This is a genomic window from Rhizobium arsenicireducens, assembly GCF_964021225.1.
In genome coordinates, this window is the sequence record NZ_CAXHYK020000002.1 from 1 (window position 1) to 55,458 (window position 55,458).

The following is a 55,458-nucleotide window of genomic DNA, read 5'->3' on the forward strand; positions in this document are numbered from 1 at the left end:
TCAAGTTACGCATAAACGCAAGTGCGCCCTTCTCAACTCAATCGCTTCGCTCTTTCGTCGCTCGGTGTGGCGCTTGTGGCAAGGTTGATGCGATGAACTGAAGGCCGGATTTTGCTGCAAAAGCAGCGAATTTGCAAGGTGACACAAGATGCTGCGGTCAGAAACGCTTGAGCCGGGTGTGTCTTCGTATAATCTGACCGCAAGCGGAGGGAAGTGAAGATGGCAAATGACAATAGCCCGGCATTGGCGCTTCTGATCGACGGCGACAATGCTTCTCACAAGATCGTCGCCGGCCTTCTTGCTGAAATCGCCAACTATGGAACCGCCAGTGTCAAGCGCATCTATGGCGACTGGACCAAGCCGAACCTGAATGGCTGGAAAGAGTGCTTGCTGGAACATTCCATCCAGCCGGTCCAGCAATTCGCCTACACGGCCGGCAAGAACGCCACCGATGGCGCAATGATTATCGACGCTATGGACCTGCTTTATACCGGGCGCTTTTCCGGCTTCTGCATCGTCTCAAGCGATAGCGATTTCGCCCGCCTCGCCGCGCGCATCCGCGAACAGGGCGTCACCGTCTATGGCTTCGGGGAGCGAAAGACGCCCCGCCCCTTCATCACCGCTTGCGACAAGTTCGTTTATTTCGACGTGCTCAACACGGCCGGGGAACAGAAGGAAGCGGAAGCCGTCGCCGCACCCAAGGCAGCCGCCGCCAAACCTGCGCTGGCGAAAGCGGCACTCGATCGCGCTGCTCTCGACATGCTGGCGAAAGCTGTCACCGCCTCGGCCGACGAAGACGGCCGCGCCAATCTGGCCCGCGTCGGCGCGCACCTGGCGAAACAGTCGCCGGATTTCGACGCCCGCAACTATGGCTTTCCCCGTCTCTCCGATCTGGTCGAGGCGTCGGGCATTGTCGAGGTCGAGCGCATTGGCGACAACCCGAAAATCATCATGGTTCGCCTCAAGGGTGAAGCAACCGCCCGTCCCGCGAAATAAGGAGGGAAACGACATATGGCGCGCAAGACGATCGAACAACGGTTGGCCGAACTGGACGCACAGCGCGCCAGTCTCAAGGCACGGCTCGGGAAACAGGAACGGGCGAATGACACGCGCCGCAAGGTACTGCTCGGCGCGCTCGTCCTGCACCGGCTCGAAAACTCCAACGATCCCGATTTCACCAATCGCCTGACAGCTTGGTTGCGCAAGGAACTGCCCGGCTTCCTGACACGCGACGGCGACAAGGAACTCTTTGCCGATCTGCTTGGCAAGCCTGAAGCCGCGCAACCGGCAAGCAATAATGGGGAGGCCGCTTCATGAACCAGGCGACACTTGCATGGGCCGCGTTCAAGAACATGCTGCGGCAGGCGAGACGTGATCCGATATGGGCAATGATGAGCATCATCATGTCGCCCGTTCGGCTGTTCCAATATTTGCTCGGCATGGTGATCATAATTTTCATCGTCGGCTTGGTTCTGTCGCTCCTTGCTGCTGTGATCCCGTCTCAATTGTGGCCGCTGCGCGTGGTCGCCCTTGTTGGCGTTCTGGTGGTCCTCGCCGTGCTCGCGTTCCGAATACTGACGAATCTGATGATCCAGCATTTCGGGGATTTGGACGATGCGACCCATGGTACGGCCCGCTTCGCCACCAACAAGGAAGTTGCACCCCTCACCCGCAACGGCTCCGGCCTGCTGATCGGCCGCGACGCAAAAACGGGAAAACTGATGCGCTATGACGGCCCTGCCCATCTGCTGACGATGGCACCGACGCGCACCGGCAAGGGGGTTGGAACCATCATCCCTAACCTGCTCACCGCTGACCGCTCCGTGATCTGCATCGACCCCAAGGGCGAAAATGCCAAGATCGCCGGCCGCGCCCGCCAGACCTTCGGCCCGGTCCACGTCCTCGACCCCTTCGGCGTTTCCGGCCAGCCCTCGGCCGCCTTCAATCCGCTCGACATGCTCGACCCCGCCAGCCTCGATGTCGCGGAAGATGCAAGCACCCTGGCCGACGCACTCGTGTTCGATGAGCCGGGCATGGCCGGCGAGGCGCATTGGAACGAGGAAGCCAAGGCACTGATCGGCGGCATGATCCTCCACATTGCCGTCACGGAGCCGCGTGACAGGCGAACGCTCGCCACCTTGCGCGAGAACCTGACCCTGGCTCCTGAAGCCTTCACGGCGCTCCTGAAGGACATGCAGGCGTCAACCGCCGCCTCCGGCCTGGTCGCCCGCGCCGCAAATCGTCACCTCGGCAAGTCCGACCGCGAGGCGGCCGGCGTGCTATCGGCGGCGCAGCGCCATACCCATTTCCTCGATAGCCCGCGCATGGCGGCGGTCCTCGCCCGATCGGATTTCCGCTTTGCCGATCTCAAAAGCCGCAACGTCTCGGTGTTCCTCGTCCTGCCGCCCGATCGGCTCTCGACCTATTCGCGCTGGCTGCGCCTGCTCGTCACACAAAGCCTGCTCGAAATGGCCCGCACGCCCGGCAGGCCGGCCGTGCCGGTCCTCTATCTGCTTGATGAGTTCGCTTCTCTCGGCCACCTGGCCCCGGTCGAACGCGCTATGGGCCTCATGGCCGGCTACGGCGTCCAGCTCTGGCCGATCCTGCAAGACGTTCACCAGCTCCGCGCCACCTACGGGCAGCGCGCCGGCACCTTCCTGTCAAATGCCGGCGTTCTACAGGTCTTCGGCGTCAACGATCATGAGAGCGCCCGCCTCGTCTCCGACATGCTCGGGCAATCCACGGTCGTCTTTGAAAGCATGGGCCGTGCGCTCAATTCCGAAAAGACAGGGATTTCCTACGGCGAACAGCATGTCGGCCGCCCGCTGCTCACTCCGGATGAGGTCCGCAACATGCCGCAGAACATCGAATTGCTGTTCCTGGCCGGGCAACGCCCGATCCTCGCCGGTAAGCTCGCCTACTATGCCGATTCCGAGTTCCGGGGGCTGTATGACGCTCCCTGATCGCCTCGACCATCTGCCCGGCAAAAAGCGCCGCGAGCTGGAACGCGCGGCGCAAATCCTGTTCGGTGAATTTGAGGATTCCCTAAAATCCAAGCTCTCCGAGAAAGGCAGGCGCGGCCGCATTCTCAAGCTGATCCTGTTCGGTTCCTATGCGCGCGGCGATTGGGTCGAGGATCGCAAGAGCGGCTATCGCTCTGACTATGATTTGCTCGTCGTCGTCAATTACGAGAGCTTCGGGGAACAATATGAATCCTGGGAAAAGGCGGCGGAACTGTTCCTGCAAGAACTGACCATCACGCGCCGGCTCTCTGCGCCGGTCAACTTCATCGTCCACACCTATCAGGACTTGAACGACCAGCTCGCCCACGGCCGCCCCTTCTTCGTGGACATAGCCCGCGACGGTATCGTGCTCTACGAAACGCCCGGTCATCCCCTCGCTGAGCCGAAGCCTCTAGCGCCGGAGGTCGCGAGAGAGGAAGCGCGACGACACTTTGAGCATTGGTTTCCCGACGCCGCCGAGTTTCAGGCCGGGGCCACGTTCTACCGGGATCGGGGAAATCTCCGCCTCGCTGCCTTCTCGCTCCATCAAGCCGCTGAACGCCTCTATCATTGCACCCTGCTCGTCCTAACGCTCTACTCGCCGAAATCGCATCGCCTGTCCGTTCTACGATCCCACGCGGAGAGGATCGCGCCCCGGCTGATTGAGGTCTGGCCGCGCGATACCCGTTCCGCCAAGCGCTGCTTTACCCGTCTCGATCGCGCCTATGTCGATGCGCGCTATTCCCCGGCCTACGAAATCACCGGCGAGGAACTGGCCTGGCTGGTCGACCGTGTGAAGGCGCTGCAAGAAACCGTCGCCGCGATCTGCGCCGAACGGCTCGCCGGGACATGAAAAACAGTCCCGGCGCTAAAGCAACATCTATGTGAAAAGCCGAATCGCGCATTCACTCATTCACCGATTCACTCAATCGCTGAAAAGCACAGCGGCAGATTCACTCATTCACCTAATCGGCAAATCGCCCACGCGCGGCGTGTGGCGGCCGCCCCTCGGGCGAAACGGCTAACGGTATACCGTTAGCCTATCCTGCCATCCCTTTCTCACGCGGAATAACAGCCTATTTGTTCATGTCGCGAACGACCCATTTAAAGAAGAAATAGACCGCTGCTGCCATACAAAACAGCGGCATGAGGTTGGCTAGGGTCTGCATCTATCCGTCTCGTCTGTTCCACGTTCCCCCCAGGAATTTCAATGCGGTCCCGGCGCTAACGCACCGGGGCTTTGTTACTGGCGGCCCTCCGGCTCTCTACGGCACTAGATGGGAGTGCGTTCGCCTCCGGGCCGGCGCGGCTGTCGCCGCGTCCTGCCCCCCCTGTCACGGCGTCAATGCAGCGCCGTTTTTCCGGGCCGGGGCAGCTCGCGCACCGCACCTTTGACAATCTTCCGAAGCTGTTGCCAGCCCGGAAGGTTACGCTCGGCCACGCGCTCTTGAATCGCGGTCAGTATCCAGCCGGCCGCCGCAACATCATCAGCGGTCTTGTAGGCATTGAAACGCTCGAAACAGGCAACGATACGTGGCCGTGCTGAACCTTCATCGTCCAGGCCGATCGTCGCCACAAGCGAACGCGCATCCTGATAGGCGTTCGCGATTCGCTGCTTGTCGCCGGATTCGCTCGTGGCGATCACCTTGACGGTGAAAAGCAGCATGTCCAGCAAATCGGCACTTTCATGAAACTGTGTCTTCATCCGGCCTCCTGCGCCCTGCCCCTGCCTATGCGCCCTCGAAACAGGGCCGGCCGCATCAGGGGATCAGTGATGCGCAAGAGTGCGGGAACCGGGTGTTGGAATCTCCGAGGTTAGTCGGGACACGAACGCCTTTAGCGCAAGCCTGGACATGCGCGCCCGTCACCCGGTCGCCGCAAGGTCCATCTATATCTAACCTTCCGAGGATTCCACGCCCCGGCCCGCGTCTCCACAGGCGTCAACGACTATAACGGAAAAAACTGAGAGTTTGCAGCCACCAATTGGTACGACCTGACCACGCCCGCGACGGTAGCCCCCGGCCGGCCCGCTCTGATCATATTGGGCCGTAGGGCCGGCCGGGGGCGGGTTACTTTCCTGTGCAGTTGTGCAGTTGTGCACTAACGATCGCCAAATTTCCGGGCGGCCCCTTCCCTGCTGTAAAGCTCGTCAATCGCGCGTTTGATGAGCTGCGAGTTGTCGAGGTCGAGGCGTGCCCTGAGAACGGCCACCTTTTCCACGGTGTCCCTATCGAAATAGCCGCCGATATGCTTGAGGCCGCTTCGGCTTGCAGCTCGCCCACGATCGGCGGGGGCCGGCGCGCTGCTCGCCTTCGGCTCCGGGCGCTCGTCCTGCTGTTCGGGCAGGTTCATTTTCGACAGGAAATCCTGTGCGGTCGCTTTCGTCTTCGCCATACTTTCCTCACGCTCTCTTGTGCACAGGTGCACTTGTGCTCAATTGCAATTCTGCCGCAACCCATTGCCAGAGCGCTTGCAGCTCTGCGGCGGCTTTGCCCTCCGGCTCCATTTCAAAGGCGGTCATGCCCTCCCGGCTCGCGTCCCGATGCACCTTGAAACGGTGAAGGACGGCCGGGACCATAGGAAGCCTGACCGTCTCGAACACCTGTCGGGCAATGTCTTCCTCGGCGCGGCTATTCGGCTGCGCCATCGTCAAGACGGCGGCGGCCGGCTTCTCTGTCGATCGTGCAAGGCGCGCGGTCCTGGGAAGCTGCTCATAGGCTTCGATGTCGGGCGAGCACGGTACAAGCACGAGGTCGCAGGATTCGACGGCGGCCGGCGCTTCGGTGCTCCGGGCGGGCGGGGTGTCGATGACAACCAGGTCGCAGCCGGCTTCCTCTGCCTGCCGCAACAGTTTCGGCAGCTCGATCTCGGTTGCGAAGCGCACAACGGGGAGCGGGTCTTTCCGGCGCTCGGCCCATTGTCCGGTCGATTGCTGCGTGTCCATATCCAGCACGAGGACGTTCAAGCCGGCCTTCGCACCGGCAACGCCAAGGGCTTTCGCGAGCGTCGATTTGCCGACGCCGCCTTTCTGCATGGCGATAGCTATAGTTTTCATGTGCAATACCGCATTTTTGCAAAAGCTCCGTTGTGCACAATTGCAGAGTTGAACATTGCCAGCCTATAGGCTTTCAGTCAACGGAGCTTTTGTGCAATTGATCCATTGTGCATCTGTGCACAGTCAGTTAGGCCATTCCTCGGCCGGCCAATCCCGCGACGTATGGATAACCCGCACGATCACGACGCATTCGCGGCCGGCGATCGTGCGCAGCTCATAGGCGATGATGTAGGGCAGGCGGGAGACGGACTTTTCGTAGCTTCCTGTCACGCGGCCGGGCCGGCCCATCGCCATCTCCCCAAGCGCCTTGCCTACATCTCGAATCCGATCTGCGACCCGTCGCGCGGCGGCCGGGTTGTCCTGGGCAATGAAAGCGACCTGTTCTTTGATGTCGTCCAGGGCCTCGCGGGACCATGTAACCGACCGGCTCACGCTTTGCCTGCGCGCTTGGATTCCGCCGCGTCGATTGCGGCATAGATTTCCGCCATCGCCTCGTCATGGGGCACGACTTGGCCGGCCGCCGCATCGGCCATGCCGCGCTTGATGCCGTCGATGATTTCAAGCTCGCGCTCGACATAGGCGGAAACGGCCTCGGCTGCGAGGAACGATTTGCTGCGCCGGGTGTCGGCCGCGATCCGTTCCAGCTTCGTCTTGGTTTCAGGGGAAACCCGAATCGTCATGGTGGTGCTTGCTGTCATGGTGAAACCCTCGTGTTGCACTGTGTACATGGTAGCACAGCGAGCGGGGCAGAGCAAAGGCTTTGTGCATCGGTGCAATTGTGCACAAATGCACAATTTGGACACGACCTATCCGCCTGCTTTCCTCGAAAGCCCATAGCAACGGTTCCGCGAACTCGATGCTGCGGGTTTTGCTGTGATGGTGCAGTTTGCCGGCCCGCAATATGCGCGGGCCGGAACCGCCGCAGGGCCGCGTGAGCGGCCCGAACAGCGGCGACCGCTTATGTTTGCTCTATAGGTATAAATCTAGATGGGGATTCAGTCTGGTTATCGGACTCACGTTTCATCAAACCCTTTGCGATGCGTGCGAGAGCCTGTCCAACCGGGTTATCACCCGCATCAAGCAAGGTCCGCTCATCAAGGGGCAGGGTCGCCTTGTAGGCGTCGATTGCCTCGCTCCAAGCCCTTTGGTCCTGTCCGTGATCCGCAGGCGGGGGAGCGGCCTTGCCAAACCGTCCCAGGAACTCGCGGGCCTTCTCTGGCAGGGACAGGCGATAGGCGTTGCTGGCCTGCTGCACCTGTGGGCCGCGCCCTTCGTTCCCGGTCGGCTCGTAGCGCCGCAGCCAGTCGATGAAGCCATGCGCCCGCAGGTTCTTCAGCGCCCGCACGATCGTATCACGCGATCGGCCCAGGCGGTCCATGATCGTTGTGATAGACGGCTCAAGCCGGCCGGTGCGGAAGTCGATGAGATTGACGAACAACCGCAGCACATCGAGCGCCACCGATCCTAGCGGGCCGCTGCGCTCGCCCTTCTCGTGCAAGCCGGCCTCGTTGTAGATTTCGGCCGCCTTCAAGATCGCCTGTACGTCCTTGCGCGTCGTCGGCCGCCATATCTGGCCCTCGGATCGCCCCTTGAAATGGCTGCGCCGGCGAACCGGCGTCGGGCATCGTGCAGCCGGGGGAGGGAAGACCAGGCCAAGCGCGGCCTGTCCTGCCCCCCGCCACCCAGCGCGGCGCTCATGGGCGAGCGCGGAGAGCTGGCCGGCGTCTTCTTCGGAGAGCTGGCCGGCGCTGAAGCGCGTCCACACCTCCCGCATGATTTCATCAAGCGCGTTCGCACGCGCGCAGCCGATCGCGGCCGCGATTTGCGTCCTCAACATAATGTCCTTCGTCCTTCCGTTCGGAGGACATGACGGCGTGGACGGCGGACACAGCTTTCCCGTTTCCACAAGAATCAATCTTGCGGATTGGCGTGCTCTAGCGTAGATAAGGGGAGGAACTTGGCCCCGTTTGGTGTGTCTGGCGACCCCTTAGGGTTTGTCCCTCATCTACGGTGTGTCTGACGGCCTATTAAAACGCTCGACTGCTGCTAACAGTCGGGCGTTTTGCCGTTATGTCCCTTGCTGCTTCTCGATAAGTAACCTCACGGCTTCCTCAATGATGGGCGCGCGGGATGGCGCGCCCCGTTCCTCCTTGAGCCGGTCGATTGCCTCGATCAACTCATTCGGAAGGTCTGTATAAAGGTGAGTGCGACCGGCCGCCCGCACGCGTTCACGTTGGGCGGCGACTCTGTCTCTAGCGGAGATAGCGGTTTGTCTCATACGTAACTAGTTCCGCCGATTCCCTCGATTCTGCAAGCCCTTAAAATCGCAACGTTGATTTCAAAGGGTTTTTGCGATTTCTGAGCGTAATTTCCTGACTATAAAACTCCAGTTTAAGGCGACTCGTCACCGACTCAGTGGCGATTTTTGATTTGCACCAGTGCAATTGTGCACAATTGCAGGATATTTTTGTTTCGTACGAAACAACGAGAGGCCGCCATGATCTCCGACAATCCGACCCTCAAGACCTATGAGGGGCTCTGTGGTCATTTCTACATTAATACACGCTAAGGGCATTTTGCAGGTGACGGGAAACACATGATTTCCGCTCACCGTGATCGCGGGGCAAACTGGCCACGCAATAGGGCCATTTTTTGCGCGACAAACCCTGTCGGAATGTTAGGCTGTGCGGCAACACCTGATTTGAGGTTTGTCGCACATGTTGATCGGTTACATGCGGGTATCGAGTAGTGACGAGCGCCAGTCGGTTGCCTTGCAGCGCGATGCCCTGCTCGCGGCCGGGGTCGATGAGCGCCATCTCCATCAGGATCGCGCTTCCGGAGCGCGTGATGACCGGCCGGGTCTGAAGGCATGCCTCGGCGAATTGCGCGAAGGCGATGTCCTGGTCGTCTGGAAGATAGATCGGTTAGGCCGGTCACTCTCCCACTTGATCCGCATCGTCGAGGATTTGAAGGAACGTGGTGTCGCCTTCCGATCTCTCACGGAGGCGATCGACACCACGAATTCGCACGGCGCGTTTCTGTTCAACCTGTTCGGCTCGCTTGCAGAATACGAGAGAGTGCTGATCACCGAGCGGGTCAATGCCGGCCTGGCGGCGGCTCGCCGACGTGGCCGTAAGGGCGGGAGACCTCCAACGATCGATGCGGAAAAGGTCGAGCAGGTTCTAGCTGCTTTGGAAGCTGGCGCCAGCAAGGCGTCCGTGTGCCGGACGTTCAAGGTGGCGCGCTCGACCTTGATCGACACGTTGAAGCGGACTGGATGGACAGGCCCCGGCAAGACCGGCACGCCCGAAACCGTAGTTTGACGAGTGACCGTGGCTGATGGCGTTTCTCGATGAGCAATCGCGTGCCGTTTTATTCGAACCACCCGAAGCTTATGAAGATGCGCAAGCGCGCTATGCACTGACTTCCGAGGATATTGTCTTCGTCAAGGAACATCGCCGGTCGCATAATCGGCTTGGCTTTGCGATCCAACTCGCACTGGTGCGTGATCTGGGCCGTCTGCTGCGAATAGGCGAAGTTCCACCTCAGGCGGTTGTCTCTGTTGTCGCCGACCAGCTGGGCATCGACCCTGCAGTGTTCGAGTTCTACGCCCAGCGCGACGAAACGCGCCGGGAACACGCGCGCGAGATCGTCTCTGCACTGGAGCTTCAGCCTGTCCGGACGAGTGACTATCGCGAGTTGATAACGGCGGCGGCACGCGAGGCGGCGGCCACTGAACAAGGTGCGCCGATCGCCAAGGCCGTGATCGAAGCCTTGAAGGAACGAAAGTTGCTCGTTCCTATGCCGGAGCTGCTGATCCGTCTGGCACTGGCCGGCCGGGCGGCGGCGCGTCGACAAGCCTATCGCGAATTGATCCGGGATCTGGAGCAGCCTTCGATCGAGGCGCTTGATCAGCTCCTCGCTGAGCGGGCCGGCGATCGGAGCCACCTTGGCTGGATTGCGGAAGCACCTGAAGGGGCGAAACTGAAGAACCTCAAAGGCTTGATCGCCCGCCTCGAGGTATTGCGCTCAGCCGCCATTCCCGACGACCGTCGCAAGACGATCCATGCCAATCGCTACGGCATCATCGCCAGGGATGCACGCATTCTGCATGCCCGGGAGATACGACGCCTGACATCCGAACGTCGCTACGCCACGCTGGCCGCCTTCGTCATCGAGAGACAGGCGTCGATCACCGACCTGACGATCGACATGTTCTGCAAAATGATTGGGAGCAACCGCCGCAAGGCCGAGATCAGCCGCACGGAACGCCGGCTAAAAGAGGCCGAGGTTCTTGATGGGGTGGCGCTTGAGCATCTCAAGCTCGGCGAGGCGCTTCTGGCCGCTCGTGCGAGCAAAACCGATCTTGCATCGGCGATCGCAGCCTCCCTCGGCTGGGACGGATTGGTCGCCAGCATGGCGGCAGCCAGATCTGTCGTCCACCCTGATCGCAGTAACGAATTCGACGAGCTCATCAAGCGGCACAAATCGTTGCGCAAGCTGGGCAGACTGATGTTCCGCACGTTCTCGTTCCGGTCGTTTCGTGCTGATGATCCGATCCTTGTAGCAGTGGACCATCTGCGCGCGCTCTATGGCGGCCGGAAATTGCCGGCGCAGGTGCCGCTCGCCTTTCTGACCCGCAAATGGCGACGCTGCGTGCGCCCGAACAGTGCCGATATCGACCTGCGCGCCTGGGAAGTGGCGGTCCTCGTTCACCTGCGAGAGCGTCTGAGGGCCGGTGACATCTGGGTCGAAGGCAGCCGGGCATGGCGCAGTTTCGAGGATTATCTTCTGCCTCGGCCGATCTTCGAGCTGATGCGCGCCGAGGGGCGGCTCGGGCTCGCACTCCCCGACAGCTTTGCCGAATGGCGAGCAGAACGGACCGCCACGCTCGATGCGAAGCTGAAAGAGCTGGCAAAGGCGGCGGCTGCCAATGCTATTCCGGATGCAGCGATTTCCGACAAGGGCCTGTCGATCTCGCCGATCCGCGAGGAGGAGCGCGACAGCATCGTCGCGCTCAGCCGCCGACTATATGTTCTGGTGCCACGGATCAGGATCACCAGCCTGCTTGCCGAGGTGCAAAGCTGGACCAAATTCCTCGACAGCTTCACGCATTATCGTACCGGTGAGACGGCAAACGACGAGGCAGCGCTGATGGCAGCGATCCTTGCCGACGCCACCAATGCCGGAGCCGAACGTATGGCGGAAAGCTCACGCGGCGTCACGATCCACCAGATGATGCTGATGGTGGACAGGCATATGCGATCGGAAACCTACGCCACGGCGACCGCCGTGCTGGTCGATGCGCAGCAGGCCCATCCCTTTGCCGCGATCTGGGGTGACGGCCATATCTCCTCCTCGGACGGACAGTTCTTTCCGGCTGGCGGGCGTGGCGAAGCCAGCCTCGACTACAATGCAAAATACGGCAAGCGACCGGGGGCGTCGATCTATGGCTTCCTGTCCAACCGTTTTGCTTCCTTCTTCTCCCGCATGATCCAGGCATCCGAGGGCGAAGCCCCCTACGTTCTCGACGGCCTCCTTCACAACGAAAGCTCCGTCGAAATCTATGAGCACGCAACCGATACCGCTGGCGCCACCGAAACGACGTTCTCCATGTTCCACGCCTTTGGCTACAGGCTCATTCCCCGTATCCGCAATCTCGGCAATCGCAGGCTCTTTGTCATTGATCGCGATCCGGCTTACGAACCGCTCGACGCGCTGATCGCTGGAACCGTCAACATGGATGTCGTCGAGCACCACTGGGATGAGGTCTTGCGGCTGAAGGCTTCGATCGCTGCAGGTTTGGTGCCGCCTTCCGTCATCCTCAAGAAGCTGGCAGCGTCGCCGCGACAAAACCGGCTGAACCAGGCCCTGCGCGAAATGGGCCGGATAGAACGCTCGATCTTCATCTGCGACTGGCTGCTCGATACGAAACTGCGCCGCAGATCGCATGCGATCCTCAACAAGGGTGAAAGCCGTCATGCTCTCGCACGCGCCATCTTCCTCCACCAGCTCGGCGAATTGCGCAACCGCGTCGCCGAAACCATGGCTTACCGCGCGTCCGGTCTTAACCTCGTCGTCAACGCCATCATCCTGTGGAACACTGTCTATCTCAGCCGTGCTGTCGATTATATCAGCAGTCAGGGTATTATCATTCCGGACGAGCTGCTCTCCCAGGTCGCACCACTACCATGGGCGCATATCGCGCTCACCGGCGACTACCTCTGGAACGAAATTGACCGACCCCTCGAACGCTTCAGGCCAATCCGGGCTAACCGCTTCAATCCAAACAACTTCAAATTCCCTTAGCGTGTATTAATGTAGAAATGCCCACGGAGCCCCGAAATGGCCGGTCTCGATCCGAACAACTTCTCAGCCCACGGCCTGCGGTCGGGTTATCTCACGGAAGCGGCCAATCGCGGCATTCCTCTGCCTGAGGCGATGGAGCAATCACGACACAGATCCGTCCAGCAAGCTTCTGAATACTACAACAGCGCCACCAGGCGCAGTGGCAGGGCCGCAAGGCTGATGGATTGAAAAGCTCAAGAAAACTGGCGATGGCTGAATGGCTTAAACAAAGCAGTCTCCGACAAATCCGGGGCTGTTCAGATCGACCCGACGGTCCCGACGACGAAAGCCATCAGCGCCATGTCAAGCCAAGGTCCTGTCACGGTTAAGAAGAGCGCCATTTTGCCGTTCCCATCGGAAGCAAACCGCGCATCACGATGAGCAACGACAGCATCCGCAGCGATAGGCAGCTTACATCTCAACTGCAGATTGGCATTGCCCGAGGAGTGGTGGTCCCGTGCAGTTTTGAGGATCAAGGCCGCGTCATCGTTACGTCATACGCATGCGCTATCCATGATTCATTCGAATGAATCATGGATAGCGCATGCAGAGAGACACCTGGCAAATCATCAAAGACCACCTGGCCGGTGACATTGCCTCCGGCAAACTTGCTCCCGGCGCCCGGTTGCCGACGGAGCCCGAGCTGTGCGAGGTCTTCGGTGTCGGTCGCCACTCGGTCCGGCGCGCAGTTCCGGCGCTCGCGGTCGAGGGTAAGCTCAGGGTAGAACAGGGGCGCGGCACCTTCGTCGAGGCGGCCCGGCTGATAAACTACCAGATCGGGCGCAGGACGCGTTTCCGCGAGAACCTGATAGGCCAGGGCTATAAGCCTTACGGAGAGCATCTTTCCTCCACGATCGTGCCGGCACCCGACCGTGTGGCCGAGGCGCTACGCATCGCTCGCGGGGCCGAGGTCCACCGGATCATGAGGCGCGGCCTGGCCGACGACATGCCGATCAATCTCGGCATCGCCTTTCATCCGGTCGCGCTCTTTCCCGATCTAGGCGCGCGCCGCGAGGCCGGCGTTTCCGTGACCGAGATCTATCGTGACCACGGGGTCACGGACTATTTCCGCAAGAGCACCACCATCTTCACCCGCCGCGCCGAGCCGGAGGAATCCAGGCTGCTGCGGCAACATCCGGATCATCCCGTTATGATCGTCACCAAAATCGACGTCGATGCCAAGGGTACGGCGCTGGGTTACTCCGAGGCGGTCTGGGCGGGCGACCGTGTCCAGTTTTCTTTCGACAGTCTCGATGACCCCTTCGTGGGCGAGGAAGGCAAGACCCCATGACAACACAGTTCCAGCATGCCGGTGCGCCAGGCGAAGACCACGCCCGCCGGCTCGAAACCCTTGCGCGCGCCGATGCAGCCGCGCTGAAGGCCTTCGCGGAAGAGCTTCTTCCACCGCTCGGCGCGATCGACGTCATCCAGAGCCGCACAGGGCTCGCGATGCTGCCGATGCGCGACACAGTAAAGGGCACAGATTTTCATCTCGGCGAGGTGTTGGTGGCAGAGGCGCATATCCGGCTCCAGTCCAACGGCACTGAAGGCTATGGCATGATCGTCGGCCGCGACCTCGAGCGCGCCATGGCAATGGCGATCGTGGACGCCGCCGGATCGATCGAAACCCTTGCCGCGCGCGTCAGCAACTTCGTGGAAGATGAGGCCTTGACGATCGTGGCAGTCGACACCGAACGCCTTCGCGCGGTCGAGGCGACCCGCGTAGACATGGAGACCTTCTGATGAATGCCTCCGCCCTGATTGCTGTCCCCGTTCCAAACGACCTGGAGCGGCTTCACAATGCCACCTACGATGCCCTGATGTGGGCGCTCGCTCGCCCCGGCACAGTGCAATCACTGCCGCAGCTGGGCCTGGAAGCCATCGTCGAAACGCTGGTTGACCGCGAATGCCGGGTCTTTTCGGGCCACAAGACGCTCCTGCCGCTGATCGCCTCGACCGGAGCGGCGATTAGCGGCGCGCGCGACGCTGACCACGCCTTCCTCGATCTCGAAGCGGAGGCGGGCATTCGCGATCTGGCCGTCGTGCCTGCGGGCTCGCATCTCTATCCCGATGACGGCGCGACGGTGTTTTCAGGGGCGAGGATTGGCGAGGGACAAGGGCTTCGCCTGCGCGGCCCCGGCATCGAAACTTATAAGGATATCCGCCTCGGCGGCCTCAGGCCTGATGTTTGGACGCTTCGCGCGACGCGTTGCCTCTACCCGACCGGGTTCGAACTCTTCTTCATCGATGGAGACCGCGTTGTCGGTCTGCCACGCTCAACCACGGTGGAGGTGCTCTGATGGCCTATGTGGCAACTCGAGGCGGTGAACGTGCCATTGAACAGTCTGAGCGGCTCTACCGCGCAGAAATGGGGACGATTGACATGGAGCGTGTCGCGGACGTCCGCGACAGTCTGCCTTACCTGATCGATCGCGTGATGGGCGAGGCCTCGCTCTACGACCGTGATCTGGCAGCACTTGCGCTCGCCCAGGCCGGCGGCGACCTATACGAGGCGGTGCTCCTTCTGCGTGCCTGGCGGACCACCCAACCGCGCCTTGCGATCGCCGAACCGGTGACGCAGGAAAGCCTGTTCACGCACCGCCGCATTTCTGCTGTCTTCAAGGATATTCCCGGCGGTCAGGTGCTCGGCCCGACGCTCGACTATTCGCACCGTCTGCTGGCGACCGGCGTGCTGGAAGGCCAACCCTTCATGCCGGCCCCGGTTGAACCCGCGGCAAAACCTGCTCCGGCACGCCAGCCGTCGCTTGCCGCCTGGCAGAAGGCGCAGGGACTGGTCGCCGACGTCGCCGCCGACGAAGTCGCCCTTGAAGACATTCCAGACCTCACCCGCGAGCCGCTTCTCTTTCCGGCCAAGCGCGCCCATACGCTGCAAAGCCTGGCTCGCGCCGACACTGGCGGTGTGCTGGCACTCGGCTATTCGGCGATGCGCGGCTATGGCAACGCGCATCCGACCGTCAACGAACTGCGACTTGCAGAAGCGGAGGTGCGTGTGCGCCATCCCGCGGGCACGGTTTTCTCGGCTGGTCGCGTCCGCGTCTCGCAGGCGGAAGTCACGAGCAAAGGAAAAGGCGGCCAGCTTCAGCTCGGCTTCTGCGCGACACTCGGCTGGAACGAAATCAAGACCATCGCTGGCGCGACGCTGGATCTGAATTCGGCAGCGGCGGATCAGAATTCACCCGTCAACGAGGAATTCTTCCTCTACCACACCGAACCCGTAGAAGCCTCGGGTTTCTGCATCCATTTCAAGCTGCCGCACTACGTCACCTTCCAGTCTTCGCTCGACGCCTTGCGCGACGCGAAGAAGACGGCGGCCCCTGCCAGCGACGTAACGAACACACATAAGCCCGTGAAGGAGCCGTCATGAGCCTTTCCGCACTCACAAAGCCATGGGAAGCCTTCAGCTACGGCTTCCTTGATGCCTCGGCCAAGCGCGAGCTGCGCCGCAAGATGCTGAAGGCGATCGCCGTGCCCGGCTGCCAGATGCCCTATGCCAGCCGCGAGGTGCCGATTGCGCGCGGCTGGGGCACCGGCGGCCTGCAAGTGACGCTGACCCTGATCAAGCCCTCCTCCGTGATCAAGGTGATCGACCAGGGCGCCGACGACAGCGTCAACGCCGCCTCGATCCGCCGATTCCTTTCGCGCGTATCCGGCGCCGGTGAGACCTGGGACACGCAGGAGGCAACGATCATTCAGAGCCGGCACCGTATCCCTGAGGAAAAGCTGCGCGAGGATCAGATCCTCGTGCTGCAGGTGCCAAATCCCGAACCGCTGCGCCCGGTCGAGCCCAACATGTCGATCGCCCGCCAGATGCATGCCGACGCCGATTACGGCCGGCTGTGGCTGACGCTCTATGAGCAGATCGTGCGTTCGGGCCGCATCATGCAGGGCGCGTCCTACCCTTCCCTCGTCAATGGTCGCCATGTCATGACACCGTCGCCGATCCCGCGCTGGGACGTGCCAAAGCTCGACATGGCAAAGCACCTCACCTTTCTTTCGGCCGGGCGAGAGAAGCGCCTGTATGCCGTGCCGCCCTTCACGCGGGTCGAGCCGCTGGTCTTCTCCGACGTGCCCTACAAGGTCGAGGACCATGCCGACCTCACCTGCCACCGCTCAGGCGTCAGAGGTTATTTCATGAACGAGATCCCACAGGACGACGGCGGCTCACAATTCGAGCTGTCTGACAGCAATCTTGGCATCAAGGCTATTCGCCGTGCCGAGGGGCTGGACGTCAAGCAGGGCGAAACCTGGTACGAGCACGGAGCATTCCGCCCATGATCGGAGAAAATCTGGCTGCGCGGCGGCTGAATGCCCCGCAACTGATGACGACCCCGCCGCTTCTGACGATGACCGACGTCAGCAAACGCTTCGGCAGCGTGGTCGCTCTTCAGGACGTGTCCGCGACCGTCTATCCGGGCGAAGTGCTCGGCATCGTCGGCGAAAGCGGCTCGGGCAAGTCCACCCTTTTGAGGATGATGAACCTTGAGGACACGCCCGACAGCGGTGACTATCGCCTGGCCCTGCCGGAGCTCGATGGCAACCTGTTCGATCTCGACCGCTTCGCTCGCCGTATGCTTTGCGCGCGCCAGATCGGTATTGTCTATCAGAACCCGCATCTCGGGCTCCTGATGGGGCATACCAGCTCCGGCAACGTGGCCGAGCGTCTGCTCATCGCCGGCGAGCGGAGTTTCGCCGAACTGCGCTCAAAGGCGCGAGAGGCGCTCGACGCTTCGGAATTCCCTTTGGAGCGCATGGATGCGCGTCCGATCGAACTGTCCGGCGGCATGCAGCAGCGGGTGCAGCTCGCCAAGGCGATCGCCCTCGAACCGGCACTGCTCCTGCTCGACGAGCCGACCACAGGCCTCGACGTCTCGGTACAGGCACTGGTGCTTGACACCTTGAAGCGGCTGCAGCGGGACCGAGCGATCACAATGGTCATCGTCAGCCACGATCTCGGCGTGATCCGTACCATGGCCGACCGGGTCATGGTCATGCGGCGCGGTCGCGTGGTCGAGGAAGGCCTGGTCGACCAGATCTTCCAGGATCCCCAGCACGCATACACCCAGCAACTCGTTCACGCCAAATTGTGAGGCCGCCATGCAGCCCGTCCTGGAGGTGGAAGGCCTCTCGAAAACCTTCCACATGCACCATCTCGACCAGAACCTTCACGCATATTCCGATATTGGTTTCACACTGAAACCAGGCGAATTCCTGCTTTTGAGGGGCCCGAACGGCGTCGGAAAATCGACGCTTCTGCGCACCCTCTATCGCAGCTACCTTCCACGCGCGGGCCAGATCTGGTATCACACGGCTGAAGGCCGCATCGACCTTGCCAGGGCAGCCGATGTCGATATCGCGTTTCTGCGCCGGCGTGAGATCGGTTTCGTCACGCAATTCCTGATCGCCCGTCCGCGGGTTCCTGCCGAGGATATCGTTGCCGAACCCTTGCGCCAAGCGGGCATGCAGCACGAAGAAGCGCTCGTCGAGGCGCGGCGCTGGCTGGAGGCCTTCGGCGTCAAGCGCAATCTCTGGAAAGCCTATCCCACCACCTTTTCCGGCGGCGAACAGCAGAAGGTGAACCTCGCACGAGCGCTCATCCTGCCGCAGCGGCTGTTGCTGCTCGATGAGCCCACGGCCTCCCTCGATGCCGGCGCCCGAAAGGCGCTGGTCGACCGTCTCGCCGACCTCAAGGCGCAGGGTGTCGCCATGATCGGCGTCTTTCACCACCCGGGCGATGTAGCGGGTCTCATCGACCGGGAAATCGAACTTCATGCTTTTGAGGAACTTGCCAATGTGGATCTCTGATTGCCGGGTGGTGCTGCTAGACCGCATGCTGCCGAACGCTGCGGTGCGCATCGAGGACGGAATGATCGCCGAAATCTCGGAAAAACCCGTCGCCAATGCCGATATGTCGGCGCAAGGCCTGATCCTTATGCCGGGCTTCATCGACATGCACGGCGACATGGTGGAACGCGAGGTGGAACCACGGCCGAATGTGCGCATGCCGCTTGAGCTCGGTCTGCGCGATCTCGACCGCCGTCTTGCTGTTTCCGGCGTCACGACCGCCTATGCCGCGCTATCCTTTAGCCCGGCTTCGACCTACGGGCACCTGCGCAGCTACGAGCACACCAGCAGCGTCATTCGCGCTATCAAGACCATGCGCGACCAGCTATTGGTCGATCACAAAGTCCATGCCCGCTTCGAAATCACCTTCCCCAAGGCGCTTGCCGTGATCGAGGAGCTGATCGCCGAGGGTTCCGTAGATCTGATCTCGCTCAACGATCGTACGCCGGGACAGGGTCAGTATCGCAATGTGGAGCGCCACGTCGAAAGGCTCGCCCGCGACAAGGGCACGAGCCTCGAAGAGGCCGCACAGTCGATCGCGCGGCGCATCGAGGAACGCACCCAGCCTGCCGACGTAATGACGCATACGCTGGATGCGATCTCCAAAGCCTGCCATGCCCATGGTGTGGTGATCGCCAGCCACGACGACGACACCGTGGCCAAGGTGCAGTTGATGCACTCGCTTGGCGTCCTGATCAGCGAGTTCCCGGTCACCCTCGAGGCCGCCGCCGAGGCGAAGAGGCTCGGCCTGATGAACGCCATGGGCGCGCCAAACGCGCTGCGCGGACAGTCCTATTCAGGCAATCTTTCGGCGCGCGACGCTCATGCCGCCGGACTGCTGGATATCCTGGCCGCCGATTATCATCCCTCGGCCATCCTGCCGGCGGTGCTGGAACTGTCAAAAACCGACAAGCACGGACTTTCCGGTGCCTGCCGGCTGGCGACGTCCAATCCAGCCCAGGCGCTCGGGCTTTCCGATCGCGGCGAGATCGCAGTCGGAAAAAAAGCCGACCTCCTTGTCGCCGACGACAACGGCATCGGCCATGTCCGCTGCGTCTTCCGGGGCGGCCGCAAAATCTATTCCGACGGTTCGCTCACTTTAGCCCGCGCAGCGTAAGATCGCGAGGGAGCCTATCACTGTGAGACGGGCCGTGCATTGCGCGGCCCGTTTCTCTTTTGCCCTTGTCTACAGGGCTTGGAGCGCCGCTGAGGCTGCTACAGAACTGTCGCAAATCCTCCAATTTAAATTCATTCGGATGATATGTCGCTGTCACAGGGGTCTGAGTAGCAACGGAACAGAAAACCTACATAAGGGATTTCACAGCTCAGCGGTCAGCGCCAGCGGCCCAGCTCCTTGATCGTTTTCCTGTGGCATTTGAGGTGATGCTTCATCAGCCTGATGTCGTGGGGGTAATCCTGCTCCGGCCGAAACTCGTAATCCGGATCGATGTGGAATTGGTTGCGGGTAAAACACTCGAACAGATTGATGTCGCCCCAGGTGTCGATAACCTGTTCGAGGCTTTTCGCCATATGATGCAACGGCGAACCAGGTCCGTCCTCAGCCCTCATCTTATGAAGGCGCAAATGGATGTGTTGCAGCATGTCGGTGCGCATGTAGCTGTTCAAAAGCATGAGCGAGTGGGTCGGTGTCTTCGGAACAGCAAAGCCCATCTTATCTTCTGGCTGCAGGTCCGCGACATCCTGGTGGTCGTCGTTGTCAGTCATCACGTTTCGCTCGCAAGAGATTTTGCCCCGCCGGTGGCATCCACAAAAGCCCTGCCCGAACGTCGCAACAAACCCCGGTTTGATGTGACGCCGCAAAGCAGATCGCAACAATTTCCGCAGAGCGGTCAAATTCTATAAATACCCGTGCAGAAACCTATAGCCGATAAACTCTCTGCCGTCTAAGTTAATGTGAAACGGGGAGCGCCGATGCTGATTGGTTATATGCGGGTTTCGACCATCGAGCAGAATCTCGATCTCCAACGCGACGGTCTTGAACGCGCCGGATGTGAGAAGATTTTCGACGACGTATGCTCGGGCCGTGCAACAGAACGGCCGGGTTTGGCTAAAGCGCTTGAGATCGCGCGGGCTGGTGACGCTCTGGTAGTGTGGAAGCTCGATCGCATCGGCCGCTCGCTTGCCCATGTGGTCGGCCTGGTCAGCGACCTTCAGAAGCAAGGGATCGGCCTGAAGGTCCTGACCGGCGACGTAGACACCACGACGACAACCGGGCGCCTCGTCTTCGGCATCTTTGCCACCCTGGCGGAGTTCGAGCGCGATCTCATCCACGAACGCACCATGGCGGGGCTGGCAGCGGCGCGTGCCCGAGGCCGGGCTGGTGGGCGCCCGCGCGTCATGACACTGAAGAAGCTGAAGGCGGCCATGGCCATGATGGCAGATCGCGACAACGCTGCGCGTGATGTCGCGGCTGAACTCGGTGTGTCGTTGTCGACGCTCTATGCCTACGTCGATGCCAAGGGAAAGCCTCGCGAGCGGGCAAGTGATCTGCTGGCAAGCAAGCGTCGAGCGAAACGCGACAATAGCATGCAGGCGTAAAAGACCGTGCCGGTAGGATATCTGAGCGAGAGCCAGGCGCGGGAATATGGCTGTTTTCCCGACGAGCTTACCCCGGATCAACTGGCTCGCTATTTCCACCTCGATGACGCCGATCGTGCGTTCGTCGCCTTGCATCGCGGCGATCACAATCGTCTGGGCGTCGCCGTCCAGCTCGGATCGTTGCGCATACTCGGCACCTTTCCGGAAGACCCCACAGAGGCACCTGTTCCGGCCCTGCGCTTCACCGCCCGCCAGCTTTCGCTCACCGAGCCCGAAGAGTTGATTGCCGAATATGCCCGCAGCGAAGGGCGCTGGCGCCATGCGCCTCGCATTCGTCAGCACTACGGCTACCGAACCTATACCGATTTCGGTGTCGCGTTCCGTCTCAACCGCTTTCTTTACGCCCTGTGCTGGACGGGATCGGACCGACCGTCGGCTCTCTTCGACCGGGCCGTCGCATGGTTGCTGGAAGCCAAGGTCCTGCTGCCGGGCCTGTCTGTGCTGGAAAGGGCCGTGGCAAGGGTTCGCACACGGGCGAACAGCCGGCTGCATAGATTGCTGATCGAGTCGATGACGCCCGAGCAGCGTGCGCGACTGGATAGCCTGGTCGCTGTTTCCGAAGGCAGTCGGCAAAGCCCGCTCGACCGGCTGCGCGATGGACCGTACATTCAGAGCGGGCGGGAGATCAGCCGTGCACTCGGCCGTCTGGAAGAGATTCGCACCCTCGCAAGCGGCCTGCCGTCGCTCGATCGGCTGCCACCGGGTAAAGTCACGGCGCTGGCGCGGTTTGCCAGCGCTGCAAAGGCTCAGGCCGTTTCGCGTCTGCCGGCCGACCGGCGCGCTGCAACCCTGCTGGCCTTTATTCGAACACTCGAAGCATCGGCCGGGGATGATGTCATCGATCTGTTCGACGCGGTTACGACATCGATGGTGTCGGAGGCGTCGTCGGCCGCCAAGCTGGCAAGATTGCGGTCGCTGCGAGACCTGGATGCAGCGGCACTGAAGTTACGCGACGCGGCGATCGTCATTCTCGATCCCGAAACGCCCGACGATGCAGTCCGCACCGCAATCTTCGACCTGATCGACAGGCAGGCGCTTGACGCGGCCGTCGAGCGTGTCGGCACCCTCGCGGAACCTCACGACGACACCTACTTTACCGAACTCAGGAAGCACAATCGCAAGATTGCCTATACGCCGGGACTGCTCGCCGGCCTCGATCTCGGCGCGGCTCCCGCCGGCCGGCCCTTGCTGGAGGCCATTGATTATCTCCGTGTGGTTCATTCCGGCCGCAAGCGCGCCGGCCCACCACCAACAGCCTTTGCGCCAAAGGCATGGCAGACCCAACTCAAGACTGCCGATGGCGCTGTCGATCTGACAGGATATCGGCTCTGCATCCTGGACGAACTGCGCCGCGCCATTCGCCGGCGCGACATCTTTCCGGTTCACTCACTGCGGTATGCCGATCCGCGCAAGGGGCTGCTATCAGGTCCAGCATGGGAAGCTGCACGTCCGACGGTCTGCCGCACCGTCGGAGTGTCCACCGTTGCTGACGAAGAACTCGGGCGTTTGTCGAGCCGGCTAGACCGAGCCTATAGGGAAACCGCCGATCGTGTCCCGCTGAACCCGGCCGTCACCATCATCAATACCTCGGAAGGCTCGGACCTGTCCCTCGATCGCCTGGAAAAGATCGAGGAACCGCCTAGCCTCATCGCGCTGCGCGCCGCGATCGATGCGCGTCTGCCTCGGCTCGATCTGCCCGAACTGATCATGGAAATGCATGCGAAAACCGGCTTTGCCGATCTCTTCACCCACGCCAGCGAGGGCGGCTCACGCGCGGAAAACATCGCAACCAGCATCTGCGCCGTTCTTGTCGCCGAAGCGACCAATACCGGATTCGAGCCGCTGGTTCGCATCGATACCCCGGCACTTCGACGCTCCCGGCTCAGCTGGGTCAAGCAGAACTTCCTGCGCGCCGAGACGCTGACCGCCGCAAACGCCGCTCTGGTCGCGGCGCAAAACGCCATCCCCCTGGCGAGAAAATGGGGCGGCGGTGAAGTGGCGTCCGCCGATGGATTGCGGTTCGTCGTGCCGGTCCGCACCATTCATTCCGGCCCCAATCCGCGATATTTTGGGCAGGAGCGCGGTATCACCTGGTACAATCTCGCTTCAGATCAGTTTACCGGCCTCAACGCCATGACCGTTCCAGGCACCCTGCGCGACAGCCTCAACCTCCTCGCCGTCGTGCTGGAACAGGAGACCGAGCTTCAGCCCACCGAGATCATGACCGACACGGCCGGATATACCGACACCGTCTTCGGCATCTTTTATCTGCTCGGATACCAGTTCAGCCCTCGCATCGCAGATGTCGGCGGGGCAAGATTCTGGCGCGCCGATGCAAAAGCCAACTACGGCATCCTCGACGATCTCGCGGCGAACAGGATCAACATGAAGCTGATCATCGAGCATTGGGACGATCTGTTGCGGCTTGCCGGCTCCCTCAAACTCGGCGTCGTCCAGGCCGCTGGCCTCACCCGAACCCTCCAGACCAATGACCGGCCAACCCGTCTCGCTCGCGCCCTGCAGGAACTCGGCCGCCTTATCAAGACGCTCTACCTCCTGCGCTTCATTGATGATGAAAGCTACAGGCGCCGTATTCTCGTCCAGCTCAATCGAGGTGAGGGTCGCCACCAGCTCGCCCGCGTCATTTTTCATGGAAAACGTGGTGAACTGCGGCAGCGCTATCATGAGGGACAGGAAGATCAGCTCGGAGCACTCGGCCTGGTCGTCAATCTCGTCGTGCTCTGGAACACGATCTACACGGATGCAGCCGTCAACCAGCTCTTGACTGAAGGCTACGACGTCAAGCCGGAGGATGTCACGCGTCTCTCGCCGCTCGGCTTCCGTCACGTCAACATGCTTGGTCGATACGCCTTCACGCTCCCCGATTTCGTGGCCCGAGGCGAACTCAGGCCTCTACGCGATCCGAAAACCGCCGACCCCGATGACGAGCCGTGAAATCCTTATGTAGGTTTTCTGTTCCGTTGCTACTCAGACCCCTCACAGAGGCGCTCCATGATCGCTTCATGGAAAAGAACACGCTCTCCCTTCGCAATCTCGGCCGCAGCTTCGGCCCGACCAGAGCCGTCGACGGTGTCAGTCTCGACATCGCCGCCGGAGAGTTTGTAGGCGTCATTGGCCGCTCGGGTGCCGGCAAGTCCACGCTTCTGCGCCTAATCAACCGGCTGATCGACCCGACGGACGGCAGCGTCCATTTCGGCGAGCGCCAGATCACGTCGCTCAACGGACGAGCGCTGCGCCAGTGGCGTCGCGAATGCGCGATGATATTTCAGCAATTCAATCTGATCGAGCGGCTCGACGTGCTGACCAACGTGCTGGTCGGCCGCATCTCCTCGCATGGTTTCGCGAGCTCCATGGCGATGCGCTTTTCCGACGCCGAACGTGCATTGGCGATCCGTGCGCTCGACCGGCTCGATCTCGCCCCGCAGGCCCTGCAGCGCGCCGGCACGCTTTCAGGCGGTCAGCAACAGCGCGTTGCCATCGCCCGCGCACTCCTGCAGGAGCCGCGTATCCTGCTTGCCGACGAACCGATCGCCAGCCTCGACCCCGGCAACGCCATGCGCGTCATGGAGGCGCTGCGCACCATCAACATCGAGGACGGCATCACCGTTATCGTCAACCTGCACACGCTCGACACGGCGCGCGCCTATTGTGACCGCATCGTCGCCATGCGCTCCGGCCTCGTCATGTTTGACGGCAGCGCCCGCAACCTCACCGACGAGGTCGTTCGCGACATCTACGGCAGTTCCGGCCTCACCGAGTTCAACGAATCCATCACCTCGACCTCCATCCGGTCGGCGGTTCCGGCCTGATCAACCTCTGGGAGAATACCAATGCGTCTCATCGCCGCCACAGCCCTCCTCACGCTTTTTGCCCTGCCGACCATCGCTGCCGACTGGAAGTCCGACTACAAGGTCGTTCGCTTCGGCGTTTTGTCCGGCGAGAACGAGAAGGATCGTGTTGCTCGTTACAAGCCTTTTGAGGCCTATCTTGAAAAGACCCTCGGCATCGACGTCGAGCTCTTCACCGCTGGCAACTACGACGGCGTCGTCCAGGCACTCGCCGCTGACCAGATCGAATTCGCCTTCCTCGGCTCCTCGGCCTATGCAGCCGCCTATACCGAGACCGACGGCGGCGTCGTTCCACTGCTGACCGCGGTTCAGGAAGACGATTCTACCGGCTATTTCTCGGTCATTACGGTGCGCTGCGACAGCCCCTATAAGAAGATCGAGGACCTTAAGGGCAAGGTGTTGGCCTTTGCCGATCCGGATTCCACCAGCGGCTATGCCGTTCCGAACTACAACCTCGTGCAGCAGGGCTTCGAGCCCTCGACCTATTTCTCGGCAACGCCATTCTCCGGCAGCCACGAGGCCGGCGTTCAAGGCGTCGTCAACGGCCAGTTTGATGCAGCCGCCACCTATATCAACAACGAGAAGAGCGGCATTCCCCAGCGCATGGTCTCCAAGGGCATGATCAAGGCCGGCGAAGTCTGCTGGATCTGGGAGTCGCCCGAGATCACGTCCGGCCCCTTCACCGCCCGCAGGAACCTGCCGGCAGAAATGGTCAGCGCCATGAAGGATGCCGTGAAGAACGTGCCGACAGCCGATCCGGCAGCCTTCAAGGAAATGACCGGCGCCGAAAACTCGACGGCCAAGGGCTACGTCGAAGTTGACCATGACCGCTACCAGTGGATCGTCGACATGCGCGCCTGGCTGAAGGCCCAGCGCAAGAGCTGATCCCGAGCGAAACGCAGACGGGGCGATCTCGACAGGGATCGCCCCTTTTTTACAGGGAAACGTCATGACCTTCGCCCCTGCCGCAGCCCCTTCCCAGGCGGTGCTGGATTTCGAACGCGCCTATGCCCGCCACCGCGCCCGCGGGCGGCTGACCTTCCTCGTCGTGACGGCGGCTCTGCTGATCGCCTTTGTTGTGACAGCCGATTTCTCCAATCTCCTCAAAGTCAGCCAGATCACGCTGTCTGACGGCAGCAGAGCCGAACGCTGGATCCTGCTCGCAGGCTTGCCACGGCTCGGCGAATACCTTGCCAAGACCGTTCCTCAGCTGTCGTCGGAAACGCTTGGTGCAGACCTCGCCGCGTGGTTCTGGCGGTGGAAGGTCTGGGGCTGGCTCCTCCTCGAAACCGTGCTCATTGCCTTTATGGCGACCGCCCTTGGGGTGGCCGGCGGCTTCGTCATGTCCTTCCCGGCGGCGCGCAACCTCTCACCCAGCAGGTGGATGCTCTGGCTGTCGCGCCGCTATCTCGAAATTGCCCGTACGGTGCCGGAACTGGTATTCGCGCTGATCTTCGTCTTCTGTTTCGGGGTCGGCCCGATGGCGGGCGTGTTGGCGATCGCGCTCCATACCTGCGGGGCGCTCGGCAAGCTCTATTCGGAAGTGAACGAGAACATCGACATGCGCCCGCTGGAGGGCGTCAAATCGGCGGGCGGCAGCAGGGCTGACCAGATACGCTATGGCGCGGTGCCGCAGATCCTGCCGAACATCATCAGCTACACGCTGCTGCGTTTCGAGATCAATGTGCGTTCGTCCTCGATCATCGGCTATGTCGGCGCCGGCGGCCTGGGTCAGGAGCTTCGCACTGCCGTATCGTTGCAGGAATACACCGATTTGTCGGCGCTCTTCATCATCGTCTTCGTCACAGTCTTTGTGATCGACTGGGGCTCGGAAAAGCTGCGCCACCGGATCATCGGCATGGAAAGGATCCACTGATGACAACCGTTACCCGCGCGGAAATCTTGGCGCTGCGCCAGTCCATGCCGCTCGCCTTCCGTCCGTCCATGGAGATGCGGCTGAAGCGCTGGGGTTTGATGCTCGGCTTTACCGCGCTGTTTGCCTGGTGCCTCTATGATTTCGGCTTCACGCCAGAACGCATCATCAACGGTCTTAGCCGCCTCGGGCGCGTTCTCTCCTTCATGTTCCCACCCCATATCTGGACGGAATGGGATCAGGTAAGCGATATCCTGACGGGCCTCGGCGAAACGCTCGCCATGGCCTTTCTCGGGACGCTGCTTGGCGCCGTGGTTGCCTTTCCGCTCTCCTTTCTCGGCGCCAAAAACATCAACCGGTTCGCCTTCTTCCGCTTCGGCGTTCGGCGAGGCTTTGACATCATACGCGCCTTCGAGACGCTGATCCTGGCGCTCGTCTTCATCCGCGCCTTCGGCCTCGGCCCGCTTCCCGGAGTGCTCGCGATCGCGGTGGGCGAAATCGGTGTTCTTGCCAAGCTCTACGCCGAGGCGATCGAGAACATCTCCAAGAAGCCCGTCGAGGGCGTTGTTGCCTCCGGAGGGTCTCGCTCCCAGGCCATCCGCTTCGGGATGCTGCCGCAGGTCTGGCCGGTGCTTCTTTCAATCACCCTCTACAACTTCGAATCCAATGTCCGCTCAGGTACCATTCTCGGCATTGTCGGCGCCGGCGGCATCGGCTTCATCCTCTCCGACCGCATCGGCGCCTATCGATGGGACGAGGCTTGGTCGATCATCTTCCTGATCATCGCCATGGTCTATGTCATCGACGCCCTCTCCGGCGCAATCCGCGAGCGGTTCATCGGCAAATGGGAACACGCGAAATGAAAATGCTGTCGGAAGCTCCGACCATCCATGAAACGGCGACGGTCGTCGGCTGCGAACTCGGCAAATGGACCGAGATCCAGGCCCATGTCAGCATGCGGGAAAGTCAGTTCGGTGACTATTCCTACATCGTCAAGGGCGGCAACGTCGTATGGTCGACCATCGGCAAGTTCTGCTCGATTGCCGAAGGTGCGCGCATTAACCCGGGCAACCACGCCACCTGGCGCGCGAGCCAGCACCATTTCACCTACCGTGCAGCACAATACGGGCTGGGCGAAGACGACACCGAGTTCTTCCAATGGCGCAAGGATCACTGGGTGACCATCGGCCACGACGTGTGGATCGGCCACGGCGTCACGGTACTTGCCGGCGTGACGATCGGCACCGGCGCGGTGATCGGCGCCGGTGCGGTCGTCTCGAAGGATGTCGAACCTTACACAATCGTCGGTGGTGTTCCCGCAAGGGCAATCAAGCGACGCTTCAACGAGGAGCAGGCCGCAGCACTGCTCGATATCGCTTGGTGGGACTGGCACCACGACACGCTGCGCGGCCGCCTTCCTGACATCCGCACACTCTCGATCAATGCCTTCATCGACAGATATCGCCGGGACACATTCGCGCCAACCATATCGACCCAAACCACGGAAGCCGAGGCCTTGTTCATGGTCGAGTAGCTATGCCATTCAGCTTCTCCCTCACAGATCCGAGCGGGCGGATTTCCCGCACCCGGCTCTTCCCGAGAGTAAACCGCGTCACCTCCTGGCCTTCTCCCAAGTTCGAGCTATACGTGGGACTGGCAGTTCGAAGCGTGCGGTCAAGGGCTCGAATTCCGTCCAGCTCATTCGCCGGCTTTTCTGACTTCGCCGCCTCAGGCAGCGGAACCATATGCTCAGTGGCGGCGTCACGTCGCCTGTGCACCAAGCGGACATTGGCTCCAAGCCTAGTGGTGACCGGATCGGGGCCGACACAAGACTGTCCGCTCCCATCGACTCTGCCAACGAAAGCGTTCGCGTTATGCTTCAAGGACTGGTGAGATTATCTGAAGGCACTTTATGAGGTGCATGCCGGCCGCCTCATTGCGCCTTCTGCCGCAGCCGGTCGGTCGCAAGCTCCATCACCAGAACGATCACGAAGATCACGAGGATGATGGTCGAGGCGTTGCGGTACTGGAAAAGGTCGAAGGCGACTTTCAGTTCCTGGCCGATGCCGCCGGCACCTACGAGGCCGAGCACCACCGACGAGCGGACCGCCTTTTCAAGCGCGAACTGCGAAGTGTTGATCAAGGACGGCATGATATCGGGCACGACGGCGCCGGAGAGCACAGAAAAACGTCCCGCACCGGCGGAGAACAGAGCCTCCTGCGGCTCCTTGTCAGCATCCTCGATCGCTTCGGCGAAGAAGCGACCGCAGAAGCCGATCGTGTCGATGATGATGGTCATGGTGCCGGCCACCGCGCCAAGCCCGATGGAGGCGACGAAGAGCAGCGCCCAGACCATGTCCGGCACGGTGCGGAAGAGCGAGATCATTACCTTGAAGACGTGTCGGAAGGGCCCGATCGGCGACAGCGTGCGCGAAGCGAGCCAGGCGATCGGCAGACTGAGCAGCACGCCGATGACGGTGCCGACGAAGGCGATCTGCAGCGTCTCAATCGTGCGCCAGGTGACGCGCATCAGAAAACCGGGTTCAAAGCTCGGCCACAGCATGCGCTCAATCAGGTTCGCCATCCGTGGCGCACCGTTCAGAAGCTGGCTCGGCGTTGGCGCCACCTGCGTGGCCGAGACGACGAGCAGCGCACCAAGAGCGACGAGGATGGCAAAAACAAACGGCGAGGCGCGGAAAAAACGGGCGGGTGCGACCTCACGCATGAAACACGCCCTCCAGGCGTTTGCGGTCGACTTCGGCCACCGGAAGGTCGAAATGCACGTGGCCGGCCTTCAACGCCACGATCCGGTCGGCAAAGCTCAGCGCATGCTCCATGTCGTGGGTCGTATAGACCAGCGTTATGCCCCGTTCCCGGACGAGATCAGAAAACAGCGCCATCACGTCGCGACCCGCCGTCGGATCGAGGCTGGCAGCCGGCTCGTCGGCGATCATCAGCCTGGGCTTGCGCACCAAGGCGCGGGCGATCGCGACGCGCTGCGCCTGACCGCCGGAGAGTTCGTCGGCGCGTGCGGTCGCCTTGTGGGAGAGCTTCACCTGATCAAGCGCGTCCATCGCCTCTTCCCGGCATTCGCGTTCGGCGATCGCCTGGTGCCAGGCGCGCCAGGTGCCGGGAAGGCCAAGCTTGCCGTGAACGACATTGGTCAGCACCGACTGCCGACGCACGAGGCCGTGGTGCTGGAAGACGAAGCCGATCTGCTGGCGCATGCGCTTGAGCTGCGGACCGCTCGGCGCACTGCGGAAGGCTTCGCCGAGTGTCGAGATCTCACCATCGCAGAACGGCGTGTGGCCGATCAGGCACTTGAGCAGTGTCGACTTGCCCACACCGTTGGCGCCGACCAGCGCCACGCGCTCCCCGCTTCGGATGCGGATGTCGACACCGGAAAACACCGGCTTTCCGTTGGCATAACCCTTCTTCAGGCCCTGCGTGCTGATAACGTCCATCGCGGTATTCTTTCTGCGGATATGGCGTGGAGCCGGCGCTGGTGGCGCCGGCCCGATGGCAGGATCGGGTTGGGCCCGCTCAGTTGACGAAGTCGTTGAACGTATCGACGCCAATCGTCCGATACATCGAGCGGACGTAGTCGTAGTCGCTGTCCTTGACGTCGGTCAGGAAGAAGCCACCCTTGAATTTCTGGTTGTCTTCGCCCTGGAGAACGGCGGCCATGATGTCTGTGCCCTTTTCGACGAAGGCCGTACGGATCTTTGCGACGGTTTCCTCGGCCAGGTCCTTACGGGCAACTAGGATGTCGTTCGGCAGGTCACGGCCACGGGCAACCACGGCAAAAGCGACATCCGGGAAGGCTTCGCGGACGGAGGCAAGGTTGCCGAAATTTAGGCTGATGGCGGCGATGTCGCCACGGATCAGCGCTTCGGCGGCAACGTTGCTGGCGAGGATCACAGGCTCGTAGTCTTCATTGTATTTGAGGCCGAAATCAGACAGTGCCTGGGCCGGACCGAGATGCTGGGAGGTGGATCCGACCGAGCCGAAGGATACCTTCTTGCCCTTGAGATCCTCGATCGAGCGGATTGGACCATTGGCCAAGACGGCGATCTGGGCGAAGTAGTCCGGACGCTGCCAGGCGACGACGATCTGCGGCTGTGCAAGTTCCTTCATGACGACGTATTCGGCCGGGCCGGTGAGGACGAGGTCGACCTGTCCGGAATTCAGAGCTTCGACGGCAGAGGTGCGCGAACTGACCGGAAAGAGCTCGATTTCCAGACCGGAGGCCTGCTCAAGCGCTTTTTGAAAGCCGCCGAATTCCTGCTGCAGGGCTTCCATGCCCTCGATGTCGGTGACGGCGAATTTGACACTCTCGGCCGCGGCCGGCGCGAGGGAGACCAGAGAGATTGCACAGGCTGCGAGAAGGGAGCGGATCATGATATCTTCCTTTGCTGTATAGACAGGAGCATCTTCTGCGACTATCCCTAGCGACCAGACGTGACGGGCACGTGACAGTTTTCCGGCCCCAGGGCGAAAAACAAAACGGAGAGACGCGATGAACTGGACCATCCGCAACGGCACCGTTCTGGGCACCGAGAGACTCAAACACACTGACCTCTTCGTCGAGGGCGGCATGCTGTCGGACAGGGGCAATGGTGGGCGCGAGATCGACGCCGCAGGCCTGCTCGTCCTGCCGGGGATTGTCGATATCCATGGTGACGGCTTCGAGCGGCAGATCATGCCGCGACCGGGCGTGCGCTTCGACGTCGGCTTGGCACTGCGCGACACTGACCGACAACTGGTGACCAACGGCATCACCACAGCCTTTCACGGCGTAACGGTGTCCTGGGAGCCCGGCCTTCGTTCGCTGCAGGCCGCTGGCGACTTCGTCACCGCACTTGCCGCTGCACGCCCGCATCTGGCCTGCGATACCCGCCTGCACCTGCGCTGGGAGACCTTCGCGCTCGATGCGCTGTCGCAGGTGATCGAATGGCTGTTGCTCGATCCGAAGCCGCTCGTGGCCCTGAACGACCATACGACGGGTTCGGTGCTGAAGGGGGCGATCGCCCGCAAGATCGGCCAGATGGCCGAGCGCTCCGGCTTGTCGCGTAATGATTACATGGCGCTACTCGACGACGTCTGGGCACGGCGCAAAGATGTGGCCGGTGCCATCGAAAAGCTCGCGGCAGCAGCACGCGACAACGGCAACGTACTCCTCGCCCATGACGAGGCGTCTCCCGAAGAGCGCCGACATTTCCGGGCACTGGGGGCCGTGTCTTCGGAGTTTCCGCTAACGCTGGAGACGGCTGCCGAAGCCCGCGCCGCCGGCGAACATGTCATTCTTGGCGCCCCCAACGTCGTGCGCGGTGGCAGCCACAATGGCGCACTCGACGCAACGACAGCGGTTCGCGACGGGCTCTGCAGCGTGCTCGCCTCCGACTACCACTATCCGTCCCCACTGCATGCAGCCTTCCGGCTGGCATCCCCTGACGATGCTGGCTTCGCCAAGGTCTGGCACCTCGTGTCGGCCAATGCCGCCGCCGCCGCCGGCCTGTCAGACCGGGGACGGCTTGAAGAGGGAAAACGCGCCGACCTCATCCTCGTGGATGCCAAGGACATGCGCCACCCGAAGGTAATGGCAACCTTCGTCGGCGGTCGGCTCGTCTATTCGGCACAGACTCTGATAGAGACCGAACGCGCGATAGCCTCGGCTGCCGCCTGAACCGGAAACCATCATGCTCGACACGCCTGAAATCCCTCTCGCCGCCTTCGACGGACTGGTCTTCGGCCCGCGTAGCGACATGCCGATCTGGCAGCAGATCCGCGACCATATCCTTGGCCTGATCGAAGGCGGAACCTTGAGGCCAGGCAGCCAGTTGCCCGGAGAAACGCATCTCGCAGCAAGCCTCGGCGTCACCCGCATCACGCTGCGCCAGGCCCTGCAGCAGTTGCAGAACGAGGGGCACCTGACGGCGCGCAAGGGGCTTGTCGCAAACTTTCGGGCTTAACCGTATGTTGACCATAGGCATGGAATTTGCCGCTCCGAAAGTTGCGGAGCGAGCCCATGATTCTGAATGCTATTGCCGAGAAGCTGAAGCGCCAATCAAAGGATGACTTCAAAGGCAGGCATTTCGAGGCCTGGTTGATTGTACAGGCGGTTGCCTGGTACTTGCGCTACCCGCTCAGCTATCGTGACTTGGAAGAGATGTTTCGCGAGCGGGGCTTTGAGGTCGATCATAGCACGATCAACCGCTGGGTATTGGCCTATGCGCCGATGATCGAAAAACGGCTTCGGCAGTTTAGGCGCCCCCATTGCGGCTCGGTCAGAATCGATGAGACGTACGTCAAGATCCGCGGCAAATGGCGCTATCTGTACCGAGCCATCGACAAGCATGGCAATCCGGTAGATTTCCTGTTGACCGCTAAGCGCGATCTCGCCGCCGCCAAGCGGTTTTTCCGCAAGATGCTCAAAGACGAACCCTTGTTGTCGCCGACCAGGATCGGGACCGACGGGGCCAACACCTTCCCGTCAACGATCAAAATGTCGGTTGATGATGGGCTCCTCCATCCCGATCCCGTCCACTATGTCACCAAGCACCTCCAGCAAGGCATCGAAAGTGACCATTTCCGGGTAAAGAAGAACATGCCAAAGATCGGTGGCTTCCAATCCTTCAACACGGCGCGGCGAACCATCGCGGGTTTCGAGGCAATGCTGTGGTTGAGGAAAGGCTTCAGCTTTTCCGGCGGTTGGACTGTCAACGATCAGAACGATTTTCTTGCGCGCCTCTTCGGACTGCAAAAGATTAACAAAGCATGAAAATGAGGACGCTCAGGGGATAATCGCGCGCTCCGAAAATGTTTGCGACAGGCCCATCTGGTGCCTATTATGCATCGCAAGGGCCAGATTTTCATCATGTAGAAATCGATGGGGATTTCCTGAATGTTGAAATGAGCCCGGTAAACATGGTATGGCTCATCGGCGAGGCTGCCCGCTCGCAAAGTGTAATGGGAGCAGGCATTCGTCATGCAAGGCTTCCTCTGGAAAAATTCAGAGGCGGATGGGCAAGACTGGTAATCTGCGATGAGAACAGCAAACGTGCCTGGAGCAATCCTCTCCATCTATCATCGAAGTCGTGAGATTGCTGGCTACGAGATCACGGGCCACGGGGAAACCCCTCTAACAAAAGGGGTTTTCAACCCTTGGAGAGCAGAAATGACAGACACATATCCAGTTCCCCGTCCGAAAATTGCCGAGACGGTTATTCATCCCTCGGTACAACTGAGGGACGCCAGAATAGGAACCTGCTGCGAAATACTGGACGATACTTCACTCCACACCGTGGAGCTGGGCGACTTTTCATATCTCGGCCAACGTTGCATCGTCGAAAATGCGGTGATTGGAAGGTTCTGCGCTGTCGCTGCCGAGGTCAGGATCGGAGCGCCCAATCACCCGATGAACCGCCCCTCCATGCACCGGTTTACCTATTGTCCAGAATATTATTCGCATGACGCTGACCGCGATCTGACTTTTTTCACAAGACGCGCCGCTGATTGTGTGACTATCGGACATGATGTCTGGATCGGGCACGGGGTCATCGTACTGCCCGGTGTGAAAATAGGTAATGGCGCGGTTCTGGCGGCTGGCGCGGTCGTCAGCAAGGATGTTGCGCCTTACACCGTGGTCGGCGGTGTGCCGGCCAAGCTCATACGGAAACGCTTTGAACCTGTAATCGTTTCGAAGCTTACCGATATTGCCTGGTGGGATTGGCCCTTTGCAACAATTATCGAACGTCTTCCAGACTTCCAGTCAGAGAACATCAACGCATTTTGTGATCGTTGGTGGGGCAAAAATGCCAACGAAAATGGCAATAGCCAATCGTAATCAAGTATGGGGCAATAATTGTTAGTGAGAAAGTTTTGATTGCCCCCCTTCAAAAGAACGCCCTCGGGGCGCGCTCCGCCTTCAGCTTGGCGACCTCTTTCCGAAGCCTCTCGATCTCAAGCTGCTCCGGCTTCATCTGGCCTTTTCCAGGAAACGACTGGCTGGGATCGTCGCCGTATTCACGAACCCATTTGCACAACACATTCTCGTGGACATCAAGATCACGAGCAGCCTGCTCAACAGTGACCCCACGTTCCCTGACAAGCTTCACAGCCTCAAGCTTATACTCGCGGCTGAATATTCGTCTTTGCATTCATGCTCTCCGGTTTCAGGAGGAATATCTTACCTCGATGTCCATGAAACCGGCGGCAGGCCAAACCGCCACCTTATCATTATAGCGGCGGGTCAATTTTTTAGTTGAAGCATGAGTTCGTCTTCAGTCATGCCCGCTCATGATCCGTTCAATGACACTGCAATGAACGGACCATGACGTTTGTGTAAACTTACATTCCGCTTTAAGATTTTAATTTAGGCAATTGTTTTAATGCTAATTTCCTGCAGATGACGCAGGAAGGCATCTGTGGAAGCAGCGACTTCCCCTGAATTGTCTATTATGACGACATCGTCTGCACCGTCATCGAAGCTCACTTCGCGCTTAAGTCGCAAAGCGATTTCTTCTCGACTTTCACGTCCACGCGATGCAAGCCGCTCTGCAAGTACTTCCGGCCTAGCCGAAATGACGACCACGGACCGTTCCGAATAAAGCCTGCGGATATCGCCAAGTACACGCCGCGAGACATTCGCAATCACCACGATACCGTCGGCGATTTCATCATCAAGCGATTTCGGCAATCCATAGCTCAGGCTATGCGCCTGCCAGTGCAGCGCGAAAGCACCCTCGCCTGCGGCTTTAGTAAATGCTGCTTCATCCAGACTGTCGTGATCTTCCGTGCCCGGCATTTGCGGACGCGTGATGATCCGGCGCACAAAATGAAACCGCGTGTCGCCCGCAAGAGCCACACGCGCTGCATCCATAATCGTGTCTTTGCCGGCCCCGCTGGGGCCGACAACGGCAACGAAACAGCCTTTCGGCGTATCGGATTGCATCTGCATCAAAGCACCCGTTCGCCTTCGCGCCAGACAGTGCGCACAACCGGAATTGCACCTTTCGGCCGCACGCGAACCAGATCGGCACGCTTTCCGATAGCGATTTCGCCGCGATCATCCATCGCCATGGCATCAGCCGGGTTCTTGGTTACGAGGCGGACAGCCTGTGGCAGCGCAATCGGACGCTCCCCCGAAGCAAGGCCGAAAGCCGACTGAATGAGGCTGAACGGAATGTAATCCGAGGACAGAATGTCGAGGCTGCCATTATCGACGAGATCGCGTGCAGCAATATTGCCGGAATGCGAGCCACCGCGCACAATATTGGGCGCGCCCATCAGAATGGAAAGGCCTGCACCTTTTGAGGCACTGGCTGCTTCCATCGTGGTCGGAAACTCGGCGATCCGCACACCATGGTCGAGTGATTCATCGACATGCGCGCTGGTCGCATCATCATGGCTGGCCAGCACGATGCTGCGCGCTGCTGCCAGTTCGGCAATGGCACGACGATGTTTGGCCGAATAGGCGTCCGAATCCGCCATACGCTTCTCACAATGCACCCGGAACTCCTCATCCGTGAGCTTCATCTTGCGCATGTAATAAGTGCGATACGTATTAAGATCAACGAATTGACGCTGTCCCGGTGCATGATCCATCAGCGAAGCGAGTTTAACGCGGTCATCGGCTGCGAAAAGCTCGAATGTTTCAAGGCAATCTGCTGAGGAAACTTCGCAACGCAGATGCAGAAAGTGGTCTGCACGTAGACGATTTTCGCGAACACCGCTGTCGATGGCGTCCGCAAGCATCCGCATATCCTTGCCCACGAAGTCACGGTCATAATCAGAACCAACGCGCATCGCATCGAAAACTGTCGTGATGCCCGATGCTGCAACCTGCGCATCATGCGCCTGAACCGCTGCATCGACATTCCAGCGCACCTTTGGACGCGGCGCGTAATGGCTTTCCAGCTGATCGGTATGCAGCTCGATGAGGCCCGGAATAACATAATCGCCATCCATGTCATCGCCGCCGTTGGTATTGCCCTGATCAATGGCGGCAATTTTGCCATCACGGATCAGGATAGAACCGGAAACGATCTCATCAGCAAGCACGATCTGCGCATTTTTCAGAACGGTTTCATTAGCCATTGGATAGCTCTTTCATGACCGCATTCGCATTGGCGGCCGTTTCATATTTCGAGAGGAATGCTTCGATATCGAGCGCGCGGAAATCATCGAGCGCCTGGCGCAGACGATCATGGCTCCAGTCCCACCAGGCCAGTCGATCCAGACGATTGCCGATCGCAGCGTCGAAGCGTTCGCGAATGAGACGCGCCGGAACCCCACCAACAATTGTATAGGGCGCCACGTCCCTGCTCACGACAGCTCCGGCACCGACAACCGCACCGTTGCCAACCGTCACACCCGGCAAGATGGTGGAGCCATGGCCGAGCCATGTGTCGTGACCGATTTTCACGGCATTGCCGCGACGCCAATCAAAGAACTCCGTCTCATCCTTTTCTTCCGGCCAGTAATCACCGGCGCGATAGGTGAAATGATGCAACGTCGGACGCCATGTCGGATGATTGGTGGCGTTGATACGCACATGGCTGGCGATATTGGAAAACTTACCGATCTCAGCACACCAGATTTCGCAATCGATACCGAGATAGGAATAGTCGTCCAGCACAGTCTCCGAAACACGGCTGCGCGCGCCGATCTCGGTATATCGACCGAGCTTGCTACCGTTTACTTCAGCCGTTTCGTGAACCAGTGGTTCTACTGAGAGCTTGGTCATGCTGCTGCCTTCGGCGAGAAAGCGGTTACGTCGATAATGCGATCAGCAACCTGTTCACGCACATCTTCATCGTGGAAAATGCCAAGCATTGCGACGCCTTGCGCCTTCTTGGCCTTGATGAGATCAACAACGACTGCCCTGTTTTTGGCATCGAGCGAAGCTGTCGGCTCATCAAGCAGCAACACCGGATGATCCGTGATGAAACCGCGCGCAATATTCACGCGCTGCTGCTCACCGCCGGAGAAGGTTGCAGGTGGCAATGCCCAGAGCCGTTCCGGCAGGTTGAGCTGCGCGAGCAATTCGCTTGCACGATTGCGAGCAGCATCGCGATCAACACCACGAGCCACCAATGGCTCCGCAACGACATCGATTGCCGCCACGCGTGGCAATGTGCGCAGGAACTGGCTGACATAACCAATCGTATCACGCCGAACAGCCAGCACTTCGCGCGGATCGGCTGTTGCCAGATCCACCATACGGTCTTCGTGACGAATGAGGATTGAACCTGCATTCACGGCGTAATTGCCATAGACCATCTTGAGAATGGAGCTTTTACCAGCACCGGAAGGTCCGCCTAGCACGGCGCATTCGCCTGCTTCCAGATTGAAGTCCACGCCACTTACGACTGGCAACTGAATGCCACCCTGCAAATGCATCGTGAAAGTCTTCGCCAGACCCGACACGGCCAACGGAGAGGATGTTCTAACTTGTGTCATTTCTCACCTCACGCATGAAGTTTCGCTAATTTACGAACAACACGCTGCAAACATCTGTTTTAATTTACTAAACCTGCAGAATAGACGACACGAGCAGCTGCGTGTAAGGCGCTTGCGGGTCATCCAGAACGCGGTCTGTCAGGCCCTGTTCGACAATATGGCCGTCTTTCATGACCATGATGCGATGGGACAGAAGACGCGCCACTGCGAGGTCGTGGGTCACGATGACAACCGAAAGGCCGAGATCGCTCACCAGACCGCGCAGCAGGTCGAGAAGGCGTGCCTGCACGGACACGTCGAGACCGCCAGTCGGTTCATCCATGAAAACAAGACGCGGCGCTGTGACGAGATTGCGCGCAATCTGCAGACGCTGACGCATACCGCCGGAGAAAGCGCCGGGCTGGTCGTCGATGCGGTCGGCAGCGATTTCGACACGTCCGAGCCATTCAGTTGCCGTGTTGCGAATATTGCCATAATGGCGCTCGCCAACAGCCATAAGCCGTTCACCGACATTGGCACCTGCCGAAACGGTCATGCGCAGACCATCCGAAGGATTCTGATGCACGAAGCCCCAGTCGGTACGCATCAGAAAGCGGCGTTCAGCCTCTCCGATCTTGTAAAGATCGCGGAACTCGCCATCACGCATTCGATATTCCACGCTGCCCGATGTCGGTTCCAGACGTGTCGCCAGACAGTTGAGCAAAGTCGTCTTGCCCGAACCCGATTCACCGACGATGGCCAGCACTTCGCCCGGCCACAGCGAGAAATCGATATCCGCGCAACCGCGACGACTGCCATAAAACTTCGAGAGATTGCTGACTTTCAGCAGAGGTTCGACGCTCATTTCAATACTCATTTCAGGGCTCCTTTGGCTGCGGCCTCATTGTTCGCTGCCAGATGACCAAAGTGGCCATTCGCCTGACGATCTTCACAATAATCGGTGTCGGAGCAGACAAACATCGAGCCGCCACGGTCATCGAGCACGACTTCGTCCAGATAGACGCCGCGTGCGCCACACAATGCGCAAGGCTGTTTGAATTTCTGCACTTCAAATGGATGATCCTCGAAATCGAGGCTCACGACATCCGTATAAGGCGGTACGGCATAGATGCGCTTTTCACGACCGGCACCAAACAGCTGCAAAGCTGGCGACATATGCATCTTTGGATTGTCGAACTTGGGCGTCGGCGACGGTGCCATGACATAGCGCCCTTCGATCATCACCGGATAATCATAGGTCTTGGCGATATGGCCATGGCGCGCGATATCCTCGTAAAGCTTCACATGCATGAGGCCATATTCGGCAAGCGCGTGCATCTTGCGCGTTTCGGTTTCACGCGGTTCCAGAAAACGCAGCGGCTCAGGAATTGGCACCTGATAGACAATCACCTGCCCTTCAGTCAGCGGATATTCCGGAATGCGGTGACGTGTCTGGATGATAGTCGCCTCACCCGTATGGGTGGTCACGGCAACATCAGCGGTTTTCTGGAAGAATGCCCGGATGGAAACGGCATTGGTCGTATCATCAGCGCCCTGATCGATAACTTTGAGCACATCATCCTGACCGAGAATTGCCGCCGTCACCTGCACGCCGCCTGTGCCCCAGCCATAAGGCATCGGCATTTCACGGCTTGCGAACGGAACCTGATAGCCCGGAATAGCAATGGCTTTCAGGATAGCACGACGGATCATCCGCTTTGTCTGCTCGTCCAGATAGGCGAAATTGTAATTGGCTAGATCGCTCATTCTGCTGCTTCCTTGCCTGCGGCAATATTGGCTGCTGCTTCCTTGCCTGTGCCGATATTGGCTGCTGCTTCGGTTGCCAAAACTTCAGTCTCGTTGTTCGCTTGTTCATATTCCGCACGCATACGGCGGATGAGATCAAGCTCGGCCTGAAAGTCCACGTAATGGGGCAATTTCAGATGCTCGACGAAGCCCGTCGACTGCACATTATCGGAATGGGAGATGACAAATTCTTCGTCCTGCGCGGGTGCTGTCACATCCGCATCGAATTCGCGGACACGCAGCGCCCGGTCGCAAAGCGACATCGACATGGCTTTGCGCTCGCTTTGTCCGAACACCAGACCGTAGCCACGGGTGAACTGTGGTGCCTGCTTGGACGAGCCTTTGAACTGGCTCACCATCTGGCATTCGGTCAGCTGAACACGGCCAAGCGAAACGGAAAAGCCGAGCTCAGGCACATCAAACTCAACCTCCACCTCGCCAATGCGGATTTCACCGACAAATGGATGCGTGTTGCCATAACCGCGTTGCGTGGAATAACCCAGAGCCAGCAGGAAGCCTTCATCACCGCGCGCCAAAGCCTGCAAGCGCAGATCACGCGGCATCGGGAACGTCCAAGGTTCGCGGGTAAGATCGCCCGGCTCATGCCCCTCCGGCATCGCACCGTCTTCTTCGATCATGCCGTTGACACCGAGAATATCGGTCACGCGTGGCGTTTCTTCAGGCTCAATCGCACGCACTTCCGGCTCGGGAACACTGACATCACCCGCCAGTTCCGGATCAAGCAGACGATGCGTGTAGTCAAATGTCGGCCCCAACAACTGCCCACCGGGCAGATCTTTATAGGTGGCCGAAATGCGGCGTTCGATCAGCATATTCGCGGTCTCAAGGGGTAGCGAATAGCCAAAACGCGGCAGGGTTGTGCGGTAGGCACGAACCAGAAAGATTGCCTCAATCAGATCGCCCCGCGACTGGCGCACGGCAAGTGCTGCGAGCTCTCGGTCATAAAGCGAACCTTCGGCCATGACGCGATCAACGGCGAGACCCAGCTGTTCGGCAATCTGGTCAAGACGTAACGCTGGAACCGAGCGGTCGCCACGACGGCGATCATCAAGCAGACGGTGGGCATTGCGGATGGCGGTTTCACCGCCCTTTACTGCAACATACATGGATCAACCCTCCGAACTAACGATACGCGTGGTACGCGGAAGCGCTGCGACTTTGCCGTCAGCAACGAGTAGCAGATCGATACCCAACGGAAACAGCGCGCCATTTTCACGCCATTGCGCAGCAAAATCCTGCGGCAGACCATCGACGTTCAGCACAGTTTCATCCTTGATGCCCGGGCCTTTGAGGGTGAACCCCTGTCCGCTATCGAGCGACGATACAGCCAGAACAACGGTCGTCGAACGGTCCGGAAATTCTGGTTCTCCTTGGGAAAAGGAAGAAAGTGCTGGCAGCGATTGCGCATCACTTACGAGCGCGAACTGTGCTTTAGACTGATCCCCAACGATGGGCGCGCCGGCATGGAATGTCAGCCAGGCTGTTGCATCCTGATTGGCTGCGACTTTGGCGTCGACCCAGACGCTTGCGTCGTGATCAAGCAGCGTTGCAGCGATCAGGCCAAGCTCTGGCGTGAGTGGCTTTGATGGCACAGCAGCACTCGGCAGCGAATAGATGCGACCGGGATTAGCCATTGCGTGCATGACCGCATGAAACGCCATCTGCGCTTCATTGACTGGATCTGTCAGTCCGCCCTCAAATGCAGAAGTAGAATGGAGCATCAGTTGTCTCCCTGTCAATCGGCGTCGTAACGGGACCCCTTATCGGCTCCCAAAAGGGACCCCTGCCTCTAGTTGCATCGGGTCAGCGCGCGTAGGCCCGGAGCTCTCCATTTAGCGCAGGGGCCTGCGGGCGCGGGTTGTTTGTCTTTTCGGCTTTAGCTTTGAGAGCGGTTTTTAAAGCGCCAGGATTCGTTCCCGGTTTCCACGATCTCGCAATGGTGGGTGAGCCTGTCGAGTAGAGCGGCGGTCATCTTGGCGTCGCCGAATACGGCCGGCCACTCGCCGAAGGCTAGGTTCGTCGTGACGATGATCGATGTCCGCTCGTAGAGCCTGCTGATGAGATGGAAGAGGAGCTGGCCGCCCGCCTGGGCAAATGGGAGATAGCCCAGTTCGTCCATGATTACGAAGTCGAGCCTGGTGATGAAGTCGGCCAGTCGTCCCTGCTTACCGCTACGTGCCTCCGTCTCGAGCCGATTGACGAGGTCGACAACGTTGAAGAAGCGGCCTCGTGCTCCGTTGCGGATCAAGGCACGTGCAAGCGCGATGGACAGGTGGGACTTCCCCGTGCCGGTTCCGCCGACCAGAACGATATTGTGCTGCTCGGCGTCACGACACGAAAGTGTTGGATCTGTCCGACTTTTGAGAACGTATGGTGATCACGCTGCGAGGATAGATGTTTCGCGCCGCAATGGCCTGAGATCAACGCCGTCTGTTGGGGTCCAGATGTAATCGCCGGTGAGACTGATGTGCTGCCAGCCGAGTGGGGTAATGTGTTTGATGATGTCAAGCGGCGTGGGAATGCCATCTCGGTTGAGCTCGGCGAACGCCGGTTCGAGATAGAGTGTGTTCCAGTAGACGATGGCGTTGATTAGCAGGTTCAGTCCAGATGCTCGGTAGAACTGGCTCTCGAAAGTCCGGTCGCGCAATTCTCCGAGGCGATTGAAGAACAGTGCGCGGGCCAAGGTGTTCTGGGATTCGCTCTTGTTGAGGCCGACCGTCGCGTTCCTGCGCATTTCGGGGTTCTGCCACCACTGGGGCAGAAAGATGGACCGATTGATGCGACCGAGATCGCGTAGCGCCAACGCCAGTCCGTTCTGGCGTGGGAATGCGGACAGCTTTGCCAACACCGTCGAAGGCCGAACCTGCCCGGAACGGATCGTCGTGACCAGCCGCAGGATGTCGTTCCAGTTTGCCTTGATCCGCTCGACGTTGATGTGCTCGCCAACGAGCGGCGCCAGGTTTTCGGGAGGCGCGTCGCCCGGGAAGAGATAGAGCTTGCGATCCTTGAGACCGCGCAGCCGAGGCACAATCTGGAAACCAACGAGATGGCAAAGGGCGAAGCTCATATCGCTTACCCCGCCGGTATCGACATAGTGGGTTTCGATGGCGAGATCGCTGCCATGATAGAGCAGTCCATCGAGGACATAGATGGCTTCGCTCGCATTGGCATTCATGGCGATGATGTAGAAAGCGCCGTACTGGTCAGAGGTGAACCGGTAGAATTTGGCGCCGGGGTTGGGACCATAGCGGCCGTTGAGGTCGCCGATCGCCTCGGCGTGTCCGCCCGCCGGAAAATACTGGCCATCGGAGGATGACGTTGTTCCATCGCCCCACAAGCTTGCCAGAGGCAATTGCCTCTGGGCGTTGACGAGAATGGCGTGCGCGGCCGTGTAACCTTCCTCGCGAATATGCCAGTCGTGCGCCCAGGCGAGTTGGCGCATCGTAATGCCGGGGGAAACGTCCGCCATTCTCGTGAGACCGAGATTGATGCCGTCCGCCAGGATGGCGGTGAGGAGCGCAAGCTTGTTGTCGGCCGTCCGACCGCTGCGCAAGGCGTTGTCACGGTAAGTACGGCAGGCTAAGACGGGCGGGGCGTTCCAGAATTTTCAGACGATGCAGGCCGCGATTTTCCATGCGTCGAGCGCTTCGAAGCGATGGTAGCGAATTGTTTGTGCGGCACGGCGGCGGGATGGAACTGAAAAGCAATTGCGGGTAGCGGAGTGCATGGAAACAAACCGTTGCAATGCTCCTGGTGATCGGTGGCCCTGCATGGCTCGTTCCCGTTTTCGAAACGGCAGATGGCTATTCTCAGCCCGATTGTTGAGGCCCTTGTGCGACCAATGGTCGAGGCCAGGTGCCACGTCCGCCTTTGCTGCGCCGTAGGAGCGCAGCTTATCGGTGATGATCCGCTTGGGAACAAAGCCATAGCGTTTCATCAACGCCACCAGCAGGCGCTTGGCTGCCCTTTTGTCGCGTCGCTTCTGCAAAATTTCTTCGAGAACGATGCCGTGCTGATCGACCGCGCGCCAGAGCCAGAACTTTTCTCCAGCGCATTTCACGACGACTTCGTCCAGAAACCAAACGTCGCCGGGGCGGGCCTGCCGTCGCCGCAAGTTGCGAGCGATCTGGGGTCCGAACTTGGCGATCCAGCGGCGGACCGTCTCATAGGAAACGTCGATACCACGCTCGAGCAGCATTTCCTCAACTTCACGCAGGCTCAGATTGAACCGCAGGTAAAGCCAAACTGCGTGAGCAACGACCTGTGGCGGAAAACGATGACGCTTGAAACTGATATCTGGTGTCTGCATCGCCGAAATTTACGCCCAACCCAAAACGCAGGCAACTGCAATACAGGTTTACGTGACAACGCCCGCCATATTAGCCGTAACCGTCATGTGCGGGTAGAGGGCGTAGGACTGAAACACCATCGCCACGTCGCGCGCCTTCGGTCGCACCCCGTCCACCACGCGATCCCCGATCGACAGCGAGCCGCCCGTCTGAACGTCGAGACCGGCCAGGATCCGCAGAAGCGTCGACTTCCCGCATCCCGACGGACCCAGCAACGTCAGAAACTCCCCGTCTGAAATCGAGAGCGAAACGTCCCTGAGAACCGAGGTCGACCCAAACGACTTTTGCACATGGTCGATCGTTATTGCAGCCATATTCAATACTCTGATTAGATATCGTGCCGAGTAGGCGGCGTCAGCCCTGCCCTTTTCACTCTGCGTTTTCGAGGCTAGCTCAATCGCCTCACGGCAACAGATCGACGTCAGTTTGATGACAGATCGGAGACACCTACGGTATGAATTTCGGATTCATACCCTTCGGATTCGCGCGCAAGGCTCTCGAGAGTCTCATGGAATCCTGGAATGCGTGCGGTTTGTCGCGTCGTCAGTCGAAGCGGACGACGAGTTCCATGTGTTGGGGAGCAATGCGCGTAAATGAAACGACGATCGGCAGCCCTTCTTCGTCGATATTGATATTCGTTACGAAGATTGCCGGCTGGCCACGTGACATCGACAGCAACTCGGCATCCAACTTCGAGAGCGCAACCGCCGAAATCCGGGATTCGTGGCGACGATATTCCTGCACGCCAAGGCGCTTCCATGCCTCGCTGAAGCTGCCCGTTTCCTCGATAATGGTTTCGATCTTTTCAAAACGCGGTAACGGAAAATAGCTTGCGGTCAATGAGACGACGATCGTGTCGACCACAGTCATCGTATCCACGCGCCGGACGAAACGGTTGCGCGGCATACGCAGATCGCGCGCTAGCTCATTGGTAACTCTTACCCGTTCTGTTCCGAGATAGCGGCGTTCACTGACACGTTCGATATCCTTCAGCGCAGTCGTTAGGCGGGTCTTGGGTCCGAGCTGGTGGCGGACCATCCGCTCCTTCACGAAAGTTCCTCGCCCCTGCTCGATACGTAGCAGATCGCGCTCGCGCAGCACGACCATGGCACGCCTGATCGTGTTTCGATGGACGCTGAACCGCTCGGCAAGCTCGAACTCGGTCGGCAATTTTTCGCCGGGTCGATAGCGTGACGATTTGATGTCCTGCTCGATCGTGTCGGCGACGACGCGCCACAAGGTCGAGGCGCCGCGCCGATCATGAAGTGTCGCCTTGTTATCTGGCAGAGTGGTCATCAACGCGCGTCTCAACAGCATCCCGGTCGGCAAAAGTCACGACATTTCAGGCGGCCAAACCGGCTTGCTGTCAAGATCGAAGATGTGTCGGCCACTCTGTCGGAAGGAATGTTTCCAGAAGACATACCGTTTTCGTCACTCCCTTGTCATCCAACTGTCGCCCAACCATCATCTGGTGGCCATAGCCCTGAAGTCACTGAAGCAAGATCATCTTAGGACAAATTCGAATTCAGGGAGCGCGTGCCGACAGGCGCTCGCGCAGTGTGGAAACGTGGAAGCAATCATTACCAATGCCCGGATCGTCACCGGCACCGAAGTCATCCTTGGCTCGATGCAGGTCAAGGACGGCAAGATCTCCGACATCGCCCGAAAAGGCACGGCCGACGTCGGTGCCCTCGATTTCGAAGGCGACTATCTCCTCCCCGGCCTTGTCGATGTCCATACGGATCATCTGGAAAAGCAGATCATGCCGCGGGCTGGCGTGTTCTGGAACAAGGTCAATGCCGTTCGCACCCAGGATGCCGTGCTTGCGGCAGGTGGCATCACCACCGTTTTCGATTCGCTGATCGTCGGCGCCGTCGGCAATCCCGATCGTCGCAAACTTCTGCCACTGATGGTCGAAGGGCTTCACGATGCGCGTCAGGCAGGCCTGCTGAAAATCGATCATTTTCTCCACCTTCGTTGCGATACGCGCGAGGCCGATCTCGTCGAGCTTCTGAAGCCCTATCTCGGCGAAGCGAGCTTGCGCTACGTCACGGTGATGGACGATGGCCCGCATCGCGATCCCGATCGTTTCAGGAAACTGCAAAGACGCAAGGGTATTGCCGACGAGGTCATCGAAGAACAGATCGCCGCGGCGCCGCATACGAATGACCATGCGGCAATCAACCGGGCAGCAGTCGTCGCATTGTGCAAGCAGCACGGCATCAAATTCTCAAGCCACGATGATACGACAGCCGCTCATATCGCTGAAGGCCAGGCTTTCGGCATGACCATCTCGGAATTCCCGATTACGCTGGAATCGGCACGGGCGGCACGCGCCGCCGACATGACGACGATTATCGGCGGCCCCAACATCGTTGCTGGACGTTCGCATATCGGCAATGTCTCAGGAAGACTGCTTTCGCAAGAGGGCCTGATCGACGTCATCTGCTCGGATTACATTCCCTCGAGCATTCTCTACGCCATCTGGACCCTTGCCGGCGAAACCAACGGCCCGGACCTGCCTGCGGCAGTGGCTATGGGCAGCAAGCGGCCTGCAGAACTCTTCGGCCTCGACGATCGCGGAGAGCTGGCCGTCGGGCGCCGCGCCGACTTCCTGCGCGTCACCGAGATCGATGCAGCACCGATCGTTCGCAACGTCTGGGTCGAGGGAGTTCAGATCCTGTGACCGATCGACAGACACAGATGACACCGCAGCCAAAGGCGGCAAAGTCGAGCGGGCTTGTCGCAAACTTTCGGGCTTAACCGTATGTTGACCATAGGCATGGAATTTGCCGCTCCGAAAGTTGCGGAGCGAGCCCATGATTCTGAATGCTATTGCCGAGAAGCTGAAGCGCCAATCAAAGGATGACTTCAAAGGCAGGCATTTCGAGGCCTGGTTGATTGTACAGGCGGTTGCCTGGTACTTGCGCTACCCGCTCAGCTATCGTGACTTGGAAGAGATGTTTCGCGAGCGGGGCTTTGAGGTCGATCATAGCACGATCAACCGCTGGGTATTGGCCTATGCGCCGATGATCGAAAAACGGCTTCGGCAGTTTAGGCGCCCCCATTGCGGCTCGGTCAGAATCGATGAGACGTACGTCAAGATCCGCGGCAAATGGCGCTATCTGTACCGAGCCATCGACAAGCATGGCAATCCGGTAGATTTCCTGTTGACCGCTAAGCGCGATCTCGCCGCCGCCAAGCGGTTTTTCCGCAAGATGCTCAAAGACGAACCCTTGTTGTCGCCGACCAGGATCGGGACCGACGGGGCCAACACCTTCCCGTCAACGATCAAAATGTCGGTTGATGATGGGCTCCTCCATCCCGATCCCGTCCACTATGTCACCAAGCACCTCCAGCAAGGCATCGAAAGTGACCATTTCCGGGTAAAGAAGAACATGCCAAAGATCGGTGGCTTCCAATCCTTCAACACGGCGCGGCGAACCATCGCGGGTTTCGAGGCAATGCTGTGGTTGAGGAAAGGCTTCAGCTTTTCCGGCGGTTGGACTGTCAACGATCAGAACGATTTTCTTGCGCGCCTCTTCGGACTGCAAAAGATTAACAAAGCATGAAAATGAGGACGCTCAGGGGATAATCGCGCGCTCCGAAAATGTTTGCGACAGGCCCGGCGGAAGGGCTGTTGAGCGAGCTTGGCGGCTTGAGCACCGGTCATCTCGACATCGAGGCCAGCCAGACAATCGCGAACTATTGGCTCCCTACGAGGCTATTGCGGTTCCGCACGCTTCGCCCCGGAATCTCGGTAAGCTTCCGCGACGGCAACACGGCCAGCGTCGTGCAGGCGGTGATTTCTGGGCGCGCCGAACTCGGCTTCATCGAGGGGACCGTCGATGAACCGGCCCTTGCGGCACGCTCCTTGCACTCCGATGAACTGGTTATCGTTATGTCGTCGCGCGCGGGCGGCGCTACGTCCGATCGCCTTCAAGGGCTACAATGGGTCATGCGGGAGCCGGGATCGGGGACAAGGACGGAATTTGAGGCGGCGCTGACCGCGATCGGCATAGATAGCGCCACCTTACCGGTCGCATTGACGCTTCCAACCAATGAGGCCGTCTTGAGTGCGGTTCGAGGAAGTTTCTGCGCTGCGGCTTTGTCGCGCCTGGTCGTCGCGCCGTTCATCGCCTCTGGCGATCTACGTGCGCTCGATATAGCCCTAGCACCGCGCCAGTTCACAATCTTGCGCCACAAGGAACGGCGTCTGTCGGCGGCCGCACTGGAATTTGAGCGGATTTGCAGAGAACCAGATTAATGGGTGCTCACCCAAAGAGGCCGAACCTTTTTATGACCCTGCCGACCGATCCTGAGAAGGACAAGGCATAGCACCAACGAGACAACAAGTGGCAAAGGGATCGATGACATGACAGCCACATACCCCAATTCAACATCCCGCATCCCTGCGGCAGGGCAGAAGGGTAAAACCCCAAGGTCCGCTCCTGTCGTGACTTGACCTAGAAGGAGACCGTCCGCAATCCACCAGGCCAAGTCGTTAAGTGCTGTCGCGAAAGTTAGGAATTTCGCGACAAATTGATCGCGCCCCGGAATGCGAAGCCCCGCTGTCGGCCATTGTCTGAAGTTCCTCACGGGCAGGCGCTTGATACTTTACTAACTTGTCTGTAAAGTTTGGCTACTCTCACTGAATGGTGCTATCATGCCTGCCGCCCACTCGAACCGCTGGGTTCTTCTGGTGACCGTCGCCGCCGGTCTCCTGCTTATCGTTCTGGACAATTCGGTCCTCTACACGGCCCTGCCTACCCTGACGCGCGAGCTTGGCGCGACGGCAACGCAAGGGTTGTGGATCATCAACGCATACCCCCTCGTCATGGCCGGCCTGCTGCTCGGCACCGGGACGCTGGGTGACAGGATCGGTCACCGGCGCATGTTCCTCATCGGCCTCGTGCTGTTCGGTGTCGCGTCGATTGTGGCGGCCTATTCGCCTACAGCGGAAATCCTGATCGGGGCGCGGGCCTTTCTGGCGGTCGGCGCGGCGGCGATGATGCCCGCGACACTCGCCCTCATCCGCGTCACCTTCGAGGATGACCGGGAACGCAACATCGCCATTGCGATCTGGGGGTCGTTGTCGGTCGTCGGCGCTGCGCTCGGACCGATCATCGGCGGTTTTCTGCTCGGCCATTTCTGGTGGGGGTCGGTGTTCCTCATCAATGTGCCGGTAGTGGTCGCTGCCTTCATTTCGGCGCTGATCGTTGCGCCGAAGGTGGCCGGCGATGCGACCAAGCCTTGGGACGTGGTGTCGTCGTTTCAGGCATTGGTGGCGCTGTCGGCTTTTGTGATCGCGATCAAGGAATTTGCCCATGCCGGGCAGTCGTGGGCCGTCCCCGCTATTTCGCTGCTGGTTGCCATCCTCGCCGGAGCGCTGTTCGTCCGCCGGCAACTGCGCCTGCCGTTCCCGCTGCTCGACTTCTCGATCTTCCGCAATGCCGCGTTCACATCGGGCGTTCTAGCGGCCGCGTTCTCCCTGTTCGCCATCGGCGGTGTTCAGCTTGCTACGACGCAACGCTTCCAGCTCGTTGCGGGCTTCACGCCGCTGGAAGCCGGGATGCTGGTTTCGGCGGCGGCGCTCGGATCATTGCCGACTGCGCTGCTCGGTGGTGCATTCCTGCATCGTATTGGCCTACGTATCCTTATAGCTGGCGGGCTTGCGGCGGGATCGCTGGCGGTCCTGCTTGCGACATGGGGCATCACTCATGGCCTTGGCTGGCTGATCGCCGGTCTGGCGCTGACCGGTGCCGGCGTAGGTGCAACAATGTCGGTGGCATCAACGGCTATTGTGGGCAATGTGCCTGTGCATCGCGCCGGCATGGCGTCGTCGGTCGAGGAAGTGTCCTACGAGTTTGGCAGTCTGTTCGCTGTCACAATTCTCGGAAGTCTTTTGGCCTACCTCTATACGGTCAACGTCGTGTTCCCCGCCGGAACCTCGGAAGCGGCCCGCGACAGCATGGCGTCGGCGCTGGTCTTTGCCAACGAGGCGGGGGCCGATGGTGTTGTCGTGCGTCAAGCGGCAGGAATCGCATTCGACCACGCCTATACGGTCGTCATGTACGTGGCGGCGGGTGTTCTGGCCGTGGGTGCCCTGATCACCGGCATCCTGTTGCGGCGCTACGGTCCCGGCTCGCAATCGTCAGCCTATCCCACACAACACTAAGGAAGCCGACATGGCGAGAGCCAGCAAGCGCCTCGAAGTGCTTGAAGCCATTGTGAGCATCATCGAGCGTGACGGCCTCACCGCCGTCACCCTCGACGCCGTAGCGCTCGAAACCGGCATGACACGCGCCGGCCTTCTGTATCATTTCCCGTCGCGCGAAGCCCTGATCCTCGCCACCCATGAGCATCTGACTCGCTCATGGGAACAGGAGCTGGAAGCGAGCGCCGGCAACACCTCGGACAGGGCGACAGACGCCGAACGACACGCCGCCTACATCAACACCTGCGCAAGAGCTGCCCGGCGGGTCGAACTGCAGCTCATGCTGGAAAGCTCCGACAATCGGCAGCTTGGCGATCTGTGGCAACAGGTCATCGACCGCTGGGCACCTCCTGCGCCGATTGGAAACGACGCTGCCGAGTTGGACAGGTTCATTTCGCGCCTTGCCGCCGATGGGCTGTGGATTCACGAGGCGCTGTCGTCGCGCCCGCTCCCCGAGCAACTGCGCAAGCGTATCGCGGCGCGCCTCGTCGCGATGGCCGCCGGACCTGTTGAGGCGGAAGAAAACCTCCCGAAATAACTGGTGTCCCCCCACAACCCTACTGCGCCGGTGCTGCCGGCGCTTTCACGGTGATGGTGCATTGCTGATCTGAACCGGCCGTGCGCGCGGCCTCGGCGCATTGCCCGATCGCCTCGGCATTGTCGCGCACGAGCTGCGAGGAATCGGCCACGCCGCGCCAGCTTCGGGGATCGGCCACCCGCATCATGGTGACGCCGGCGTTCCATCGGTCCTGACCTATGACGGTCGCCGCAACATGGGTGTCGGCCGAGAAGGGCAGGAAACGCGGCAACAGCAAAATCAGGAATATGCCGACGAACAGCCCGACAAGGCCGGCCATCCATATGCGGAAATCCTGACTTTTCCGGTCGTAGGCGCTTTTCGTATGAGCGGCGAGGTTCCGGCCGGCGCGCTCGAGGTCGGACGCCTGCCGCTCGAGCTGCTGCGCGGCGGTGCGTATCAGGGCCTCGCCGCTGCGCTCGAGGAGCGCCGCATAGTGTGTCGCACCCTGCCGGAGAATAGGCGATTGCTCTACGCCGTGCAGCCGCTCCGCAACATTGTCGAGCGCCTGCACGAGCTGGGCGAGCTGGGGCTTGTAGTCCTGCGCCGGCTCGATCTTTTCGAGCTGGTCGAAAGCCGCTTCCAGCCCGCGCCGCATCACGGTCATTTCCGCGCCGATCTGCGCGCCCTGCGTCTCGATCGTGCGCCGGAGCGCGTCGAACGCGGCGGCCGGGTCGCCGGCGTCCTCGTCCAGTGCTTCCGGCTCGATTCCTTCCCTGTCGTCGTCCAGCTCCGCCATATTCTCCGTGCCTACCTTCCCAAACCGATGCCCCGGCTAAGTTGCCGGCTGCGTGACATTTCCTCTTGCAGCTCGTGGGCGATGCTCTGCCCCCGGCGCTGCTGCTGCCCGATTCCGAGTTCCTGACGGCGATTGCGCAGGATGGAATCTACCTGCGGGTCACGCTCAAGGCTCTTGGTCATGCCGTTCATCTGGCTTTCGACCTTGGCGCGGGCATCGTCGTGCTGCCAGCCGCGAAGCTCCCGGCGCTGGCCCTGTAGCTCCTGCCAGCGTTCAACGAACCGCTCGGCCCTGATATTCGGGTCTTGCAGCGCCGCGTTTTCGCGCTTCATCCCGTCGATAACCTGCGCGACACGCTCCCGGCCGGAAAGCTCGGTCATGGCGCGCACCGTCGCCGGGTCGTTTTGCAACGTCGAGCGCAGCAAATCTTTCATGCCGCCCTGCACCTGGTCGAGCTGCCGGCCGGCATCGCCTATTTCCTGCCGCTGCATGTCGAGGACCGGCAAGCCCTCGCGCCGGTGCTGGTCGATCGACTGATAGGCCCGCGAATAGCGGTCAACGGCGGCCTCAAGCGGCGACTGCCCCCGCGCCCGCTCGGCCAGCCGGTCGGGCGCAGGCGCCTGCCGCAAGCTCCCTTCCCTTTCCGGCCGCTCTGTGCGCTCCTGTGAGGGGGCAGGACGCGCATTGAGCTTGAGGCCGGCGAACATACCGCGCCGCTGCTTCTCGGCCTGCTGCGGCCGTTTCTGGTCGATCTGCGGGCCGTCCGCGCCGGCGCGGTCTGGCTCGCGGCTCTCGGGCGCGGCGCGGCGGCCGAGTTTCAGGCCCTCGAACGGCCGTTGGCGCTGCTGTCGATCGCCGGCGAGATCCTCGCGCGGATCTGCACGAAGATCCTGCGCGAGATCCGCGCGAACTTTTTGCGAGGATCTCCGATCAAGGGCATGATCCCCGGCCGTCGACTCCCGTTCCGCACGTAGCCCGGTGCGCTCGGCCGGAATCTCGATCTCGCTGCGGACGCCCATTTGCTCCGCGATCCCGCGCCGCTCGGCAAAGTCGCGGGTATAGTCGAGCGTCGTTTCCTTCACGCCCGACCGCGACAGGCGGCGCTCTAGCTGGCTATAGGCCAGCTCGCCGGCGTCCTGAACCTTCCATGTGTTGCGGTGCGTCTGCGTCCCATCCGGCAAGGTGACGGGGGTGGAACCCTCATGCTGTAGGCCGATCTTCTCCCCGATCTCGGGCGCGGCCTCCTTCATGGCGCGCTCAAGATCGACGCCCCATAGGGTGCGCTGCTCGCCCTTGTCGTTTTCCAGCGTCACGAAATAGCTGTCGGACTTCTGCGGGTCATGCTCATAGGGCGCGGCCCCATGCTCGACCAGCCGGCCGGCATTGGTGAACTCGTCCTGTGCCGCGTAGAGCTGCACCCCGTCACGATGCCGGGTCATGGCGACATAGGTTAGATGCCGGTCCATCGTCCCCGACGCCATCACATAGGCGCGGTCCACCGTCGCCCCCTGATTTTTGTGAATCGTCGTCGCATAGCCGTGGTCGATCGCCTGATAATCGCCCATCGGCACGGAAACACTATCGCCGCCCCGGCCGTCGAGCGTGGCAATGATGCGGCCCGGCTCGACATGATCGACCGTGCCTAGCATCCCGTTTTTCACGCCAAGGTCGCGGTTGTTCTCCAAGAACACGATGCGGTCGCCGGGCGCGAACTCCCGCTTGCCGTCATTGGTCTGGAAGGTCAGCGCGCCGGCGTCCTCGCCCTGCGCCAGCTCGCCCCGGTCCTGTAGCTCGGCCCGGATCGCGTCGTTGATGGCGCGAACATCGGCCCGGCGATGCGCCATCGCTACGCGGGTGCCGTCCGGGCGCTCGTCGCGATCGGCAAGGTAGTCGCGCACGATCTGGCCCCGCGCGTCCTCGCCGGTTTCGGCAAAGCTGATATTGCCGCGATCCCGATAGGCCGCCAGCCCCTCGGCCGTCCGGTGCGTGGCGAAGTCAACCGACGCCTCCCGCTGCCAGTCCACGCGCTGCCGGCGAATCTCGGACAGCTCGGCATGGCCGATTTCCTCCGTGATCGCCCTAAACGGTGCGCCCGCCCCGATCGCCTGCAACTGCTCATGGTCGCCTACAAGGACGATCTTCGCCCCGCGCGCCTCGGCCTCGCCAACGAAGCGGGCGAGCTGGCGGCTCCCGACCATGCCCGCCTCGTCGATCACGAACACGTCGCCGCGGCCGAGTGTGCCGCGGTCGTTCTCCCAACCGCGGGACCATGACGCGAGGGTGCGGCTCTGGATGCCGGAAGATTCCTCCAAGCCCTCGGCCGCCTTGCCCGACAGCGCCGCGCCGTGGACCTGATAGCCCTCGGCCTCCCACGCCTCGCGCGCGGCCGCGAGCATGGTGGACTTGCCAGCGCCGGCATAACCGACAACGGCCGCGATCCTCTCCGGCCCGGTGATATGCTCGATCGCCCGGCGCTGCTCGTCCGACAGCCGGGCGGAAGCATCGCCGGCGCTGCGCTGAATGGCGGCGTCCTGCCGATCTATCGCCCGCTCGACATGCCGGCGATCGACGCCATGACCATGCGCGCCGTGCATCCGCTGCGCGCTCTCGATCATGCCGGATTCGATCTCGACCATTTCCCGCGTCGAATACCGCGCAAGCTCGATCTCGCCCGTTGCCGGGTCCGCGCGCTCGGGCTGCAACTCGACCAGCGCCGGCGAGGCCATCACCTTCGCAAAGGCGCTCTGGAACTCCTGCGGGTCGTCGTTGATGTAGCGATGCAGCGCCCGCGCAACGTCGTGCCGGTCGAACACGCTCTTTTCGCCGGTGATGAGGGTTAGAACCTGCTCGGGCTTCTCTCGGATCAGCTCGGCATTGCGCCGGGCCGCTTCCTCGTCCAGCCGCGACCGCGACACGTCGAGGCCGCGCCGCTCCATCTGCGTGGCATGGACGCCCATATGCTCGGTCGGCGCGATCTCTAGCCCGCGCTCCATGTGCGAACGATGGTCAATGCGAATATCTAGCCCGGCCATCGCAAGGCGCTCGTTGGCGATCCCCTCCCACCTCTGGCGAAGGTCGCGGAGCTGCATATCGGTCGTCGGCAGGTCGTGCGCCAACAGCCATTTGTTTTCGCGCTCAAGATAGGTCTTGTCGCCTAACCCGCCCTCCGTCACCTGCCGCGTGGTCATAAGCAAATGGGCATGGTGATTGCGAACGTCGCTCGCCTCGTGCGGCGCATGAATGGCGAAGTCCACGGCCGCGCCGTAGCGGTCGGCCAGCTCCTGCGCCATCTCCCGCGCCGCCTCTAGCCGCTGCTCGGCCGAAAGCTCATGCGGCAAGGCAATCTCGAACTCCCGCGCAACGCGAGCGTCCTTCCGCTTCTCGGCAAATTCGGCGGCGTTCCACAAGTCCGACCGATCCCGCGCCCAATCGGCGTTCACGCCTTCCGGCAAGACGATCTCGGCATGTTCAACACCCTGCTTGGCCGTGTAGTCGTGCGTGATCCCGTCGCGCTCGTTGGTCAGCTTCTCCCCGGCACGATAAGCCATTGAGGCGACGGCGCTACGGCCACCCGCCCGCGAAACTGGCTTCATGCTGAAATGGTAGATTGCCAACCCGTTGCCTCGATCCCGTTTCCGCCTTTCCCGCCAGCCTCCAAGCTGGCGGCGCGCTGAGTTAC

At 60.7% G+C, this 55,458-nt stretch carries 53 protein-coding genes and 5 pseudogenes; 31 read left to right on the top strand and 27 right to left on the bottom strand.

All coding sequences use genetic code 11. From position 1 onward, the window contains the following. Nucleotides 1-219: 219 nt before the first annotated feature. The 4 genes from ACWPVA_RS20875 to ACWPVA_RS20890 are packed head-to-tail and all read left to right on the top strand — an operon-like array spanning nucleotide 220 to nucleotide 3,855. On the top strand, nucleotides 220-996 hold the full coding sequence (locus tag ACWPVA_RS20875; RefSeq protein WP_454289665.1) for an NYN domain-containing protein: 777 nt from the start codon (nucleotides 220-222) through the stop codon (nucleotides 994-996). 15 nt (nucleotides 997-1,011) lie between these two features. Continuing rightward, on the top strand, nucleotides 1,012-1,317 hold the full coding sequence (locus tag ACWPVA_RS20880; RefSeq protein ID WP_454289666.1) for a mobilization protein: 306 nt from the start codon (nucleotides 1,012-1,014) through the stop codon (nucleotides 1,315-1,317). Further along, nucleotides 1,314-2,963 (top strand): type IV secretory system conjugative DNA transfer family protein, encoded by a 1,650-nt coding sequence (locus ACWPVA_RS20885; protein WP_454289667.1) that lies wholly within the window; start codon nucleotides 1,314-1,316, stop codon nucleotides 2,961-2,963. Before ACWPVA_RS20880 ends, ACWPVA_RS20885 begins: the two co-directional genes overlap by 4 nt. Continuing rightward, nucleotides 2,950-3,855 carry a HEPN domain-containing protein gene (locus ACWPVA_RS20890; RefSeq protein WP_103466548.1) on the top strand — a complete coding sequence of 302 codons (906 nt, stop codon included), beginning with the start codon at nucleotides 2,950-2,952 and terminating at the stop codon, nucleotides 3,853-3,855. The genes ACWPVA_RS20885 and ACWPVA_RS20890 overlap by 14 nt, the downstream gene beginning before the upstream one ends. Nucleotides 3,856-4,344: 489 nt before the next feature. On the opposite strand, the gene ACWPVA_RS20895 is transcribed toward ACWPVA_RS20890, so the two are convergent. The 7 genes from ACWPVA_RS20895 to ACWPVA_RS20925 all read right to left on the bottom strand — a co-directional run bounded on the left by ACWPVA_RS20895 (nucleotide 4,345) and on the right by ACWPVA_RS20925 (nucleotide 8,335). Next, nucleotides 4,345-4,707 (bottom strand): hypothetical protein, encoded by a 363-nt coding sequence (locus ACWPVA_RS20895; protein ID WP_454289668.1) that lies wholly within the window; start codon nucleotides 4,705-4,707, stop codon nucleotides 4,345-4,347. A gap of 395 nt (nucleotides 4,708-5,102) precedes the next feature. After that, nucleotides 5,103-5,396, bottom strand: a complete 294-nt coding sequence (locus ACWPVA_RS20900; RefSeq protein WP_023513691.1) for a hypothetical protein — start codon at nucleotides 5,394-5,396, stop codon at nucleotides 5,103-5,105. 7 nt (nucleotides 5,397-5,403) lie between these two features. Then, nucleotides 5,404-6,057: a ParA family protein gene (locus ACWPVA_RS20905; protein ID WP_023513690.1), complete on the bottom strand. Its 654-nt coding sequence runs from the start codon at nucleotides 6,055-6,057 to the stop codon at nucleotides 5,404-5,406. A gap of 123 nt (nucleotides 6,058-6,180) precedes the next feature. Beyond that, nucleotides 6,181-6,489: a type II toxin-antitoxin system RelE/ParE family toxin gene (locus ACWPVA_RS20910; protein WP_103466544.1), complete on the bottom strand. Its 309-nt coding sequence runs from the start codon at nucleotides 6,487-6,489 to the stop codon at nucleotides 6,181-6,183. Further along, entirely contained in the window at nucleotides 6,486-6,755 is a 270-nt protein-coding gene (locus ACWPVA_RS20915; protein WP_454289669.1) for a CopG family ribbon-helix-helix protein, read from the bottom strand. Before ACWPVA_RS20915 ends, ACWPVA_RS20910 begins: the two co-directional genes overlap by 4 nt. A 260-nt stretch (nucleotides 6,756-7,015) precedes the next feature. Beyond that, entirely contained in the window at nucleotides 7,016-7,894 is an 879-nt protein-coding gene (locus ACWPVA_RS20920; RefSeq protein ID WP_103466542.1) for a helix-turn-helix domain-containing protein, read from the bottom strand. A gap of 231 nt (nucleotides 7,895-8,125) precedes the next feature. Further along, nucleotides 8,126-8,335 (bottom strand): ribbon-helix-helix domain-containing protein, encoded by a 210-nt coding sequence (locus ACWPVA_RS20925; protein WP_037406665.1) that lies wholly within the window; start codon nucleotides 8,333-8,335, stop codon nucleotides 8,126-8,128. A 439-nt stretch (nucleotides 8,336-8,774) separates the two neighbouring features. On the opposite strand from ACWPVA_RS20925, the gene ACWPVA_RS20930 reads away from it, so the two are divergent. From ACWPVA_RS20930 to ACWPVA_RS20980, 11 genes and pseudogenes are all read left to right on the top strand, one after another. After that, complete coding sequence (locus tag ACWPVA_RS20930; RefSeq protein ID WP_003501158.1) at nucleotides 8,775-9,380, top strand: recombinase family protein; 606 nt, start codon at nucleotides 8,775-8,777, stop codon at nucleotides 9,378-9,380. Nucleotides 9,381-9,396: 16 nt separating this feature from the next. Next, nucleotides 9,397-12,366: a Tn3 family transposase gene (locus tag ACWPVA_RS20935; RefSeq protein ID WP_003501156.1), complete on the top strand. Its 2,970-nt coding sequence runs from the start codon at nucleotides 9,397-9,399 to the stop codon at nucleotides 12,364-12,366. A gap of 33 nt (nucleotides 12,367-12,399) precedes the next feature. Then, nucleotides 12,400-12,594 (top strand): annotated as a pseudogene (locus ACWPVA_RS20940) (integrase); the annotation flags it as partial. Between the two features lie 355 nt (nucleotides 12,595-12,949). Continuing rightward, nucleotides 12,950-13,696: a phosphonate metabolism transcriptional regulator PhnF gene (gene phnF, locus ACWPVA_RS20945; protein WP_024899717.1), complete on the top strand. Its 747-nt coding sequence runs from the start codon at nucleotides 12,950-12,952 to the stop codon at nucleotides 13,694-13,696. Then, nucleotides 13,693-14,148 (top strand): phosphonate C-P lyase system protein PhnG, encoded by a 456-nt coding sequence (gene phnG, locus ACWPVA_RS20950; protein WP_107328120.1) that lies wholly within the window; start codon nucleotides 13,693-13,695, stop codon nucleotides 14,146-14,148. The genes phnF (ACWPVA_RS20945) and phnG overlap by 4 nt, the downstream gene beginning before the upstream one ends. After that, nucleotides 14,148-14,705 carry a phosphonate C-P lyase system protein PhnH gene (gene phnH / locus ACWPVA_RS20955; RefSeq protein WP_036568189.1) on the top strand — a complete coding sequence of 186 codons (558 nt, stop codon included), beginning with the start codon at nucleotides 14,148-14,150 and terminating at the stop codon, nucleotides 14,703-14,705. Before phnG ends, phnH (ACWPVA_RS20955) begins: the two co-directional genes overlap by 1 nt. Next, on the top strand, nucleotides 14,705-15,790 hold the full coding sequence (locus ACWPVA_RS20960) for a carbon-phosphorus lyase complex subunit PhnI (RefSeq protein ID WP_454289670.1): 1,086 nt from the start codon (nucleotides 14,705-14,707) through the stop codon (nucleotides 15,788-15,790). Before phnH (ACWPVA_RS20955) ends, ACWPVA_RS20960 begins: the two co-directional genes overlap by 1 nt. Then, nucleotides 15,787-16,701: an alpha-D-ribose 1-methylphosphonate 5-phosphate C-P-lyase PhnJ gene (locus tag ACWPVA_RS20965; protein ID WP_024899721.1), complete on the top strand. Its 915-nt coding sequence runs from the start codon at nucleotides 15,787-15,789 to the stop codon at nucleotides 16,699-16,701. Before ACWPVA_RS20960 ends, ACWPVA_RS20965 begins: the two co-directional genes overlap by 4 nt. Next, nucleotides 16,698-17,513, top strand: a complete 816-nt coding sequence (locus tag ACWPVA_RS20970) for an ATP-binding cassette domain-containing protein (RefSeq protein ID WP_036568190.1) — start codon at nucleotides 16,698-16,700, stop codon at nucleotides 17,511-17,513. Before ACWPVA_RS20965 ends, ACWPVA_RS20970 begins: the two co-directional genes overlap by 4 nt. 7 nt (nucleotides 17,514-17,520) lie before the next feature. Continuing rightward, a complete protein-coding gene (locus ACWPVA_RS20975; protein ID WP_024899723.1) occupies nucleotides 17,521-18,228 on the top strand; it encodes a phosphonate C-P lyase system protein PhnL in 708 nt (235 codons plus the stop codon). Continuing rightward, a complete protein-coding gene (locus ACWPVA_RS20980) occupies nucleotides 18,215-19,384 on the top strand; it encodes an alpha-D-ribose 1-methylphosphonate 5-triphosphate diphosphatase (RefSeq protein WP_024899724.1) in 1,170 nt (389 codons plus the stop codon). Before ACWPVA_RS20975 ends, ACWPVA_RS20980 begins: the two co-directional genes overlap by 14 nt. 215 nt (nucleotides 19,385-19,599) lie before the next feature. On the opposite strand, the gene ACWPVA_RS20985 is transcribed toward ACWPVA_RS20980, so the two are convergent. Further along, on the bottom strand, nucleotides 19,600-19,992 hold the full coding sequence (locus tag ACWPVA_RS20985; RefSeq protein WP_024899725.1) for a hypothetical protein: 393 nt from the start codon (nucleotides 19,990-19,992) through the stop codon (nucleotides 19,600-19,602). 207 nt (nucleotides 19,993-20,199) lie between these two features. Between ACWPVA_RS20985 and ACWPVA_RS20990 the strand changes: the two genes are divergently transcribed. The 7 genes from ACWPVA_RS20990 (at nucleotide 20,200) to ACWPVA_RS21020 (ending at nucleotide 28,162) form a co-directional block, all read left to right on the top strand. Next, the gene (locus ACWPVA_RS20990) at nucleotides 20,200-20,826 is read left to right on the top strand and encodes a recombinase family protein (protein ID WP_024899726.1); all 627 of its coding nucleotides are present in this window, start codon (nucleotides 20,200-20,202) and stop codon (nucleotides 20,824-20,826) included. A gap of 6 nt (nucleotides 20,827-20,832) precedes the next feature. Continuing rightward, complete coding sequence (locus ACWPVA_RS20995; protein ID WP_024899727.1) at nucleotides 20,833-23,841, top strand: Tn3 family transposase; 3,009 nt, start codon at nucleotides 20,833-20,835, stop codon at nucleotides 23,839-23,841. A 68-nt stretch (nucleotides 23,842-23,909) separates the two neighbouring features. Then, nucleotides 23,910-24,716: a phosphonate ABC transporter ATP-binding protein gene (gene phnC, locus ACWPVA_RS21000; RefSeq protein ID WP_024899728.1), complete on the top strand. Its 807-nt coding sequence runs from the start codon at nucleotides 23,910-23,912 to the stop codon at nucleotides 24,714-24,716. A 21-nt stretch (nucleotides 24,717-24,737) separates the two neighbouring features. Beyond that, a complete protein-coding gene (gene phnD / locus ACWPVA_RS21005) occupies nucleotides 24,738-25,640 on the top strand; it encodes a phosphonate ABC transporter substrate-binding protein (RefSeq protein ID WP_024899729.1) in 903 nt (300 codons plus the stop codon). Nucleotides 25,641-25,704: 64 nt separating this feature from the next. Continuing rightward, complete coding sequence (gene phnE / locus ACWPVA_RS21010; protein WP_024899730.1) at nucleotides 25,705-26,631, top strand: phosphonate ABC transporter, permease protein PhnE; 927 nt, start codon at nucleotides 25,705-25,707, stop codon at nucleotides 26,629-26,631. Next, nucleotides 26,631-27,491: a phosphonate ABC transporter, permease protein PhnE gene (phnE, locus tag ACWPVA_RS21015; protein WP_024899731.1), complete on the top strand. Its 861-nt coding sequence runs from the start codon at nucleotides 26,631-26,633 to the stop codon at nucleotides 27,489-27,491. The genes phnE (ACWPVA_RS21010) and phnE (ACWPVA_RS21015) overlap by 1 nt, the downstream gene beginning before the upstream one ends. After that, on the top strand, nucleotides 27,488-28,162 hold the full coding sequence (locus tag ACWPVA_RS21020; RefSeq protein WP_107327987.1) for a DapH/DapD/GlmU-related protein: 675 nt from the start codon (nucleotides 27,488-27,490) through the stop codon (nucleotides 28,160-28,162). The genes phnE (ACWPVA_RS21015) and ACWPVA_RS21020 overlap by 4 nt, the downstream gene beginning before the upstream one ends. Nucleotides 28,163-28,561: 399 nt before the next feature. On the opposite strand, the gene phnE (ACWPVA_RS21025) is transcribed toward ACWPVA_RS21020, so the two are convergent. The 3 genes from phnE (ACWPVA_RS21025) to ACWPVA_RS21035 all read right to left on the bottom strand — a co-directional run bounded on the left by phnE (ACWPVA_RS21025) (nucleotide 28,562) and on the right by ACWPVA_RS21035 (nucleotide 31,029). After that, entirely contained in the window at nucleotides 28,562-29,353 is a 792-nt protein-coding gene (gene phnE / locus ACWPVA_RS21025; RefSeq protein ID WP_454289671.1) for a phosphonate ABC transporter, permease protein PhnE, read from the bottom strand. Continuing rightward, on the bottom strand, nucleotides 29,346-30,092 hold the full coding sequence (locus tag ACWPVA_RS21030; protein ID WP_131390035.1) for a phosphonate ABC transporter ATP-binding protein: 747 nt from the start codon (nucleotides 30,090-30,092) through the stop codon (nucleotides 29,346-29,348). The genes phnE (ACWPVA_RS21025) and ACWPVA_RS21030 overlap by 8 nt, the downstream gene beginning before the upstream one ends. Before the next feature lie 79 nt (nucleotides 30,093-30,171). Next, nucleotides 30,172-31,029: a PhnD/SsuA/transferrin family substrate-binding protein gene (locus tag ACWPVA_RS21035; RefSeq protein ID WP_454289672.1), complete on the bottom strand. Its 858-nt coding sequence runs from the start codon at nucleotides 31,027-31,029 to the stop codon at nucleotides 30,172-30,174. Between the two features lie 118 nt (nucleotides 31,030-31,147). Between ACWPVA_RS21035 and ACWPVA_RS21040 the strand changes: the two genes are divergently transcribed. From ACWPVA_RS21040 to ACWPVA_RS21055, 4 genes are all read left to right on the top strand, one after another. After that, nucleotides 31,148-32,314, top strand: coding sequence for an alpha-D-ribose 1-methylphosphonate 5-triphosphate diphosphatase (locus tag ACWPVA_RS21040; RefSeq protein ID WP_024899095.1), 1,167 nt, complete (start codon nucleotides 31,148-31,150; stop codon nucleotides 32,312-32,314). 13 nt (nucleotides 32,315-32,327) lie between these two features. Further along, the gene (locus tag ACWPVA_RS21045) at nucleotides 32,328-32,600 is read left to right on the top strand and encodes a GntR family transcriptional regulator (RefSeq protein WP_024899096.1); all 273 of its coding nucleotides are present in this window, start codon (nucleotides 32,328-32,330) and stop codon (nucleotides 32,598-32,600) included. A gap of 56 nt (nucleotides 32,601-32,656) precedes the next feature. Then, complete coding sequence (locus ACWPVA_RS21050) at nucleotides 32,657-33,409, top strand: IS6 family transposase (RefSeq protein WP_024899183.1); 753 nt, start codon at nucleotides 32,657-32,659, stop codon at nucleotides 33,407-33,409. 396 nt (nucleotides 33,410-33,805) lie between these two features. Next, a complete protein-coding gene (locus ACWPVA_RS21055; protein WP_024897970.1) occupies nucleotides 33,806-34,474 on the top strand; it encodes an LbetaH domain-containing protein in 669 nt (222 codons plus the stop codon). A 70-nt stretch (nucleotides 34,475-34,544) separates the two neighbouring features. Here the strand turns inward: ACWPVA_RS21055 and ACWPVA_RS21060 are convergent. The 14 genes and pseudogenes from ACWPVA_RS21060 to phnF (ACWPVA_RS21125) all read right to left on the bottom strand — a co-directional run. After that, a pseudogene (locus ACWPVA_RS21060) lies at nucleotides 34,545-34,787 on the bottom strand (transposase); the annotation flags it as partial. Between the two features lie 215 nt (nucleotides 34,788-35,002). Beyond that, nucleotides 35,003-35,581, bottom strand: a complete 579-nt coding sequence (phnN, locus tag ACWPVA_RS21065; RefSeq protein ID WP_024897968.1) for a phosphonate metabolism protein/1,5-bisphosphokinase (PRPP-forming) PhnN — start codon at nucleotides 35,579-35,581, stop codon at nucleotides 35,003-35,005. Between the two features lie 5 nt (nucleotides 35,582-35,586). Continuing rightward, complete coding sequence (locus ACWPVA_RS21070) at nucleotides 35,587-36,726, bottom strand: alpha-D-ribose 1-methylphosphonate 5-triphosphate diphosphatase (protein ID WP_024897967.1); 1,140 nt, start codon at nucleotides 36,724-36,726, stop codon at nucleotides 35,587-35,589. Further along, nucleotides 36,719-37,375, bottom strand: coding sequence for a DapH/DapD/GlmU-related protein (locus tag ACWPVA_RS21075; protein ID WP_024897966.1), 657 nt, complete (start codon nucleotides 37,373-37,375; stop codon nucleotides 36,719-36,721). The genes ACWPVA_RS21070 and ACWPVA_RS21075 overlap by 8 nt, the downstream gene beginning before the upstream one ends. After that, on the bottom strand, nucleotides 37,372-38,091 hold the full coding sequence (phnL, locus tag ACWPVA_RS21080; RefSeq protein WP_024897965.1) for a phosphonate C-P lyase system protein PhnL: 720 nt from the start codon (nucleotides 38,089-38,091) through the stop codon (nucleotides 37,372-37,374). The genes ACWPVA_RS21075 and phnL overlap by 4 nt, the downstream gene beginning before the upstream one ends. Nucleotides 38,092-38,158: 67 nt before the next feature. After that, nucleotides 38,159-38,935, bottom strand: coding sequence for a phosphonate C-P lyase system protein PhnK (gene phnK, locus ACWPVA_RS21085; protein WP_024897964.1), 777 nt, complete (start codon nucleotides 38,933-38,935; stop codon nucleotides 38,159-38,161). An 8-nt stretch (nucleotides 38,936-38,943) separates the two neighbouring features. Next, nucleotides 38,944-39,837, bottom strand: a complete 894-nt coding sequence (locus ACWPVA_RS21090; RefSeq protein ID WP_007875096.1) for an alpha-D-ribose 1-methylphosphonate 5-phosphate C-P-lyase PhnJ — start codon at nucleotides 39,835-39,837, stop codon at nucleotides 38,944-38,946. Continuing rightward, a complete protein-coding gene (locus ACWPVA_RS21095; RefSeq protein WP_024897963.1) occupies nucleotides 39,834-41,003 on the bottom strand; it encodes a carbon-phosphorus lyase complex subunit PhnI in 1,170 nt (389 codons plus the stop codon). The genes ACWPVA_RS21090 and ACWPVA_RS21095 overlap by 4 nt, the downstream gene beginning before the upstream one ends. 3 nt (nucleotides 41,004-41,006) lie before the next feature. After that, nucleotides 41,007-41,618, bottom strand: coding sequence for a phosphonate C-P lyase system protein PhnH (gene phnH, locus ACWPVA_RS21100; protein ID WP_024897962.1), 612 nt, complete (start codon nucleotides 41,616-41,618; stop codon nucleotides 41,007-41,009). Between the two features lie 155 nt (nucleotides 41,619-41,773). Next, nucleotides 41,774-42,223 (bottom strand): annotated as a pseudogene (locus ACWPVA_RS21105) (ATP-binding protein); the annotation flags it as partial. 51 nt (nucleotides 42,224-42,274) lie between these two features. Next, nucleotides 42,275-43,450, bottom strand: a pseudogene (locus ACWPVA_RS21110) (Tn3 family transposase); the annotation flags it as partial. A gap of 54 nt (nucleotides 43,451-43,504) precedes the next feature. Further along, nucleotides 43,505-44,206: an IS6 family transposase gene (locus tag ACWPVA_RS21115; RefSeq protein ID WP_024899768.1), complete on the bottom strand. Its 702-nt coding sequence runs from the start codon at nucleotides 44,204-44,206 to the stop codon at nucleotides 43,505-43,507. Between the two features lie 63 nt (nucleotides 44,207-44,269). Beyond that, nucleotides 44,270-44,560 (bottom strand): annotated as a pseudogene (locus tag ACWPVA_RS21120) (ATP-binding cassette domain-containing protein); the annotation flags it as partial. 229 nt (nucleotides 44,561-44,789) lie between these two features. Further along, entirely contained in the window at nucleotides 44,790-45,575 is a 786-nt protein-coding gene (phnF, locus tag ACWPVA_RS21125; RefSeq protein ID WP_454289673.1) for a phosphonate metabolism transcriptional regulator PhnF, read from the bottom strand. A gap of 238 nt (nucleotides 45,576-45,813) precedes the next feature. On the opposite strand from phnF (ACWPVA_RS21125), the gene ACWPVA_RS21130 reads away from it, so the two are divergent. From ACWPVA_RS21130 to ACWPVA_RS21150, 5 genes are all read left to right on the top strand, one after another. Then, on the top strand, nucleotides 45,814-46,932 hold the full coding sequence (locus tag ACWPVA_RS21130; RefSeq protein WP_454289674.1) for an alpha-D-ribose 1-methylphosphonate 5-triphosphate diphosphatase: 1,119 nt from the start codon (nucleotides 45,814-45,816) through the stop codon (nucleotides 46,930-46,932). Between the two features lie 133 nt (nucleotides 46,933-47,065). Beyond that, complete coding sequence (locus ACWPVA_RS21135; RefSeq protein WP_024899183.1) at nucleotides 47,066-47,818, top strand: IS6 family transposase; 753 nt, start codon at nucleotides 47,066-47,068, stop codon at nucleotides 47,816-47,818. A 68-nt stretch (nucleotides 47,819-47,886) separates the two neighbouring features. Next, nucleotides 47,887-48,513: a LysR substrate-binding domain-containing protein gene (locus tag ACWPVA_RS21140; RefSeq protein WP_454289675.1), complete on the top strand. Its 627-nt coding sequence runs from the start codon at nucleotides 47,887-47,889 to the stop codon at nucleotides 48,511-48,513. Between the two features lie 399 nt (nucleotides 48,514-48,912). Then, a complete protein-coding gene (locus tag ACWPVA_RS21145) occupies nucleotides 48,913-50,424 on the top strand; it encodes an MFS transporter (protein WP_454289676.1) in 1,512 nt (503 codons plus the stop codon). Between the two features lie 10 nt (nucleotides 50,425-50,434). After that, entirely contained in the window at nucleotides 50,435-51,001 is a 567-nt protein-coding gene (locus ACWPVA_RS21150) for a TetR/AcrR family transcriptional regulator (protein WP_454289677.1), read from the top strand. Nucleotides 51,002-51,020: 19 nt separating this feature from the next. Here the strand turns inward: ACWPVA_RS21150 and ACWPVA_RS21155 are convergent, their stop codons facing one another. Together ACWPVA_RS21155 and traA are read right to left on the bottom strand one after the other, a co-directional pair. Beyond that, nucleotides 51,021-51,779, bottom strand: a complete 759-nt coding sequence (locus ACWPVA_RS21155; RefSeq protein ID WP_006473465.1) for a DUF6118 family protein — start codon at nucleotides 51,777-51,779, stop codon at nucleotides 51,021-51,023. A gap of 11 nt (nucleotides 51,780-51,790) precedes the next feature. After that, nucleotides 51,791-55,393, bottom strand: coding sequence for a Ti-type conjugative transfer relaxase TraA (traA, locus tag ACWPVA_RS21160; RefSeq protein WP_024269998.1), 3,603 nt, complete (start codon nucleotides 55,391-55,393; stop codon nucleotides 51,791-51,793). Between the last annotated feature and the right edge of the window lie 65 nt (nucleotides 55,394-55,458).

Coding starts and splice junctions, on each gene's coding strand:
- ACWPVA_RS20875 (WP_454289665.1), top strand. CDS start 220: ATGGCAAATGACAATAGCCCGGCATTGGCGCTTCTGATCGACGGCGAC.
- ACWPVA_RS20880 (WP_454289666.1), top strand. CDS start 1,012: ATGGCGCGCAAGACGATCGAACAACGGTTGGCCGAACTGGACGCACAG.
- ACWPVA_RS20885 (WP_454289667.1), top strand. CDS start 1,314: ATGAACCAGGCGACACTTGCATGGGCCGCGTTCAAGAACATGCTGCGG.
- ACWPVA_RS20890 (WP_103466548.1), top strand. CDS start 2,950: ATGACGCTCCCTGATCGCCTCGACCATCTGCCCGGCAAAAAGCGCCGC.
- ACWPVA_RS20895 (WP_454289668.1), bottom strand. CDS start 4,707: ATGAAGACACAGTTTCATGAAAGTGCCGATTTGCTGGACATGCTGCTT.
- ACWPVA_RS20900 (WP_023513691.1), bottom strand. CDS start 5,396: ATGGCGAAGACGAAAGCGACCGCACAGGATTTCCTGTCGAAAATGAAC.
- ACWPVA_RS20905 (WP_023513690.1), bottom strand. CDS start 6,057: ATGAAAACTATAGCTATCGCCATGCAGAAAGGCGGCGTCGGCAAATCG.
- ACWPVA_RS20915 (WP_454289669.1), bottom strand. CDS start 6,755: ATGACAGCAAGCACCACCATGACGATTCGGGTTTCCCCTGAAACCAAG.
- ACWPVA_RS20920 (WP_103466542.1), bottom strand. CDS start 7,894: ATGTTGAGGACGCAAATCGCGGCCGCGATCGGCTGCGCGCGTGCGAAC.
- ACWPVA_RS20925 (WP_037406665.1), bottom strand. CDS start 8,335: ATGAGACAAACCGCTATCTCCGCTAGAGACAGAGTCGCCGCCCAACGT.
- ACWPVA_RS20930 (WP_003501158.1), top strand. CDS start 8,775: ATGTTGATCGGTTACATGCGGGTATCGAGTAGTGACGAGCGCCAGTCG.
- ACWPVA_RS20935 (WP_003501156.1), top strand. CDS start 9,397: ATGGCGTTTCTCGATGAGCAATCGCGTGCCGTTTTATTCGAACCACCC.
- phnF (WP_024899717.1), top strand. CDS start 12,950: ATGCAGAGAGACACCTGGCAAATCATCAAAGACCACCTGGCCGGTGAC.
- phnG (WP_107328120.1), top strand. CDS start 13,693: ATGACAACACAGTTCCAGCATGCCGGTGCGCCAGGCGAAGACCACGCC.
- phnH (WP_036568189.1), top strand. CDS start 14,148: ATGAATGCCTCCGCCCTGATTGCTGTCCCCGTTCCAAACGACCTGGAG.
- ACWPVA_RS20960 (WP_454289670.1), top strand. CDS start 14,705: ATGGCCTATGTGGCAACTCGAGGCGGTGAACGTGCCATTGAACAGTCT.
- ACWPVA_RS20965 (WP_024899721.1), top strand. CDS start 15,787: ATGAGCCTTTCCGCACTCACAAAGCCATGGGAAGCCTTCAGCTACGGC.
- ACWPVA_RS20970 (WP_036568190.1), top strand. CDS start 16,698: ATGATCGGAGAAAATCTGGCTGCGCGGCGGCTGAATGCCCCGCAACTG.
- ACWPVA_RS20975 (WP_024899723.1), top strand. CDS start 17,521: ATGCAGCCCGTCCTGGAGGTGGAAGGCCTCTCGAAAACCTTCCACATG.
- ACWPVA_RS20980 (WP_024899724.1), top strand. CDS start 18,215: ATGTGGATCTCTGATTGCCGGGTGGTGCTGCTAGACCGCATGCTGCCG.
- ACWPVA_RS20985 (WP_024899725.1), bottom strand. CDS start 19,992: ATGACTGACAACGACGACCACCAGGATGTCGCGGACCTGCAGCCAGAA.
- ACWPVA_RS20990 (WP_024899726.1), top strand. CDS start 20,200: ATGCTGATTGGTTATATGCGGGTTTCGACCATCGAGCAGAATCTCGAT.
- phnC (WP_024899728.1), top strand. CDS start 23,910: ATGGAAAAGAACACGCTCTCCCTTCGCAATCTCGGCCGCAGCTTCGGC.
- phnD (WP_024899729.1), top strand. CDS start 24,738: ATGCGTCTCATCGCCGCCACAGCCCTCCTCACGCTTTTTGCCCTGCCG.
- phnE (WP_024899730.1), top strand. CDS start 25,705: ATGACCTTCGCCCCTGCCGCAGCCCCTTCCCAGGCGGTGCTGGATTTC.
- phnE (WP_024899731.1), top strand. CDS start 26,631: ATGACAACCGTTACCCGCGCGGAAATCTTGGCGCTGCGCCAGTCCATG.
- ACWPVA_RS21020 (WP_107327987.1), top strand. CDS start 27,488: ATGAAAATGCTGTCGGAAGCTCCGACCATCCATGAAACGGCGACGGTC.
- phnE (WP_454289671.1), bottom strand. CDS start 29,353: ATGCGTGAGGTCGCACCCGCCCGTTTTTTCCGCGCCTCGCCGTTTGTT.
- ACWPVA_RS21030 (WP_131390035.1), bottom strand. CDS start 30,092: ATGGACGTTATCAGCACGCAGGGCCTGAAGAAGGGTTATGCCAACGGA.
- ACWPVA_RS21035 (WP_454289672.1), bottom strand. CDS start 31,029: ATGATCCGCTCCCTTCTCGCAGCCTGTGCAATCTCTCTGGTCTCCCTC.
- ACWPVA_RS21040 (WP_024899095.1), top strand. CDS start 31,148: ATGAACTGGACCATCCGCAACGGCACCGTTCTGGGCACCGAGAGACTC.
- ACWPVA_RS21045 (WP_024899096.1), top strand. CDS start 32,328: ATGCTCGACACGCCTGAAATCCCTCTCGCCGCCTTCGACGGACTGGTC.
- ACWPVA_RS21050 (WP_024899183.1), top strand. CDS start 32,657: ATGATTCTGAATGCTATTGCCGAGAAGCTGAAGCGCCAATCAAAGGAT.
- ACWPVA_RS21055 (WP_024897970.1), top strand. CDS start 33,806: ATGACAGACACATATCCAGTTCCCCGTCCGAAAATTGCCGAGACGGTT.
- phnN (WP_024897968.1), bottom strand. CDS start 35,581: ATGCAATCCGATACGCCGAAAGGCTGTTTCGTTGCCGTTGTCGGCCCC.
- ACWPVA_RS21070 (WP_024897967.1), bottom strand. CDS start 36,726: ATGGCTAATGAAACCGTTCTGAAAAATGCGCAGATCGTGCTTGCTGAT.
- ACWPVA_RS21075 (WP_024897966.1), bottom strand. CDS start 37,375: ATGACCAAGCTCTCAGTAGAACCACTGGTTCACGAAACGGCTGAAGTA.
- phnL (WP_024897965.1), bottom strand. CDS start 38,091: ATGACACAAGTTAGAACATCCTCTCCGTTGGCCGTGTCGGGTCTGGCG.
- phnK (WP_024897964.1), bottom strand. CDS start 38,935: ATGAGCGTCGAACCTCTGCTGAAAGTCAGCAATCTCTCGAAGTTTTAT.
- ACWPVA_RS21090 (WP_007875096.1), bottom strand. CDS start 39,837: ATGAGCGATCTAGCCAATTACAATTTCGCCTATCTGGACGAGCAGACA.
- ACWPVA_RS21095 (WP_024897963.1), bottom strand. CDS start 41,003: ATGTATGTTGCAGTAAAGGGCGGTGAAACCGCCATCCGCAATGCCCAC.
- phnH (WP_024897962.1), bottom strand. CDS start 41,618: ATGCTCCATTCTACTTCTGCATTTGAGGGCGGACTGACAGATCCAGTC.
- ACWPVA_RS21115 (WP_024899768.1), bottom strand. CDS start 44,206: ATGCAGACACCAGATATCAGTTTCAAGCGTCATCGTTTTCCGCCACAG.
- ACWPVA_RS21135 (WP_024899183.1), top strand. CDS start 47,066: ATGATTCTGAATGCTATTGCCGAGAAGCTGAAGCGCCAATCAAAGGAT.
- ACWPVA_RS21145 (WP_454289676.1), top strand. CDS start 48,913: ATGCCTGCCGCCCACTCGAACCGCTGGGTTCTTCTGGTGACCGTCGCC.
- ACWPVA_RS21150 (WP_454289677.1), top strand. CDS start 50,435: ATGGCGAGAGCCAGCAAGCGCCTCGAAGTGCTTGAAGCCATTGTGAGC.
- ACWPVA_RS21155 (WP_006473465.1), bottom strand. CDS start 51,779: ATGGCGGAGCTGGACGACGACAGGGAAGGAATCGAGCCGGAAGCACTG.